We start from the raw sequence: 56761 nt of genomic DNA, 5'->3' as shown, positions 1-56761 counted from the left end.
GTGATGGTCACCGACTTCGGGCGGACGGCCGAGGGGCGGACGTTCCTCGTGATGGAGCGGCTCTACGGCCGGACGATGCGCGAGGAGCTCGCGGCGCGCGGCGCGCTGCCGCCGCTGGAGGCGCTCGACCTCGTGACGCAGACGCTGGCCGGCCTCGCCGCGGCGCACGGGGCGGGCATCGTCCACCGCGACGTGAAGCTCGAGAACCTGTTCGTGTGCGACGCGGACGGGCGGGGGCGTCGCGTGGTGAAGGTGCTGGATTTCGGCATCGCGAAGGTGGTCGCTCCGCGCGGCGACGGCCGCGCGCCGGCGCCGTCGCTCTACCAGACCGAGGAGGGGGTGCTCGTCGGCACGCCGCGCTATCTCTCGCCCGAGCAGGCGTGCGGGCTCGCCGTCGACGCCCGCACCGACGTGTATGCAGCCGGCGTGGTGCTCTACACGCTGCTCGCTGGCCGCGGCCCGTTCGAGCACGTGAAGCGCGTCCCCGATCTCGTGCGCGCCCACGCCAGCGAGGTGCCCGCGCCGCCGTCCTGCCACGCGCCGCGGCCGGTGCCGCCGGAGCTCGACCGCGCCGTCATGAGGGCGCTCGAGAAGCGCCCGGAGCTGCGCTTCCCGGATGCCGCGGCGTTCGCGGACGAGCTGTCGCGCATCGCCGCGGCGCTCTCGGGAGGGGCGGAGCCGGCGCCGGCCTTGCCGACGGGGGCGCGCTGGGAGAGCACGGCGCCGCTGACGGTGCCGCCGGTCCGCGCGCTGGTCGCACCGACGTTGAGCGCGACGGTGGAGGCGTTCGGCCTCACGGCGCCTGGCGTGGCGGAGCAGCCTGCCTCGGGACGTGCGCTGCCGCGCGCTCCGGAGGCGCGGAGGGGCGGGGCGAGGCGCGTGCGACGGCGCCCGGCGCGCGCGGAGTCCAGCGTGGCGGCGATGGTGATGCTGGTGGTGAGCGTTGTGCTGTTCGGCTTCGCCGTGGCGCTGCTGGTGAGCGTCGTGGGCTGACGGGCGGCCGCGACGCCGTTGCCGAGGTCGCGAGGAGCCTCACCGGGGGCGATGAAACCGGTACCATGCGGGGGTGGGATGGATGGGCAGCGCTGGCGCCGGCGGGAGGCTCAACCTGGGTGGGCCGGGGGCGGGTCAACCTGGGTGGGGCGCGGCGCAACCTGGGTGGGGGGCGCCGGCTCAACCTGGGTGGGGGCGCCGGCTCAACCTGGGTCGGGCGCCGCTCAACCTGGGTGGGGGCGCCGCCGGCTCAACCTGGGTCGGGCGCCGCTCAACCTGGGTGGGGCGCGGCATGCCAGGTGCAAGGTGGATGCAATAAATCGAGGCTGCGGCATCGCAACAGACACGACAGCGTAGCCATGGACGTCTCCCGCAAATTCCAGGAAGGCAGCAGAAGGATGGCCAGCGTCAACTTCGCGCTCGGTCGACCCGCAGGGCCGCGCCTCGCCCGAGGCCACGTTCCGGGGCATCGGTACGCGGCCATCGAGCGGCTCCGTCACGCCCGCGACGGCGAAGGCTTCCGATCCAGGTGCATCCCTGGACGCTGTCGTTGTATCGCTGCGGAGGGGTCGTGATGCTTGGGTGCGTGGTGGCGACGGCTGGGTGGGGTATCTTCGGGGCTATGCCGTGGCCCTGCCCCCGAGCGAGCTCCGAGGTGTCGCACGCCGACCAGCGCACGTTCGACGCTGGCCCGCGGCGCACCCGCGCTGGCCGGAGCGCTGCCGCGGCGCCCGCCGCACCGTCGGCAGAGCAGCGGCCGAGGCCGCTCGCCTCGGGAGCACGCCCATGACAACGCGGAGCCTTGGACCGGGTGCTCGATGCGCCGCTGCCCACGCGGGGCAGCAGCGCGCCTTTTGCACGTGGCGAGAGGGGCAGGCATGACCAACAGGAACCCGAACAAGAGCTCGCCAGGGCAGCCGGCAGGTCAAGGCGCCGCGGGCGACGCCGCGCCGCCGCAGCAGCAGCAGCGCGGGTACGAGGCGCCGAGCTTTGCACCGCAGGAGCACCCCTCGCAGGCGCAGCAGCGGGCGCTTTCCCAGGATCCGCGCCGCAGGCCCGACGAGGCCGCGCCCGCCGCCGCCGCGCCGCCCGTCGAGCGAATGGTGCAGTGGGGCGAGCCCAGGCCGCGGCGCCGTCAGGATCGCGAGGCGGGGCCCAGCGACAAGCAGGTGTACGTTCCCCCGGTCACCCTGCCCCCGAACCGGGAGCACCAGGCGATGGACCTGCAGAAGATCCAGGTCGCGCCGTCGCTGCTGAAGGGCGTTGACGAACGGAACCGCCCGACGATGCGCCGGATCCCCGTGCACGGCATGCCGGGCCCCCCGCAGGCGGTCCCCGAGGGACCAGGCAGCGCGCGCACCGGCGTGCGCACGGCCCGCGTGGGCGTGGGCAGCGGCGTCTGGCCCCCGCCCGAAGAGCCGACCCGCAAGCAGCGGCTCGCTCCGGCGCCCGCTCCCCAGCCCGCCGGCGCCGCGCCTCGAGCGGGCGTGCCACAGGCCGCCGCGCGCCCCGACGCCGCCGTGGCCGCCGCTGCCTCCGCGGCGGCGCTCGCGGCGCGCCGCCGCGCGGCCCCGCTGGGCCTGTTCGCGCTGCTCGTGTTTCTGGGCAGCGCGACCGCCGCGGGCTTCTGGGTGCTGTGGCGCGCCGCCAACCCCCCGGTCCCTCCAGACGCCCCGGTCGCCGACGACGGCCGCGCCCCGACCCCCGAGCCCGGCCCCGCGGTGCCCACGCCGAGCGCGACGCCCGAGCCCGCGCCGACGCCGCCTCCGGTGGCGACCGTTGAGCCGCCTCCCACGGCGGAGCCGGCCCCCGCCGCGTCGAACGCGCCGCCGACGTCGCCTGCCGCGGAGCCGAGCGCGGCGTCCGCCCCTTCCGGATCCACCCCTTCCGGAGCGGTGGCCGCCCGCCCGTCCTCGCCGCGCCCTGCGGCGCAGGCGAAGCGTCCGCCCAGACCTGCCGCGCCGGAAGATGTCTACGAATCGTCGTCCGTGAGCCCTCCGCTCCCCCCACCGCTGCCGTCCGTGCCCTCTGCGTTGCCCACGACGCCCCCGGGGACGACCGCGCCCCCGCGCCCCTTCCCCTGAGGCGTCGCCCCCTCCGGAGTGCAATCCCCCGGCAGTCACCATGCGAAAGCCATTCTTGAAATACGCGCCTCTGTTCCTCCTGTGTTCCATGGTCGTCCTGGCGCCGGGCGTCGCGACCGCGACCGGCAAAGCTCGGCTCACGCCCACCTCTCCGACCGACGCGCCGGCTGCCACATCGAGCGCGGGCGAGCGCGCCGCGCAGCTCTACCGCGAGGGGAACAGGTTCTACGACGAGGCGCGGTTCGTCGAGGCGGAGGCGCGCTATCAGGCGGCGTGGGACCTCCAGCAGAGCTTCGACGTCGCCGGCAATCTCGGGAACGTCGAGCTGGAGGTGAACCAGCCCCGCGAGGCGGCCGAGCACCTCCTGTACGCGCTCAACACGTTTCCCCTCGGCGAGAAGGAAGAGAAGAAGCGCTTCTTGGAGCAGCGGCTCGCCGAGGCCAAGGCGCACGTCGGCACGCTCCGCATCCGCGTGAACGTCGACGACGCCGAGGTGCTCATCGACGGCAAGCTCATCGGACACTCGCCCCTCGATGCCCAGGTGTTCGTCGATCCCGGCAAGCACACCATCGAGGCGCGCCGCTCCGGCGCCCGGACGTCGACGTCGCTGCTCGTGGCGAGGGGCTCGGACCAGAGCATCGCCTTGAGCCTCGACGCCGGCTCGAACCTCCCGCTGGTGGTCGCGGGCGGAGCGGTCGGGCTGCTCGGGGTCGCCTCGGGCGTGACCTTCGCGATCCTCTCCACCGCGAAGGGCAAGTCCGCCGCGGCGGAGCCGTCCCCGAGCCAGCGGCGCAGCGACCTGCGCGACACCCAGACCACGCTCGCCAACCTCTCCTTCTGGAGCTTCATCGGCGGCGGCGTCGTGCTCGCCGGGACCGCCGTGTACGCGATCAGCACGTCGAGCCGCACGCTGCCGGCCCCGCGGACCGGGCTCACCCGCATCCACGCCGTGCCCCTCGTCACCGCCGACGCGAAGGGCTTGCTGGTCGGCGCGAGCTTCTGACGGCGCGCACGCCGCGCCCGGGCTCACCGGGGTTGGAAGTAGCGCCCGACCTGCTCGCGGTACTCTTCCGGGACGTCGCTGCGCTCGACGCCGCCGATCTCCTGGGGACCCACGACGCCGAGCGCGCCCTCGCCTTGCACGTTGGCGGTGTCTCCGGCGCGCCCTGCGGTCCGGCCGATCACGATCCCCGGCATCGGCCTGCCCGGATTGGTCCGCGCGTCGGCGCGTGAGCGCAGCTCGCCCCCCGCGATCGCGCCGGTCTGCCCCTCGTGGCTGCCCGGCCCGCCTCCCTCCGAGCGACCTGGCTGCCCGGGCCCTCGCCCTCGCGTGCCTCCGCCGCCCGCCTGCGAGCCCTGGCCGCGCTCCTCGCCGCCCGGACCCGCGTTGCCCGATCCGCCGGCGATCGGCGCCGGGACCGGCGTCCCCCCGAGCTGCCCCTCCGCCTCGCCCGCCCCGCGCTGCGCGTCGTCGAGCGCGCGCTGGCGCTCCGACTCCTCGCTGCTCGGGCCTCCCTCCTGGGCCATCCGGCGCAGCTGCTCCTCGAGCTGCCGCTGGCCCTCGGGCGTCGCCAGCTGCCGCGCCATCTCGCGCAGCTGCTCCTCCGACGCGGCCTCCCCCGGCGCGCCCTCGGGCGACCGCGCCACCTGCCGCTTGAGGCGCTCGGCGAGCTGCCGACGCTCCTCCGGGCTCAGCTTCTCGAGCGCCTTTTCGAGGCTGTCGGCGAGCCGCCGCGCGTCCTTGCCGCTCCCGGTCCGACCGAGCTCGCCGAGCGCCTCGCGCCCCTCGTCGCCGAGCGCCTCGCCGAGCGCCTCGGCGAGCTCCCTCAGCTTGTCGGCCTCCTGGCCGCGCCGATCCAGGAGCTCGCGCTGCTCCTCGAGCGCCCTCGCCACGCCGGGGGCGCCGGCCCGCTTCGCGGCCTCGGCGGCCTCCTCGAGCGTCTTTCTCGCCCGCTCGCGATCGGTCTTCTCGACCCGGTTCGCGAGCCGCTCCATCTCCTCGTCGAACGCCACGAGATCGCGATCGCCGAGCGCCTTCGCCGCCCGCTTCAGCTGCGGATCCTCCCCGAGCTTGCCGAGCGCCGACTCCATCCCGTGGCGCTGCTCGCCCTCGCCGAGCGACAGCCGCTCGGCCGTGATCGCGTCGCGGAGCGCGCCGATGTCGGCCTGCGCTTCGCGGCGCTCGACGCCGCTCCTCAATTTTTCGCGGAGCCGCTTCGCGTCGTCCGCGAGCCGCTTCAATCGATCGCGCTGCGCGGCGTCCCGAGCGTCGACCTCCGAGAGCTGGATCACCCGCTCCAGCCCGGCGATCTCGGCCATGCGCACCTGCTCGGCCCCGGGCGGGGGCGCCGCGCTGGCGGGGGCAGGCGGCAACGGAGCCCAGCTGAGATAACCGATGGCCGCCGCCGCGAGGGGCGCTCCGGCGTGCCACGGGCGCCACAGCGGCGCGCGGGCCTCCTGGGCGGTCGCCCGATCGAGGGCCGCCGCGGCGTGCGCGAACACCACGTCGCGGGCCGCCGGCGCGCCGGCGCGGGGCGCGCCGTCGCCCGCGCGCTCGGCCGCCGCGAGCTCCACGGCCGTGGAGACCGACTCGGACGCGCCGAGCTTGCCGTCGAGGAACAGCGCGACGTCCGGATCCGACCACCGCCGCCGCCGCGCCACCGCCGCGCCGGCCGCCGCGCCGAGCAGGCCGCCGCCCGCCATCCAGGGGCGCAGCGCGCCGTGCCGCGCCTGCCAGGCGGCCGCCGCGCCCGCCGCGCCGAGCATCAGCCCCGCGGCGGCGCCGGTGAGGATCAGCTCCAGCGCGAGCCGCCGCCGGACGCGGCGAGACCAGCGAGCGAACGCGGCGCTGAACCGTCGTCGGGGGGACGCATCCTCCATGGTTCGATGTTTACCCGTGGGCAGACGCGCGGGCCAGCGCTGCCTCGGGCGCCCCGAACGCCTCGCCGCGGCGCGCTCTCCTCCGAGCGCGCCGCGGGCGCGCCCGCTCACGGGACGAAGCACCATTTCAAGTGAAATGACGCGCGCTCGAGGCGCGCCTGGATACCGTCCTGGTCACCGCCGAACAGGCGCAAATCGCACCCGGCGAAAGAGAACGCGCATTCGTGCGACCCCTGCTGTGACGTCCTGAGCGTGGCCGGACATGAGCCGTCGAAAAGCTCATCGTCGACATACATTCGCATGTTCACTACAGCGGCGTCGCCGCCCTGGCGCTCGCTGCCCAGCAGATGGAGATCGAGGTAGTAGAAGCCCCTCCTGCCCTTCGAGCGATCCGCCAGCTCCAGATTGGTCTCGCCATTGACGATGGAGCAGTCAACGTCCCAGCTGTCATCGAATCTGGGGACAGGCAGCTTGCCGTCATGGCCCGTGTCGAGCTCCAGCTCCTCCCCGTTCAGGTTCATGACCGCCTTGCCGTACGCTTCAGGAATTTCCGGGCTAGCAGAGCACCCGAACGGCGCGAGCGACAGCACGAGGCCTTGGGCGATGAGGGATCGGTGCATGGGAGCTCTCCAGCGGCACGGAGGGCGAGAGTATCGCACGAGATCGACAGCCATGGACGCGCGCCGTGTGGTCGATCCATGCGCCGTGGCGGATGTCAACCGGAAACGGAGGGCTCCACGAGACGACCTTGTTGGTCCTGATCCACGCTGCGCGATGCCCGGGGGCCCGACCCACGCTGTCCAAGGCTCGAGCCAGCGGGGCCGGCAGCGGCCGGCGAAGGAGCGCCATTGAGGTGTCTATCGCGCGCGATAAAGCGACGATAATACGTCAATCGTCTGCGCCTGCGCGCATGATTGCGCGCCTGGACCTCCGCTTCATTGCCGCGCCTCGGCCGGCCGGGCGTTCAGGTCTTCAGCACGACCTTCACGCAGCCGTCTTTCTTCCCATTGAAGAGATCGTACCCCCGCGCGGCCTCGGCGAGCGGGAGCCGGTGCGTGATGACGTCGTCCGCGCGCAGCTTGCCCTCCCTGATCCACCCGAGGAGCTTGTCCACGTGCTTGTGGACCGGGGCCTGGCCGAAGCGCACGGTCACCCCTTTGTCGAAGAGCTGCCCGAGCGGGAAGTTGTCGTACGGCATGCCATACACGCCGACCACGCTGACGACCCCGCCCCGTCGGACCGCGCTCACCGCCAGCTTGAAGGCGACGAACGAGCCGATCTGCCCGTGAACCATGCTGGAGATCTTCTCGAGCGGCGTCCGGTGCGCCTCCATGCCGACGGCGTCGATGCAGACGTCGGCGCCGCGGCCGCCGGTCGCCGCTCGGATGAACTCCAGCGCGACCCCCGACTCCACGTTGACGGTCTCGGCCGAGGCGATCTCGCGCGCCTTCTCCAGCCTGTACTCCTCCCGATCGACCCCGATCACGCGCGCTGCGCCGCGGAGCCAGGCGCACTTCATGGCCATGATGCCCACCGGCCCGCAGCCGATGACCGCCACCGTCTCGCCGCCCTGCATCCCGGCCCAGTCGACGGCGGTGTAGCCGGTCGGGAGGATGTCCGTCAACAACAAGACCTGCTCGTCCGTCAGGTCGTCATCGACCTTGCGCGGCCCCACGTCGGCGAACGGCACGCGGACCATCTCGGCCTGCCCGCCCGCATATCCGCCATACAGGTCGGTGTACCCGAAGAGCCCGCCCCCCTTCGAGCTGATGACGTTCCCCTCGGGCCCGTAATGTCCCGGGTTCGAGCGCTCGCAGTGCCCAGGCAGGTCCCTCTCGCAGAAGAAGCAGCTCCCGCAGGCGATGGCGAAGGGCACGAGCACGCGATCGCCCGGGCGGAGCCGCTTCACCTCGCTCCCCACCTCTTCGACGATCCCCATGAATTCGTGCCCGAGGACGAGCGGCTTCGCCTGCGGGATCAGCCCATTGTAGATATGCAGATCCGAGCCGCAGATCGCCGTGCTCGTCACCCGCACGATCGCGTCGGTCGTCCGCAGCAGGGCCGGCGCGTCGACGGTGTCCACGCTGACATGCTTTGGGCTGTGAAACACGAGCGCCTTCATTCGCCCTCCTCGCCTTCGTGCCGTGGGACCGGGGCGAAATGTCTGCAACCTGTATGCCCCTCTGCCGCGTCCGGCGACGAGAGCGCCGAGGGTGCGCCGGCAGCAGGGCGTCAAAGCGCACGGCCGGGACGAACGAGGGCCGGTTCACGGGCGGGCTCTGCGCTCGCTTGGCGCGGAGACCCCCGGAGACGGAGCGGGCGAGGCGCGCCGCCCCGCGGATCACGGCGGCGCGGGGTGGCAGGCGGGCGCGCTCAGGGGAACAGCGGCGTGCAGAGCGGATAGAAGGCTGAGAAGTCGGGCCGCTGCAGAAACACCGTCACGACCTCGTCGTAAGGGGTCGTCATGGACTTGCCCCCCTGGGTGGTCACCGTCGCCTCGCACCGCTCGTAGCCCTCGAGGGAGGCGTTCTTGCACACGCTGGCCTTCGGGGCCGTCAGGTCGCGGCACGGGCCCAGGAACTTGAGGCTGCAGTCGTCCTTCGACGCGCACGTTCGCTCAGGCGCGAAGTTGGTCTCGTTGCCGGCGCACGACAGCTGGAGCAACGCGCCGCCGCAGGCGTACATCCGCGAGCCGATGTCGCCGAGCTCGTCGCGCTTGCCGAGCGGCTGGAACACGTTGCCGAAGAAGGAGATCTCTTCCTGCTGATAGGCCTGCCGCTCCGCGCTGTCCGCGGTCAGCGCCGGGTGGCGGCCGCGCAGCGAGATCGCGACCTCGACGCCGTACCCGTTCACGTGCGCGAGCAGGCACGCCGTGACCCAGCGCTGCGCCTTCTCGGGGAGCGGGGAGCGCAGCCAGTCGGGCGCGAGGCCGATCCGCCCCTCGAACTTGTACGTCGTGCCGTCCGCCTCGCCCACGAGCGCCTTCCCCTCGGGGAGCGCGCAGGCGATGGTGTAGCGGAGGAGCTCACGGCCGTCCTCGTCGCGCAGCAAATCCGTGGTGGCCAGCGTGCGGCCGTCCGCCGTGAGGCGGTTCATCGAGAGGCTGTTCATCGAGAGGCGATTCATCGAGAGGCGATTCATCGACAGCCGGTTCGCCGATATCACCTCTTGTTCCGACGTGCCCACCGCCTCCTCGGAGCCCGGATCGGCGCTCGTGACACAGCCGAACAACGCAAGGCAGGGAATCGCAACAACCGTCCGTAGCGCGGTAAGCCTCATGGGGTGCCTCTCTTTTCGAGTGCGGTGGGGTTTGCTGAAATTGCTGCAATCGTCGGGCCATGCCTGACCGCTCCCGCCCGCGTCGCACCGACGGTGGAACACCGCACGGTCAGGCTCCGCATCGCACCCGGTCGACGTCCGCGGCAGCCCCTACATCGTCCTCATGCCCGGCGCTGAGGCGAAATGCATCAGCCCGACGGCCCGCCGCGCCCGCGCTCGTCACATTGCGCGCTTTCAGCCCGAATTCTCGCTCCCTGACGCGCGCTCGAAGCGCCGGCGCCGCGACACCCTCTCGCCACGCTGAGGCGATTTGCACCGGGGTTCAGCGCTCACCCGGGCGCAGCTTTGGTCACTCCCTGCGCGCCCGCGTGCGCGTCGCCCTCGGACGGCTCGGCAGGCGCCGGCAGCAGCGCCGCCACCGCCTCGAAGCGGGGCTGCCACATGCGGCAGCCGGCGAGGACGGGCCGCGCGCGCTCGAGCGCCGCCGACGCCTCGCGGTGACGCCCGGCGGAGGCGGCCACGCGCGCACGGAAATAGAGCACCTCGAGCAGCTCCTCCACCGGCAGGGTGCGCTCCGCGAACTCGGTGAGCGCCTCCCAGCCGTCCCCCTGCTCCTCCGCGCCCGCGGGGACCTCGAGCCCCTCGGCCGCGAGCACCAGCTTCAGCGTCCGGAACAGCGCGAACAGCGCCGGCGCCGAAGCGTCGGGGCTGCACCGCTCGGCGACCCACGCGACGAGGCGCGCCGCCTCCACGAAATCGCCGCGCGCCGCCTGGATGCGGGCGATGAGCAGGGCGTCGTCCGGGGCGTCGCGCTCGCCGAAGCGCTCGTCGAGCACGCGCGAGCGGCGCGCCAGCGCGAGCGCCTCGTCCTCGCGCCCGCACCAGTGCAAGAGCTCGGCGAGGTTGTGCGTCGCGACGTGCTCGGGCCCGGGGTTGCCGATCTCGCGCGCGAGCTCGACCGCGCGGCTCAGGTCCTTGAGCCCGCGCTCGGGCGCGCTCAGCGCGGCCCACAGGTAGGCGCGGTTGGCGTACGCCGAGCAGAGGTGCAGCCGATCCTTCCGCTCCTTGGAGAGCGCGATCACCTCGCAGAAGCGCGCCTCCGCGTCGGCGAGCCGGCCCGCGATCACGAGCGCCATCGACAGGAGCAGCAGCGAGATGACCCGCGTCTCCTGGTCGCCCTCGGCCGCGGCGCCGGCCGCCGCGCGGCCGAGGAGCTCGATCGCCTCCGCCACCCGCTGCTGCCGCCAGCACGAGCGGCCGAGCGCCATGAGCAGGCGGTTGTCGAGCCGGAGGTCCCCGAGGCGCTCGACGATCTCGCGCGCCTCGGACGCGCGCCGCGCCGACGCCGCGTAGTCGGTCGCGTGATCCAGCGCCGTCGCCTCCTCGAGCAGGAGCTCGGCGGTGAGCCGGTCGTCGCCGAGCCCCCGCGCGAGCTCGCGCGCGAGCTCGAGATCCGCGAGCGCCTCGGGGATCCGGTGCAGGCAGTACCGCGCCTTGCCGCGGCCGGCGAGCGCGCGCGCGCGCCCCCGCGCGTCGTCCTCGGGGAGGAGCGCGAGCGCGGCCGTGTAGCGCTGGTCGGCCTCGACGTTCCTGTGGCTCGCCGCCGCCCGGTCGCCGAGCGCGAGGTGGGCCGACGCCGCCGTCGCCCGCTCGCCGCACGCGGCCGCGTGCCGCGAGAGGTGCCCGAGCCCCCGCAGGTCCGGGGCGCCGGGGTCCACGCGCGCCCGCCAGAACGCGAACGCGTGCGCGTGGATCGCCTGGCGCTGGGCCGGCGCGAGCGCGTCGTAGACCGCGTCGCGGAACGTCGCGCTCTCGAACGCGTAGACCCCGCGCTCGCCGCGCGCGAGCAGGCCTAGCTGGGCGAGCGCGCCCAGGCCGACCCCGGCGTCCATCGGCGTGCTCGCCCCGCCCGCCTGCTCGATCTCGTCCTGGATCGCCTCGACCTCCTCCCGGGTGAAGTCGGGCCCGAGCGCGGAGCAGAGCCGCACGCACGCCGCGAGCTCGGGCGAGAGCGCGTCGAGCCGGCGCGCGGCCAGCCACTGCCACACGGGCAGCGGCGGGAGCTGATCGAGCGCGGCGGTCGCCACGTAGAAGGCCCCGGTCGGGCGCCGCTGGACCGCGCCGGTGCGCTTCAGCGCCCGGACGAGCTCGGTCAGGGTGGACGGGTTGTACCCGGACCAGCCCGCGAGCTGCCGGAGCGCGGCCTCGGGCGGGTACTCCGCGGGCAGGAGGAGCTCGGCCGCGAGCCGCATCGCGTCCTGCTCCGAGAGCCGCCCGAGCGCCGCCCGATCGTGCCGCTCGGCGCGCGCGCCCCAGCTCCGGCGCATGTCCTCGAACCTCGGGTGCGCCGCGACGAGCACCCAGAGCGGGCAGCCCGGCGCGTCGAGCGTCGCGAGCTCGAGCGCGTCGAGCGCCGCGTCGTCGGCCCAGTGCGCGTCGTCGAGGAGGACCGCGACCGGCGCCTCGCGCGCGCGGCGGCGGAGCCCCTCGGCGATCGCGCGCATCGTGCTCTGCCGCAGCGACAACGGCGACGCGTCCGCGGCGTCCGGCGGCGCCCACCCGAGCGCCGCGGCCACCGCCGTCCACGTCTCCTCGGCGAGCGCCTCGCCGAGCCGCTCCGCGCAGCGCGCCCGCGCCTCCTCGGGCCGAGCGGCGGCGTCCACGTCGAGCACGCGGGCGAGGAGCTGGCCGGACACGCGCTCGCCCGCGAGCGGCTGCGCCGCGCGCAGGGCGATGAGCTGCGCCCCCTCCTGCATGCGCCGGACGAGCGCGGCCGCCTCGTCGATCAGGCGCGACTTGCCGAGGCCCCCCTCGCCGATGAGGGTGAACAGGCCCGGGCTCCCGCCGGAGAGGCTCGCCTCCATGCTCACCGCGAGCGCGCCGACGATGTCGTCGCGGCCGACGAGCGGCGCGGCGCTCGCGGAGCCCGGCGGGCGGTCCGATCGCTCTGCGAGCCGGTAGAACGCGGCGAAGGGCGCGGGCGAGAGCGCGGCGTCGCGCGAGAGCCCGCGGAGCTCGCCCTCCGGCAGGGCGCGCACGAGGTCCGCGGTGAGCACGACGCCGCGCCAGTCGCCCCGCGGCATCCAGGCGTCGGGCTGCTCGACCGGCGCGCCGTAGACCGCGGGCGGCCCCTGCTCCTTGCGGCGCACGATCAGCCCGGCGATGTGCACGGCCGCGCGCCCGGCGCGCCGCTCCTCGACCTCGCGGGCGACCGCGATCGCGGCGCTCACCGGATCGTCGGCGTCGAGGCCCGAGAACACGCACACGAGCCGGCCCCCGCGCTGCCTCGCCACGAACCCCTTGCGCGCCGCGACGGCGCTCATCACGAAGGCGGCGGCGCCCCTGGCCTCGACCACGAGCACGACCGCGGGCTGGCGGCCCTCGGTGAGCAGCGCGCCGCGCGCGGGCTGCGCGTTCGGCGCGGGCTGCGCGCCGCCCGGGCGCGCCTGTTCGAGCGCGCGTCGCAGCGCGGCGACGTCGGGCGGACGGCGCTCGGGCTCCTTCGCGAGGCAGGCGAGGACGAGCCGCTCCAGCGCGTCAGGCACGGCGGCGAACTCGTGGGGGCGGTGCGGGCGGAGCGCGAGGTGGCCGTGCTCGATCTCGCCCCGATCGCCGGTGAACGGCGTCCGCAGCGTCAGGAGCTCGTAGAGGATCACGCCGAACGCGTAGATGTCCGTGCGCTCGTCCTGGATCGGGTCGCCGCGGATCTGCTCCGGGGCCATGTACTCCGGGGTGCCGATGACCGTGCCGCGGGGCGTGAGGCCCTCGTCCTCCGGCGCGCGCGCGTGCTTCGTCAGGCCGAAATCGAGGAGCGCGAGGCGCTGCCCCCCCTCGGCCAGGAGCAGGTTCTCCGGCTTCAGATCGCGGTGGATCACGCCCTTTTCGTGCGCCGCCGCGAGCGACTCGAGGATGGCCGTGCCGAGCGTCACGACGTCCTCGGCGGCCGGCGGGGCCTCGAGCTCGGCGAGCACGTCGGCGAGCGTCCTGCCGCGGATGAGCTCCATCGCGATGTACGGCCGCCCGTCGCGCAGCGCGCCGTGCGCGACCACCCGGGGCACGTGCGGCGGGCCCACCTGCGCGAGCGCCTCCGCGTCGCGGCGGAATCGCTCCACCATCGGCGGGCTCGCCCACCGCCCGACCTTGAGGGCGACGGGCTCGCCGCCCTCGGTCGGCGCCGCCTCCCATACCGTGGCGAAGCCGCCCGCGCCGATTCGCCCGAGCGGCGTCATGCCGGGCAGCGACGGGGCGGGCTCCTGCGCCGCGTCGAGGGGGTCGCTCGGCGGCGGGAGCCAGGCGTCGCGCGGGCAGGGCTTCGTGCCGGAAATGCGGCGATGGCAGACCTGACAGCGCGGCAAGCTGCCTCCTTGGACGAGAGCTTAGCCCGTTCGACGGCCCGGACGAAGGCTTCCTCCTCCCAGGCCACGCCGATGGAACGGGGTGTGCTTCTTCCGCGAGCGTGTGGCAAGAGACCGTTCGCTCGGTGGCCCCGACCCAGGACGATGTGGCGCAAAGGGCCGTGTCGGATCGGCGGGACGCGCTCGACACGGCGTGCGGCGGCGGCGCAGGTGAGGCGGTTATGTGCATGGACACTTGCGCAGCGCCCGCGTCGTCGGGCCGCCCGCAGACGCTCCCCGCGGGCAGCCGGGTGGGCGACTACGTGGTCGAGCAGAGCATCGCTCACGGCAGCTTCGGCGTCGTCTACCGCGCCGTGCACGCGGAGAGCGGCGAGCGCGCGGCGGTCAAGGTGCTCCACCCGGAGCTCGTGTTCACCCGCGACGCAGTCGTGCGGTTCGAGCGCGAGATCCAGGCGATCCGGCGGATCGACCATCCCAACGTGATCCGCATCCTCGATTGCGGCGAGATCCCCGGGGGCCGGCCGTTCTTCGCGATGGAGCTCCTCCGCGGGGTCGATCTCCAGTCGTACATCACCTCGCGCGGCAGGCTCTCGCCGGAGGAGGCGCTCGAGATCCTGGAGCCGGTCTGCGAGGCGCTGTCGGCGGTCCACAGGAGCGCGATCGTGCACCGGGATCTCAAGGCCTCGAACGTGTTCATCGCCGACGAGGGCGGCCCTGCGCGCGTGATCCTCCTCGACTTCGGCGTCGCCAAGGTCCTCGACGACGCGGGGCCGGGCATCACGGCGCCGACGCACCTGCTCGGCACGCCGGCGTGCATGGCGCCCGAGCAGATCCGGGGGCAGGCGGCGGACCCGAGGACGGACGTCTACGCCCTCGGCGCGCTCGCCTATTACATGCTGACAGGCAAGCTCCCGTTCCTCGACTCGATGCTCGCGACGCTCCTGCACATGCACCTCTGGGTGCTCCCGCCGAGCCCGAGCCGCGAGGCGCCCGTGAGCCCCGAGCTCGACGGCGTGGTGCTCCGCGCGATGGCCAAGGACCCGGCCGCGCGGCACCAGACGGCGGCGGAGTTCATCGAGGAGCTCCGCGCCGCCGTGGCCGCGGCGCGCAAGAGCGTCGCGCCGCGGCCGGGGAGCCCGGAGGAGCGCCGGGTGGGCGCGATCCACGTCGAGGTGCGCGCGGCGTGCGGCGCCGCGGACGAGCCCGACGACGCGCTGCTCGCCGACATGGATGCGGTGCTGCCGCGCGCGTCGCGCTTCCTCGCGGCGCGGGGCTTCGGCGCGGCGATGGAGACGGGCAATACACTGCTGTTCTTCAGGGAGCTCGCCGCCCCGGCGCCGTCGGACCGGGCGTCGCGGCGGGAGATCGTGGAGGCCGCGCTGCTGCTCGAGCGCGAGCTCTCCGAGCGCGGGGGGCGCGACGCGCGGGTGCACGTGAACCTCTGCCTGCACGCGGGTCGGGCGCTGATGCGCGCTTCGGAGGTCGTCGGCGGAGAGGTCATGGATGTCGAGGCGTGGGCGCCGGAGGTCGAGCTGCCCGGCGTGCTCGCGACGGCGGCGATGCTCGACGGCCTCGACGTCGACGCGGAGCCGCTGGAGCGCGCGCCGGAGCTCCTGCGGGTGGCGCGCCTCTCGGCGGCGCCGCGCTCGCGCTAGCTCCGTGCACCGGAGATCCTGGCGAGGCGCAGGGTCGACCGGCGCGGCGGCGGCGCGGGAGGCGCGGGAGGTGCGGGAGGCGAGAGCGCGCCGCTATTGCGGCACGGGGAGCGCGGCATCCGAGTCCGTGAGCCTCCCGATCGCGATATCGCGCATCTGCTTCGAGTAGTACGTCGAGCCCGCTTGTGGGCTCCAGGTGTATCCCACGATCGCGCCGGTGCTGTTGCTCGCATAGAGGCGCATGTCGCCCCGCCCGACGCCCGGGTGCCAGGAGCCGTCCCACTGGCGCCGGGTGTCCGTCATCCCGTGGCCCGTGGTGCTCGCGTCGAGGACGGCGAGCGTGTACTGGGTCGTGCCCGCGATGAGCGGATAGGTGCCCGAGCGGGGCACCGCGGCGCTCGCCGCGATGGCGACGTGCCCGGAGGCCGTGGTCCCCGACGGATACTCGATGGCGATGATGTCGCCCGCCTGGATCTGGTCCACCGTCAGGATCTCGTCGAAGCCGTCCTCCGCGACGATCCTGTCGTGGTAGAGGACGGCGTTGGGGCTCGTGCTGCCGAACCACGCGGAGATGTCGTAGGTCGACAGGCCATAGGCCCGCTTGATGACGTGGGTGACGAACGAGGCGCACAGGCTGCGGCTCCGGTACTCGGTCGCCCCTTCGACGCCGGCCCAAGAAACATAGGTCGTGCCGCTGCCGTATTCGTTGTTCTCCGGGGCGATGTGCGCGACGAGGGTGTCGGCCCAGTAGAAATGGCTGGGCGCCTCGATCGACTGGCCCGCTGCCGGGAGCGGCGCGAGCAGGCTCAATCCCGCCAGGGCAAAGGCTGGAAGCGCGCGAACGACGGATCGTGAGCTCATGCACTTCATTGCACTCATGGTTTCCTCCCGTGTGGAATCGATGGTTCCGCGTGGGGTGATCTCACCCGATGCCGGCGGCTCGGCGAGCGTCGCGGCGGAGCTCCGGCAAAGCGAAGTGGGGCACGAAGCTACCCAACATACGCCGGTCGCTCGGCCGCTACAATCGCCGTCGCAGCCGTCGCCGCGGCGCTCGGCTCCGCGCGATTCGACGCTTCGCTCGCCCACGCGCCACAGTTGGCTTCATTCGAACAGCGTTCCCTCCATCTCCACAGCGCGCCTTCTCCGGACGACATCCGTGCACGTCTTCAGAGGGACGCGCGGCGGCGCCCACCGCGGGCGCGCGGAGCGGCGGTGATGCGGTGATCGCGGCCGGCCGCCCTCGTCGAACCCCGCTATCCGGAGGGCAGGGGTGACGGCCCCCGCGCGCCAGGGCGCGCTCCCCCGGCGCCGGCCGGCCCGCCGGCGGGGCCGCCGGCGCCTATTTCCGCCGTTTTGTTGACAGATCCGCGCAGTTCGATTGGATGGCCACGTGCCCCCCGTGAAGCGCGCATCGACCGACCTCCACCCCGTCCTGACGCTCGGCGACTCGTTGGATCACTATGCCTCGTGGCCGAGGCCCACGGTGATCGTCTCCGACGGCGCGTATGGCGTCTCCGGCTTTCCCGGCGACCCCCCGACGCACGAGGGGCTCGCCGCCTGGTACGCGCCCCACGTCGCCGTCTGGTCGGAGCGCGCCTTGCCGTCGGCCACCCTGTGGTTCTGGGGGACCGAGGTCGGCTGGGCGACCGTGCACCCGCTGCTCGCTCAACACGGCTGGGAGTACCGGAGCTGCCATGTGTGGGACAAGGGGATCGCCCACATCGCCGGCAACGCGAACACCCGGACGCTGCGCAAGTTCCCGGTCGTGAGCGAGGTGTGCGTGCAGTACGTGCGCAAGGTCCTGCTGGAGAGCGGCGGCGTGCGGCTGCCCCTCAAGGCCTGGCTGCGGCACGAATGGGAGCGCTCGGGCCTCCCGCTGCGCCAGACGAACGAGGCGTGCGGCGTGAAGAACGCCGCCACGAGGAAGTATTTCACGCGCTGCCATCTCTGGTATTACCCCCCCGCCTCGGCGTTCGAGCGGATCGTCGCGTTCGCGAACGCGCACGGCCGCCCCGAGGGGCGGCCCTACTTCTCGGTCGACGGCAAGCGGCCGCTGACGGGCCATGAATGGGCGAGCCTGCGCGCGAAGTTCCATTGCGAGGTCGGGGTGACCAACGTCTGGCACGAGCCCGCGGTCCGCGGCGCCGAGCGCTTCAAGGAGGAGACTCGCTCCGTCCACGGCAACCAGAAGCCCCTCAAGCTGCTCGATCGCATCATCCGGGCGTCGTCCGATCCGGGCGATGTCGTCTGGGAGCCGTTCGGCGGGCTCTGCTCGGTCGCGGTGGCGGCGTTCGCGGCGGGGAGGCGCTGCTACAGCGCCGAGATCGCGCCCACGTACCACGCCGTCGCCTCGAGCCGCCTCGCGAAGTGCATGCCGCAGCCGCGCGCCGCGATCTCGGCGGCGTGACGGCCGGTGTCGGCCCCGCTCGCCCGCGTGGTACCCTGCTCCGCCATGGCGACGCCGAAGATCGTGACGGTGGGAGGAGGAACGGGCCATTACACGCTCCTCACGGGCCTGCGCGACCTGAGCGCCCGGATCACCGCGATCGTGACCATGATGGACTCGGGCGGGAGCTCCGGCAGGCTCCGGGACGAGTACGGCCTCCTGCCCCCGGGCGACTTCACGCGTTGCCTCGTCGCCCTATCCGAGCACCCGGACGCGCTGAAGGAGCTGCTCAGCCACCGCTTCCGCTCGGGGAGCCTCGGCGGCCACACCCTGCGCAACCTGATATTCACCGCGGTGCAGGAGATCACCGGCTCGCTCCCCCTCACGGTCGAGCGCCTGCACGAGATCTTCTCCGTCAAGAACCGCGTCCTCCCCGTCACGATGGACCATGTCGATCTCGTGATGTGCCTCGAGAACGACCGGACCATCCGCGGGGAAGCGTCGATTGACAACCTCTCTGACATGCTCGATGCGCCGGTGCTCTCGGTCTATCTCGACCCGGAGGCCGTGGCCTATCCAGCCGCGCTCGAGGCGATCGCGGACGCGGATCTCATCATCCTCGGTCCGGGCGATCTCTACACGAGCCTCGTGCCGAACCTCCTCGTCAAGGGGGTGCGCGAGGCGATCGCGGCGAGCCGCGCGCGCGCGCTGTTCGTGTGCAATCTCATGACGAAGCCCAACGAGACACCCGGCTACACGGTCGAGGACTTCGTGGGGACCATCGCGATGTACCTCGGCGAGGCCCGGCTCGACGCGGTGCTGTTCAACGACGTGTGGCCCTCGGCCAGCCTGCCGGAGTACGCCTCCGCCGGCTCCGAGCCGGTCGTGACCTCGCCGGACCGGCGGCTCGCCTCCGACCTCCTCGTCCCCGCCGATCTGCTGTTCGGCGGCAAGCTGATCCGCCACGACCCGCACAAGCTCTCGGCCGCGATCGTGTCGCTCGCCAAAGAGCGCGCGTGGTGGTGAGCTCCGCGGGCGCTCGGCCCGTCACGCCGCCTTCGGCGCGTCGTACAGGTAGAAGGGCGTGTTGACGATCACGATGCCCTTCCCGCCGCGGAAGAGCAGGAGCCATTTGAGGATCGAGGCGGTGTGGTTGTGGAGCAGGTAATGGTACCAGTGTGACTCGACCACCTCGGGCACGACGACCGCCACCTGCCGATCCGGGTGGGCGCGGGCGACGGTGGTGACGAAGCGGAGCAGCGGCCTGAAGAGCCGCCGGTAGCGGGACCGGACCACCACGAGCCGCGGCGCCGCGATCCCCTTCGACCTCGCGGGCTCCTCCACGAGCTCGCGCCACTCGCCGCTGAGGTCCTCGACGCGCGGGTCGTCGAGGAGCACCTGGAGCGCGTAGACCTCGGGCGAGAGCTGGAGCGCGAAGCGGAGCCCGTTCTGCGCCACGAGGTCCCAGCGCCGGATCGGCACCACCACGATCGGCGGGGGCGGCGGGGTGAGGTCGAGCGGCTGGTGGCCGCGGACCGCCTCGTCGAGCTGCTCGTAATGCCCCCGCACGCTGCGGAAGATGAGATAGGCCGCGATCACGAGCAGGGTCGAGATCCACGCCCCCTCGGCGAACTTCGAGGCGATGATGACGACGAGCGTCGCGGCCGTGGCCGTGGCGCCGATCGCGTTGATGGCGAGGTGGAGCCGGAAGCGCTTGCCGCGGACCCTGTACCAGTGCGCGACCATCCCCGCCTGCGACATCGTGAAGGCGAGGAAGGCGCCCACCGCGAAGAGCGGGATGAGGGCGTCGGTGATCCCGTGGAAGGCGACGAGCAGGATCGCCGAGAGCCCGGCGAGGACGCCGATGCCGTAGGAGAAGGCGAGGCGCCTGCCGCGGTGGATGAACGGCTCTGGCAGGAAGCGATCGATCGCGAGCAGCTGGCAGAGGCGCGGGAAGTCGGCGAAGCTCGTGTTCGCGGAGAGCAGGAGCACCGCCACGACCGCGGTCAGGGTCGCGTAGTAGAACGGGCCGCGCCCGACGACGGCGGCCACGACCTGCGAGAGGATGCTCTGATACCCGCTCTTGCCGGGCTCGGTCGCGGTGATGCCGTAGGCCTGCGTGAGGATCGCGATCCCGGCGAGCAGGATGCCGAGCGAGGCCACGATGTACGAGAGCGTCCTGCGCGCCTGAAGGCTGCTCGGCTTGCGGAAGGCGGGGACGCCGTTGCTCACCGCCTCCACGCCGGTCATCGCGGTGCACCCGCTGGCAAACGCGTGGCAGAGCAGCGCGAGGCTCGCGGTGCCGAGCGTGGCCGGGTGCGAGGGCGGGGCGACCACGGGCGCCGGGTGCCCTCCCTGGAGGAGCGTCTTGCCGACGCCGATCGCGATCACCGCGAAGAGGCAGCCGAGGAACGCGTACGTCGGCGCCATGAACACGAGCCCCGCGGTGCGGAGCCCGCGCAGGTTGGCCGCGGTGAGCACGATGAGGACGCAGAGGCACAGGGCCAGCGTGTGGGGCAGCAGCGAGGGCACCACGGAGACGAGCGCGCCGACGCCCGCGGAGACGGCGACCGCGACGTTGAGCACGTAGTCGAGGAGCAGCGCCGCCGCCGCGACGAGGCCTGCAGACGTGCCGAGGTTCTCCTTCGCGACGATGTACGAGCCGCCGCCGTTCGGGTAGGCGACGATCGTCTGGCGGTACGAGAAGTAGACGATCGCGAGCAGCGTGATGATCAGGGCGCTGAGCGGCACGATGTAGCGGAGGCCGAGCGTGCCGAGGGGGAGCAGCACGGTGAGCGCCGCCTCGGGCCCGTACGAAGCCGACGCGAGGGCGTCGAGCCCGAGGACCGGGATCCCGGAGAACGGGCCTATCTGTTCCTTCTCCTCCTCATCCGAAGCCAGCCGCCGGCCGAACAGGAGCGTCGTGAGGGACATGCGCGTGACGGCTGAGCAAACGATGTGCCTCGGAGAGCTCCTTCGCGCGCGCGCCATCGGGCGCGGCGTGCACACGCGGATCGCCGCGCGCGCCGCGGTATTTTCAGCGATGTCAGCGCAATGCTGGCCGAGCACGCGCGCTGCTTCGTGCGAGCGGCCGGCAGCGACCGAATGCGATGCCGGACCGACCGCTCCTCGTGGCGCCCAGGCGCCTCGCTCGGGCCCGATCGAGCACAGGCGCTCGCCTTCGAATCGTCGACGACGCGCGCGGCCACGCGGTCGGCGTCCGCGGAACGCTCCACGCGCGCGAGGAGAAGACCCCGTCGTGCCGCGCCGCGGACGACCTCCGTGCTCTCCTCGTCACCTGGTCGCCTGGCCCCGGCCGACCGCCAACGTCCTCGACCGCCGCAACCTCGTTGAGAGCGTGAAAAGTAATATAAGCTACGCGTTGCGAGGTGTGTTCCCTGGATCGCCGGACGCTCGCCTGGCCCCGCCCACATCGCCCTCGCGGACGGAGCCGCGCCGGGCTCCGTGCGCGTCCCGGTGTCCTCGTCGGAGCGCCGACGGCGCGTGCGCCCTTGGGGCGAGATCATTTGCCACGCCCGGCCAAGTTGCCCCATCGCCGGCGAGCGCCCGCGCACGCGCTCGCCCTTGCTGCTGGCGCAGGCGGCTCGAAGCGCCGTCGCTGCGCCGCCCGTTGCGCGATTCTCCAGACTGGTATGTGCTTCGCATAGAGCCGGGAGCTATCGCCATCTCAGAGGCTTGATCATTCAGGACGAGGTAGAGCGCTATGAGCACCATCGGTAACGACCAGTACACTTCGACCGGGTACAAGAACGGGATCTACGAGGGCGGCTCGCAGGAGGCCGGCTCGCAGGAGTCGAGCTCGCAGCAGGCGCAGGGCGGCGACGGCGGGATGAGCCTCGACATGCTGCTCAAGTTCGCCAAGGACGTGCAGAGCAAGGTCAAGGACGTCCCCTACATCGTTCCCATCGCGATCGGCGGAGCGGCGTTCGCGATCGGCGTGCTCGCGAGCTCGAAGATCCTGCGCCAGCTCACCCTCCTCGCCGGCGGCTACGTGGTCAAGTACGCGATCCAGAACGCCCCGAAGGATCAGATCGTCGACTTCGCGAAGAAGGTCGTGTCCGACTCGTTCCGGGCCTCGTCGAGGGCCTGATCCAGCGACCCACGGCGGTATGTGCAGGGTCGCTCGCCGGAGCGCGCAGCGCTTGGCGATGGCAGCCGGAACCGGCCCTGACCCAGCCTCCGCCGCGCCGACGGCGCACGCGCTCCCGTCTCCTCGCACGAAGCGATGGGGGCGCGCGCGCCGCCCGCGCACGGGTCAGGAGGACGCCATGCATCTCCACGAGAGCTTCGAGGTCCGCTGGTTTTTGCCCGTCGACGACGCCCGGGTGCAGCGGCTCACGTCGTGGTTTTCGGGCGCGCCGTCGTCCGGGCCGCCGCGGACCGACCGCTACCTCCGCGTCCAGCGCGCCGATCTCGGGATCAAGATGCGCGGCGGGGCGGCGAGCCTGGAGACGAAGTTCCGGCGCTGCGCCTTCGGCCCGATCCACTTCTCGCCCACGATCCTGGGCGAGCTGGAGCGGTGGACCAAGCTGTCTCACCGGTCGACGGACGCCGATGACGGGGGGCGCGGGTGGACGACGCTCAGGAAGGAGCGCCGGGTGCGGGTGTTCGGGCTGGCGAGCGGCCGCGTCGCCGAGGCGACGGGCGAGAGGATCCCCGGCGCCGGGTGCGCGGTGGAGCTGACCCGCGTCGACCTCGTGGACGGCAAGGGCACCGCCGCGCCGGCGGCGTGGACGCTCGGGCTCGAGGCGTTCGGCCCGGAGGAGAGCCTGCTCGAGGCGCTCTACGGCGTGGGCCGGGCGGTGTTCGCGGAGCAGCCCGACCTCAGGCTGGAGGCCGCGGACTCGAAGGGATATCCGGCGTGGCTCGCCGAGAGGTCGGCGGAGCGGTGAGGCGGTGCGCGGCCGACGCGGCGCTCGCGTCGAGCCGCCGGGCCGCCGCGCACGCGAGCGATGAGGCCGCGCCGCAGGCGGCCATGACGGCCGCCATCGGCCGCATGGTGCCGTCGTTCAGGAGACCGACCAGCGACGAGGCGCAGGCCGCGATCGCGAAATGAACCGAGCCGAGCGCCGCGGAGGCGAGCCCCGCGCGCGCGGCTTGCCCGTCCATCGCCAGCGCCGTCGCGTTGGCGTTGATGAAGCCGAGGCTCGCCACGAACGCGAAGATCGAGCCGACCACGGCGGTGAGCCCGCCCCAGCGGCTGACCGCGACCGCGAGGAGGACCACGCCGAACGCCGTGGTCGCGGCCGTCGCCCGCGCGAGCAGCCAGGCGGGCGATCTCCGCGTGAGCAGCCGGTGGTTCAGCTGGGAGGCGGCGATGAGGCCGAACGCGTTCGCGCCGAAGATCCAGCCGTAGTGCTGGGGCGAGACGTGAAACAGCTCGATGAGCACGAACGGCGAGCCCGAGATGTACGCGAACATGCCGGCCTGGCCGAAGGCGCCCGTCAGCGTGTACGCGACGAAGGCGCGATCTCGCCCGAGGGCGCCGAGGTGCGCGCCGATCGCGCGGAGGTCGAGCCGCTCGACCCGAGAGGCCGCCGTCTCGGGCAGCGCGGCGGCCATGAGCGCGAGGCAGCCGAGGCCGAGCGCGGCGAGCAGCGCGAAGATCACGCGCCAGCCGGCGACGAGGAGCATCCAGCCGCCGAGGGTCGGCGCGAGGATGGGCGCGGCCCCCATGACGAGCATGAGCAGCGAGAGCAGCCGCGCGGCGGCGGCCCCGCCATAGAGATCGCGGACCACGGCCCGCGTCACGACCTGCCCCGCGGCGCCGCCGACGGCCTGGAGGAAGCGGAGCGCGATGAGCGACTGCACGTTCGGCGCGAGCGCGCACCCGAGCGACGCGAGCACGTAGAGCGCGAGGCCGACGTACAGGGGGCGCTTGCGGCCGAACCGATCGGTCAGCGGCCCGTAGGCGAGCTGCCCCAGGCCGAGCCCCGCGAAGTAGGCGGCGAGCGTGAGCTGCACCGCGGAGGCGGTGGTGCCGAGCTCGCGCTGCAGCGTCGGCAGGCTCGGCAGGTACATGTCGATGGAGAGCGGGCCCAGCGCCATGAGCGCGCCGAGGACGAGGGCGAGGAAACCGGGGCTCCTTCGCGGGATGAGCGAGCTCGGCATCGTTGGCGGACGAGCTATGTAGGGCACACGCCGTCCCTCGGCCAGGGACGCTCGGCGGCCGCGGCGGACGAGGGCGCCGCCACGTGCGCCGGCGGCGCGGCGTCGCTCCGTCGAGCGCGCCGTGGCGCACGTCCGTCGCGCCGCGACCGGCCCTCTACCTGCGCAGCACGCGCCCCTGCCGCGTCTTGCTCGTCAGCGCGCCGTCCTGCGCCACCGCCTCGCCGGCGATCAGGACGGCTCGGATCCCCGACGGCGGCGCGTCCGCTCGCCGCGGCGTCGTGTTGTCCGCCACCGCGGCCGGATCGAAGACGACGAGATCCGCCCAGTGCCCGGGCGCGATGCGCCCCACGCCGCGGAGCCCGATCCGCTCGGCGGGCAGCGAGGTCATCCGGCGCACGGCCTCCTCGAGCCGGAACATGCCGAGGTCGCGGCTGTAGTGGCCGAGCACGCGCGGGAACGTGCCGAACGACGCCGGGTTGTGCCGGCCGCGCCGGGTGAGGATGGCGTCGGTCTCGAACGCGCAGAGCGGGTGCGAGAGCACGGTCCGGAGCGGCTCGTCCCGCGCACCCACGCCGGAGTACGTGTCCAGGAGGACGCGCGCCCGGCCGTCGCTCACGCGGGCGACGTGCACGTAGGCGTCGAACGCGCTCTTGCCGAGGCGCCCCGCGATCTCCTCGAAGTCGAGCCCCTCGAGCTCGGCGAGCTCGGGCGCCGCGCCCCAGAGCAGCCGGATGTCGGCGTACTCCAGCCCGAGGAGCAGCCGGAACATCGCGAACTCCCGCCGGAGTCTCCGGAGGACCGCCGGGTCGTTGATGCGGGCGCGAAAGCCGTCGAGCACCCACGCGGGGAAGAGGGCGTTCACCGTGGTGTTGCCGACCGTGTAGGGGAACGCGTCGAACGCGGCGTCGACCCCTCGGTCCACGGCCCGCTCGATCGCGCGGAGCACCCACGGCACCGTGGGCCACGTCCGACGGCCGATGAAGATCTGGTGCGAGAGCTGGATCTTCGCGCGGCCCTCCTCGGCCAGGCCGAGCAGCTCGCGGACGGAGCGGAGGTTGTGCGGCGGGCCGAGGAGCAGCGGCCTGTAGAACGGCGAGACCCACGTGTAGGCCCGGCCGTGGACCGTGAACACGCCGCCCTCGTCGGCCACGGTCCGGAGCAGGCCGAGGAGCTCGTCCCTGCGCGCGAAGACCCCCGGCGTGTAGGCCAGCCCGGCCGAGAGCCCGAACGCGCCCTCGCGGAGCGACGCGCGCGTGAGCGCGCAGAGCGCCGCCATCTGCTCCGCGCTCGGGCGAGCGGCGCTGTTGCCCATGACCGCCTGACGGAGCGTGCCGTGGCCGACGAGGAGCGCCGCATTGACGAGCAGCCCGCCGCCCTCGAGGGCGCTCAGGAGCTCGCCCATCGATCGCCACGGATAGGCGAGCGCTCCGTCCTTCAGGATCTCCGCGGAGCGCTCCACCAGCGGGATCGACGCGTCGGTGACCGGGGCAGGGGAGTGCCCGCAATTGCCCGCCACCACGGTCGTGATGCCCTGGGCGACCATCGGCGCGAGGACGCGCTCGTGGTCCGGCAGCGGGAGGAGCCAGTCGACGTGCGAGTGGACGTCGATGAAGCCGGGGGCGACGGCGAGCCCGCCGGCGTCGAGCGTGCGCCCTCCGCGGAGCGCGCCTGGCCCGGCGATCGCCGCCACCTTGCCGTTCTGGATCCCCAGGTCCGCCAGGTAGCGAGGCTGGCCGCTGCCGTCGAGGATCGTCCCCCGCGAAACGACGAGATCGAACTCCATCGGAAACCCCCTGTCGGTGAAGCGTCGCTCCGCCCGAACGAGCGCGCGTGCCCGGCGAGCGCCACGAGGCGCCCCATCGGCGCTGCCTGGCGCGCGCGCGGCGAGCGCGCTAGTCGGTCCTCGTGCGCACGCGGATCGAGCACCTCGTCGAGGGCGGCTGGTTCGCCCTCCTCGATCCGTGGCTCCCGCGCGCCGAGGCGGACGCGCTCTTCGAGGCGCTGCGGGCCGGCGTCGCGTGGCGGCAGGACAAGATCAAGCTCTTCGGCAGCGAGTTCCTCCAGCCGCGGCTGTCGGCGTGGTACGGCGACCCCGGCGCGATCTACACCTACTCGGGGCTGACGCTTTCGCCCGACCCGTGGTCGCCGCCGCTCGCCGAGCTCAAGGCGCGCGTGGAGTCGGCGTGCGCCGAGCTCCCCGTGGCCGAGCCGCCGCGCGCGTCGCGCGCGCCACGCCCAGCATTCAACAGCGTGCTCTTGAACTACTACCGCGGCGGCGACGACTCCATGGGCTTCCACGCCGACGCGGAGAAGGAGCTCGGGCAAAATCCGCTGATCGCCTCCGTGTCGCTCGGCGCGCCGCGCCGCTTCGTCATCAAGCCCGCCCGGAAATGGAAGGACGCTCCCGCGGTCGAGCTGGAGCTCGGCGGGGGGAGCCTCCTCGTGATGGGCGGGACCACCCAGCACCACCACCGCCACGGCGTGCCCAAGCAGCGCGGCGCGGGGCCGCGCATCAACCTGACCTTCCGGCGCATCCTCGGGCAGGGCCCGCGCGCCGGGGCGGGGGCGTAGCGCGGCAGCGCGCCGCCCTGGCGACGGCGCGCCGGGAGGCCGGGCGAGCCCCTCCCGCCGCGCGGTCAGGCGAGCTCGCCGCCGCCGAGGAGCAGCGCGGCGAGCTCCCCGGCCCGCTCCGGCGTCGCCGCGTCCTGGGCAGCGACCGTAATGGCGCGGATCTCCTCGGTTTTCCATCCGCCGTGGCCGCGCTCGCGCCCCGGGCTGGACGCGGGGATCCGGACGCGCAGGAGCTCGCCGGACGCCACGACGGCGAGCTCCACGCCCTCGCCGCCCGGCCCGCCGTCGTCGCGGGAGACGGGCACCACGACGGCGCCGCGCGCCTCGAGCGCCCGCGCGAGCCGGGCGCTCGGCGCTTCGGCCGGGCCGAGCGGTGTCGACCCGCCGAGCGGGGCGAGCGCCGTGGCGAGCTCGACGGACGCGACCGCCTCGGCCGCGCGCGTGCCGGCGCTGCGCACGGCGCGCTGCAGCCGCTCCGCGCGCTCGCCGTCGCGGTCGAGCGCGGCGCGGTCCGCCGGGTCGAGCCGCACCACGCAGCGGACCAGCGCGACCCCGCCGCTGCTCGGGACCTGCGCCGCCTCGAGCCGCGCGCGGCGGAGCATCGCCGCGCCGCGCGCGTCGCCCGAGGCCTCGAGCAGCGCCGCCGCCCCGCCGAGGACCGCGTCGGGGGGCGGCCGCTCCGTCGCGGCCGGGAGCGCGGCCTCCCGGTAGACGTGGTTCCAGCCGCGCCCGACGCCGGGCAGGCGCAGGAGCGGCGTCAGATCGGCGAGCTCCGTCTCCGGGGTGCGCACCGCGCTCGCGAACGCGTCCTTCGCCGCCGCGAGGCGGGCCGCGTCCGCCGTGAGCGCCGCGAACGCGGGCGCGTCGACGGCGAGCGAGAGGCGCAGCGCGCTCACCTCGCGCGAGCCGATCGTCCACCGCTGGGGCGGCCCGGCGAGCGCGAGCTCGGCGCCGGCGACGAGGGCCGACAGGCCGCGCTCGCCGCGCGCCTCGAGCAGCGCCACGGCCGCGGCCTTGAGCGCGGTCAGCGCCGGGATCACGCCCCGCCCATGCGCCCGCGCCGCGCCGTGCGCTGCTCCTCGAGCGCGGCGTCCGCCTCGATGGCGGCCTCGGCCTCGCGCTGCGCCTCGGCGTCGACCGGGTGGTGCCCCTCGCGGACGCGCACCGGCTGCACCTCGGTCGCGGCCGCCTCCGCCATGGCCGCCGCGGCGTGCCGCACGTCGTCGTAGGGCTTCGCGAGGTCGAAGATCACCTTGGTGTTGCCCTGGCTCAGGTTCGCCAGCGCCTCGAAGCGCCGGAGCTCCATCGCCCCGGGGGAGCGCGCGAGGATGCTCGCCGCCTCGGCGAAGTTCTTCGCGCTCTCCACGTCGGCCTCGCTCTTGATGATCACGTAGCGCCGATCGCGCTCGGCGATGGCCCCCTTCGCGAGCACCTCCTGCATCTGCGGCGGCAGCGCGATGTCCTGGAGGCCGATCATCTCCACGTGCAGCCCCCACGCCTCCGCGACCGCCTCGACCTGCGCGCGCACCTTGGCGGCGACCTCCTCGCGGTGGGCGAGCAGCTCGTCGAGCCGCGTCTCGCCCACCACGTCGCGCAGCACGACCTTGGCGCGGTCCTTCATCGCCGTCTCGTAGTTCTCGACGGCCAGCGTGGCCTTCTCCGGATCGACGACGCGGTAGTAGACGACCGCGTCGACCATCGTGGTCACGTTGTCGCGGGTGATCACCATCTGCCGGAGGAGATCGCGGTTCTTCATCCGCATGTCGATGCGCCGGAGCTCCTGGAGCCCCGGCAGGTACATCGTGACGCCCGGGGACACGCGGCCCGTCAGCTTGCCGAGCGTGAAGCGCAGCGCCGCCTCCCACTGGTTGATCTGCCGCAGCCCCGAGGCGAGGTAGGCGACCGTGAACGTCGCGAGCAGGGTGAGGATCAGGGTCATGGCCCGTCGACTCTAGCAGAGCGCTCCACGGTGGCGGCGCGCGCCGGGCGCGGACGTCCGCGGTCGCGCCGGCACGGCTTCGCCCTGGTGCCGGTGCGCGGGCGGTGTACCCTCGCTCCCGCGATGAGCACCGAGCCGAGCCAGGCGTTGCGCGACGGGCGCTACGTGGTCACGCGCGCCCTGGGCGAAGGGGCTCAGGGGCACACGCTCGAGGCGGTCGACAAGCGGCTCGGCAAGCTCGTCGCGATCAAGCGGTTCCAGATCCGCGGCGCCTCGAGCTGGAAGGGCGTGGAGCTCGCCGAGCGCGAGGCGCGCGTGCTCGCCTCGCTCTCGCACCCGAGCCTGCCCGCCTACCTCGATCATTTCGAGGAGGACGGAGCGCTCTTCCTCGTGATGGAGAAGATCGACGGCGAGAGCCTCGGCGCGATGCGCCGCCGCCGCGCGGTGCTCGGGCGGGACGAGATCGTCCGGTTCCTGCGCGACGCCTCGGGCATGCTCGACTACCTGCACGGCCGCGCGCCGCCGGTCATCCACCGCGACATCAAGCCCAACAACGTGATCCGCAGGCCTGACGGCTCCTTCGCGATCGTCGATTTCGGCGCGGTCCGCGATCGCCTGCGCCCCGAGGGCGGGAGCACCGTGGTCGGCACCTTCGGGTACATGGCGCCGGAGCAGTTCCAGGGCCGCGCGCTGCCCGCGTCGGACGTCTACGCGGTCGGCGCGACCGCGCTCTGCCTGCTCACCGGCGAGGAGCCGGAGAACCTGCCGCACCGGGGGCTCGCGATCGACGTGGCCGCGGCGCTCGGCGGCCGCGCGGATCCGGGCCTCGTGCGGGCCCTCTCCGCGATGCTGGAGCCCGATCCGGAGCGCCGCGCCGCGCGCATCGCGCCTCTGCTCGCGGCGCTCGACGCGGGCGGCGGCGCCTCGGAGCGGCCGCGCGCCGGGCGCCCCTCGGAGCGCGACGCGCGCACGGCGTACCGCGACGCGCGCAAGGCGGAGCGCGAGGCGCGGAAGGCCTACCGCGACGCGCGCAAGGCGGAGCGGCGCGCCCGCAAGGAGGACCGGCGCGCGCGCGAGCACGACGAGGCAGCGGCGCCGTGGCGCGGCCTCGACGGCCTGCCGCTCGCGGGCGCGCTGTTCGGCCTCACGGTCGCGCGCATCGCGGTCGGCCTCGCGCTCGGGGTGGTCGTGCCGACGGTGCTGACGCTGCTGTCGCTGGTGTTCGGCCGGGTGCTGCGCGAGCAGGCGGCGCCGAGCGTGCGCCGGGCCGGCCGCGTCGCCGAGCTCGCGCTGCGCCGCGCCACCCGCGCCGTCCGCGGGCGCCCCGCGCCGGACGGCGCCGCCCAGCGCGATCAGGGCGCGGCGGCGCGCGTGCGCGTCGAGGACCAGGAGGCCCCCGGGCGCTCGCGCATCCATGACGCCGACGCCGACGAGGCGCTGGACGAGGAGCTCGACGCGCCGGAGGCCGACGGGCGGACCCGGTCGGCCGCCGCGTCGAGGCCGTCGAGGACGGGCGGCGGTTGACGGCGGGTCGAGCGCGCTCCTGCGGGCGCGGGGGTCAGATGCGCCCGCGCGCGGCGTCGAGCTTCAGGCGGAAGACCTCGACGATCGCCTCGGCGAAGATCCGCCGGCTCATCTTCGAGTGGCCGGCGCGGCGGTCGACGAACACGATCGGCACCTCGACGACGCGGAGCCCTTTGCGGAGCGCCCGGTAGGTCGTCTCGATCTGGAAGGCGTAGCCGTTCGAGCGCACGCCGCCGAGATCGAGCGCGAGGAGCGCGCGCCGCGTGAACGCCTTGTAGCCGGTCGTCATGTCGCGGACGCCGACGCCCAGGATGGTGCGCGCGTAGAGCGAGCCGCCCTTCGAGAGCGCGTGCCGCCCGAGGCCCCAGCCCTCGACGCCGCCCCCCGGCATGTTGCGCGAGCCGAGGACCACGTCCGCGCCCCCGGCGATCGCGTCGAGGAAGGCGGGCAGGTGTCCCGGGTCGTGCGAGAGGTCCGCGTCCATCTCGAACGCGACGTCGTAGCCGCCGTCGAGCGCGCGCTGGAACCCCTCCAGGTAGGCCGTGCCGAGCCCGAGCTTGGCCGGTCGGTGGAGCACGCGGACGCGCCCGTCGCGCGCGGCGAGCGCATCGCCGAGGGCGCCCGTCCCGTCGGGCGACGCGTCGTCGACGACGAGCACGTGCGCGTCCGGGACCGTCGCGAGGACGGAGCTCACGAACTCGGCGAGGTTGTCTCGCTCGTTGTACGTCGGCGTGATGACGAGGATTCGGGGGGCCATCCTGGCTCGGCGCTGCGCGAGCGGGCGCTCGTGCGGCGAATCGTGCGGCGAATCGTGCGCGTCGTGCTGCGCGGGCGTCCGCCAGCGCTCAGGCCTCCGGTTCGTCGGCCGGCACCGGCACCGGCGCGATCGAGAGCACCGCCGGCGCGTAGACCGCGACCGCGATCGCCTCGTCGGGCGCGCGCGCCTGGCCGTCCGCGAGGCGGTGGAGGATGTACGGCCGCGTCAGCTGCTGATGCTTCGCGGGGAAACGCGTACCGAGCAGGTAGCCGTAGAGGCGCTTCAGATCGTCGAGGCCGCGCGGCGTCGTCGCGGCGAGGTGCATGCCGCCGTCGATGCGCATGACCGTCACGTCGCCCTCCCGCCTGGCCGCGCCTCGGATCGGGAGCACGGCCTCGTAGCCCCACCGCGCCGGCGGATCGTTCTCGGGATCGCCTCTCAGGCCGAACAGCGGGTCCTCGGCGATCGTGAGCTTCTGCCGCGCGGCCACCGCGGTCAGCCGCGCGAAGGCGGCGCGGAGCGCGGGGAGCGTGAGGGCGCGCTCGAGCGGCACGACGAGCGCCCGGGCCGTCTGTCGCCACGTCTCCTCGACGTCGTAGCCGCCCGTCGTCGCCGCGGCCGCCGCGGGAGCGCCGCGGCCTCGCGGGCGGCCGAGGTGCTTCGGGGGAGGTTCGTCCGACGCCATCCGGGTCGGTCGATCTACCAAACCGGCGGCGCGAGCGGAAGGTTTCGCCGGGCGCGCGCCCGGCGCCGTGCCGGTTGGCGGTTGCCGGAGACGTGCGCGCCAGTTACTTTCCTTGCCCGACAGGGCGTCCGCTCTGCATCGGGCCGACCGGCTGGAGCAGCCTCGGTCAACTCGTGGGGTCGCACCCTCCGCACAGGGGTGCGGCCCGGAACCTGAACAGCGCGGCACCGACGGAGACAAACATGGCGAGCCAGAACGTCCACACCCTCACCGACCAGAATTTCGAGGCCGAAGTCCTGAAATCCCCCGTCCCCGTTCTCGTGGATTTCACGGCCACCTGGTGCGGGCCCTGCAAGGCGCTCGCCCCGATCGTCGACAAGATCGCGGACGAGTTCCAGGGCAAGGTGAAGGTCGCCAAGCTCGACATCGACGGCGCTCCGGAGACCACCCGCAAGTACGGGGTGCGGAGCGTTCCGACGGTGATGGTGTTCCAGGGCGGCGAGAAGACGGGGCAGCAGGTCGGCCTCACGACCCGCGAGAAGCTCATCCAGCTCCTCGGCGTCTGAGCCGAGCGCTCCCCGCCTGGAGGCCTGCGCGACGAAGCCTCGCCAGCGCGCCGACCGAAGCGCCGACCGAAACACCCGCCCGCCCGAACGCCCGACCGAACGCCCGCCCGACCGAACGCCCGCCCGCACCTCCGACCGAACGCCTCGCCCGACCAGCCGGCCCCGGCGCGCACCTGCCGCTGCGCCGCGGCGAGAGGCCGCTTCATCGCCTGCGTCGCGCGCGCTGAGGCTTTGCTTGACCGTCGCGCGCGAGGTGACTACGTATCGCGCCGGCCACTTTCCCAGGAGTTCGTGATGGCGACGAAGATCGCAATTAACGGTTTTGGACGCATCGGACGCTGCATTGTCCGCGCGCTCTACGAGCGCGGCGTGAAGGATATCGAGCTGGTCGCCATCAACGACCTGACGGATCCGAAGACCCTCGCCCACCTCTTCCAGTACGACTCGATCCACCGCGAGTTCAAGGCGGCGAAGGTCGGCGCCGGCGACAAGTACATCAGCATCGGCGACCAGAAGATCGAGGTCCTCGCGCTGAAGGACCCGGCCGAGCTGCCGTGGAAGAGCCTCGGCGTGGACATCGTGCTCGAGTGCACGGGCCTCTTCACGGACAAGGCGAAGGCCGCCGGCCACATCAACGCGGGCGCCAAGCGCGTGATCATCAGCGCGCCGGCCAAGGGCCACGACCTCACGGTCGTCATGGGCGTGAACGACGAGCTCTACGACGCGCAGAAGCACACGGTCATCTCGTGCGGCTCCTGCACGACGAACTGCCTCGCCCCCATCGCCAAGGTGATGCTCGACAACTTCGGCATCGTCCGCGGCCTGATGACGACGGTGCACTCGTACACGAACGACCAGCACCTGCTCGACATCCCGCACCGGAAGGGCGACCTGCGCCGCGCGCGCGCCGCCGCGGTCAACATGATCCCCTCGAGCACCGGCGCCGCGAAGGCGCTCTCCGAGGTCATCCCGGCGCTCAAGGGCAAGTTCGACGGGCTCGCGATCCGCGTCCCCACGGTCGACGTCTCGCTCGTGGACCTCACCCTCGAGACCGAGAAGCCGATCACGAAGGACAGCATCCACGCCGCGATGAAGCAGGCCGCGGAGCAGGGTCCGATGAAGGACGTCCTCAACTACACCGACCGGGAGCTCGTCTCGGGCGACTTCATCGGCTCGCCGGCGTCCAGCACGTTCGACGCCACCATGACGTCGGTCCTCGGCGACCGGTTCGCGAAGATCTTCTCGTGGTACGACAACGAGTGGGGCTTCTCGAACCGCATGATCGACCTCGCGCAGCTCGTGGCGAAGAAGGGCGTGTAGCGCCGTGAAGCTCACCGGAATCCGCTCTGTCGAGGACCTCGCCGCGGCCGGCGACGCCGGCGGCCTCAGCGGCAAGCGCGTCTTCATCCGCGTCGACTTCAACGTCCCGCTCGACAAGAAGACGGGCAAGATCACGGACGACTCGCGCATCCGCGAGGCGATCCCGACGATCAAGCTCGTCATGGAGGCGGGCGCGAAGGTGATCCTCGCGTCGCACCTCGGCCGCCCGAAGCCGGGCAAGACCGAGGGGCTCTCCCTGGAGCCGTGCGGTGGGCGGCTCAGTGAGCTCACCGGCTACGAGGTCCATCTGCCCGACGACTGCGTCGGCGACTCGCCCAAGAAGGTCATCTACGACCTGCGCGCGGGCCAGATCTGTCTCCTGGAGAACCTCCGCTTCCACGAGGAGGAGGAGAAGGACGACGACGGCTTCGCGCGCCAGCTCGCCGAGCTCTGTGACGTCTACGTCGACGACGCCTTCGGCGCCGTGCACCGCGCCCACGCGTCGGTGCACGCGCTGCCGCGCCTCGTGCGCGAGCGCGCCGCCGGCCTGCTCCTCCTGAAGGAGCTCAAGGCGCTCACCCGGCTCACCGATCGCCCGGAGAAGCCGTACGTCGCCGTCCTCGGCGGCGCCAAGGTCTCTGACAAGATCGACGTCGTCGAGGCGCTCCTCAACGTGGTCGACACCCTGTGCATCGGCGGCGCGATGGCGAACACCTTCCTCGCCGCGCAGGGCAAGAACGTGCAGAAGAGCCGGATCGAGGAGGACAAGCTCCCGCTCGCGCGCACGATCATGAGCAAGGCGCGCGATCGGGGCATCCAGCTCCTGCTCCCCGTCGACGCCGTGGTCGCCTCGGGCATCGACGCGACGCAGGGCGAGGCCGCGTCGGTCGACGCGATCCCCGAGGGCACGATGGCGCTCGACATCGGCCCGCGCTCTGTCGATCTGTTCGGCAAGGCGATCGAGAAGGCGAAGACGGTGTTCTGGAACGGCCCGATGGGCCTCTTCGAGACGCCCGCCTTCTCCAGGGGCACGTTCGACGTCGCGCGCATCATGAGCGGCGCGTCCGGCTTCACGGTGGTCGGCGGCGGCGACAGCGCGGCGGCGGTCAAGCAGGCCGGCGAGCAGATCGCCAAGGGCTTCGATCACATCTCGACCGGCGGCGGCGCTTCGCTCGAGCTCATCGAGGGCAAGCGGCTGCCGGGCGTCGAGGCGCTCCGGTCGGTCGAGGTGAGCGAGTGAAGCCCGTGAACGACGGGGGCGCGCCCGAAGCCACGGGCGCCGCCCCGCGGGCGGGCTCGCGTCGTCCGCTCATCGCCGGCAACTGGAAGATGAACGCCGGTGGGCAGGACGCCTGCCCGCTGGCGGCGGCCGTCGCCAAGGCGACCCGCGAGCTCACCCGGGCCGAGGTGGTGGTCGCGCCGCCGTTCACCGCGATCGCCGCCGTGGCGCACGAGCTCGCGGAGGCGAAGAGCGAGGTCGGCATCGCCGCGCAGAACATGAGCGCCGAGGTCTCCGGGGCGTTCACCGGCGAGATCTCCTCGGGCATGCTCAAGGACGCGGGCGCGACCTGGGTCATCCTCGGCCACAGCGAGCGGCGGCAGCTGTTCGCGGAGACCGACGAGGCGGTGGCCCGGAAGGTCGCCTCGGCGATCGCGGCCGAGCTGCGCCCCATCGTCTGCGTCGGCGAGACGCTCGAGCAGCGCGAGGCGGGCGACACGCTCGCCGTGGTCGAGCGCCAGGTCCGCGCCTTCCTCGACGAGCTCGCCAAGCAGCCCGGCTTCGGCGTCATCGCCTACGAGCCGGTCTGGGCGATCGGGACGGGCAAGGTCGCGCGCGCCGAGGACGCCCAGGAGGTGCACGCGTTCATCCGCGGCCTGCTCGCGAAGGCCTCGGAGGACCTCGCCGGCGTCACGCGCATCCTCTACGGCGGCAGCGTGAAGGCCGACAACGCCGAGGGGCTGCTCGCCCAGGACGACATCGACGGCGCCCTGGTCGGCGGGGCCTCGCTCGACGCCGCCGGCTTCGCCAAGATCGTCGACGCCGCGCACCGACTGGCGGAGCGCGCCGAACAGGGGTAGATCGGCGGGCCGCCCCCGCCTCGCGGCGGGGGCGCCGGGCCTGCCCTCTCGGCTACCTCGCACCCCTCTCGCACCCCTCTCGCACGTTTGCCCCTGGGCCCGTCGCGCAGGCCAGAACGACCCAGCAGAAAGACGCCGATGCTTCACACGTTCCTCAACATCGTGCACGTGTTCGTCTGTCTGTTCCTGATCCTCGTCGTGCTCCTCCAGCAGGGCCGCGGGGGCGGGATGGGCTCGGCCATGGGCGGCGCGACGGCCCAGGTGTTCGGCGGCCGCGGCGCGGGCAACTTCATGACCCGCCTCACGGCCATCTGCGCCGCCGTCTTCATGACGACGAGCGTGGCGCTCGCCTACCTCTCGTCGGCGGGCGACCGCGAGCTGCGCGAGTTCGAGCGATCCCAGGAGAAGTAGGCTCGCGTGCTGCGGCCCGCTCCCGCGCCGGGGAGGGAGGCGGGCAGCGCGCTCGACGCGGGGTCGTTCGCGGCTGGGGCCGTGACCTCCGCCGTCCCTCTCGCGCGCGACCTTGCCCTCGTCGCCCTCGCCAAGGCTGCTGTCTCCGCGCTGGTCCTCGCGCTCGGCTTCCGCGCGGTCAGCGACGACGACTTCGCGCGCGTGGTCCTCGCGCAGGCGTGGGCCCACGCGCCCCGGCTCGACCCGACCGGGACCAGCTGGCTCCCCGTCCCCTTCTGGCTCAACGGCGCGCTCTTCCGCGTCTTCGCGCCGACCCTCGAGGTCGCCCGCGCCATCGCCTTCGCGCTCGGCGTCGCGTCGTCCGCGCTCATCTACATCTCCGCCCGCTGGATCACGGGCGACCGCCGCGCCGCGCTCGCCGGCACGCTGGTCGCCGGCGCCTTTCCGTGGAGCGCCTGCCTCGGCGTGGCGACGGTCCCCGAGCTGCCGACCGCGGCGCTCACGCTGTTCGCGGTGGCGTCGCTCGTCACGCCGCCGGCCGGGCCTGCGCCCCCGGCCGGCCGCGCCCTCCTCGGCGCGCTCGCGCTCGCGCTGGCGACGCTCTCCCGGTACGAACCCTGGCCCGTCGCCGCCGTCTTCGCGGCGATGGCGCTGCTCTCGGCCGCCCGCCTCGGCCAGGGCCGCGCCGCGCAGGCGACGCTCGCGCTCGCGGCGCTCGCGGCGCTCGCCGGGCCCGCCGCGTGGATCGCCTGGAACCGCGTCGCCCACGGGGAGGCGCTGCACTTCCTCGCCCGCGTCGCCTCGTACCGCAGCGCGCTCGGCCCGGGCAGCGACGGCTCCCTGCTGCGGCTCTTCGCGTATCCCGCCGCGATGGTCCGCGAGGAGCCCGAGCTCTTCCTGAGCCCCATCGCCCTCGCCCTCGTCGCCTGGCGCGCCCGCCGCGGCGCCGCGCCGGGGGCGGCCCGCCCGTTCCCGCCGCTCCTCCGCGCCGCCCGGCCGTACGCGCTCCCCGGCGCGGTCGCCGCCCTCCAGATCGCCGCGCTCTCGCTCGCGCTCGTGCGCGACGGCGCGCCCACGCATCACCCCGAGCGCGCCACCCTCCTCGCCTTGCTCCTGCTCGCGCTCGCCGTCGGCGATCTCCTGGCGCGCGCCTTCCGCGGCGCCTCGTCCGGGGCGCGGCGGGCGCTCGGCGGCGCGCTCCTCGCCGTGCTCTGCGTCGGCCTCTTCTTCCGCCCGCACCTCCGCCGCGAGCACTTCAACCCGCGGACCGACGAGGTCGCCATCGGCCGCGCCGCCGCGGAGCTCACGCCTCCCTCGGCGCCCCTCCTGATCGAGGTCGTCGACTATGGCCACCTCGCGACGCTCGCCGCCCTGGGCCGTCCCTGGGGCGCGCACCCGGATCGCTCGATCGACCCGCGCGATCCTCCGGTCCGCTCGAGCTTCGACGACCCCGCGTCGCTCGCGCGCCGCGCCGCCGGGCTGGGCGCCGACTACCTCATCGGGCGCGTCCGCCCGCCGGTGCTCGACCTCGCCGGCCCGCCGCTCGCGACGCGCGGCGCCTTCGGGCTCTGGGCCGCGCCCTCGGCGGCCGGCGCGCCGGAGAACCGCGCCGCGCCGGAGGACCGCGCCCGGCGCCCCGCGCCTCCCGCCGACCCGGCGCCGGAGGCCGCGCCGTGAGCCAGCCCGCGAGGCCGTTCTTCGCGCACGCGTCGGCGTGCATCGACCAGCCGTGCGACATCGGCGAGGGCACGAGGATATGGCACTTCTGCCACGTCTCCGCGGGCGCGCGCATCGGTCGCGACTGCGTCCTCGGGCAGAACGTCTTCGTCGCGGGCACCGCCGTCATCGGCGATGGCGTTCGGATCCAGAACAACGTGTCTGTCTATGACGGCGCCCTGGTCGAAGACGACGTGTTCCTCGGCCCCTCCGCCGTCCTCACCAACGTCGTCAACCCGCGCGCGCAGATCGACCGCCGCGCCTTCCTCGACAGGACGCGCCTTCGCCGCGGCGCCACCGTGGGCGCCAACGCCACCATCGTCTGCGGCGTCACGATCGGGCGCCACTCGTTCATCGGCGCCGGCGCCGTGGTCACCCGCGACGTCCCCGACTACGCGCTCGTCACCGGCGTGCCGGCCCGGCGCACCGGCTGGATGAGCCGCCACGGTCACAAGCTCGTCGCCTCGGGCGACGGCCTGATGCGCTGCCCCGAGAGCGGCTATCGTTACGAGCGCCGCGGCGAGCTCGTCCGTTGCCTCGACCTCGACGAGGACGCGCCGCTGCCGGCGCCCCGCGCCGCGGCCGCGCGCCATTACCGCGATCTCCCCCCGGCGGAGGGCGACGAGGGATGACGCCGCCCGTCCCCTTCTTCGATCGCGCCCGCGGCGATCTCGCCATGCAGGACGAGCTCACCGCCGTGTTCCAGTCGGTGGTCCAGAGCGGCCGCTACATCCTCGGTCCGGAGGTCGAGGCCTTCGAGTCGGAGTGCGCCGCGTACCTCGGCGTCCGGCACGCGATCGGCGTCTCGTCCGGCACCGACGCGCTGCTCGCCGCGCTGATGGCGCTCGGCGTCGGCGCGGGCGACGAGGTGGTGTGCCCCGCGTACACCTTCTTCGCGACCGCGGGGGCCGTCCATCGCACCGGCGCGCGGCCGGTCTTCGCGGACGTGCTCCCCGGCTCCTTCAACCTGGATCCCGCCTCCCTGGCGCGCGCGCTGACCGCGCGCACCCGGGCGGTCGTCGCCGTCCACCTCTTCGGCGCCTGCGCGCCCATGGACGAGCTCCTCGCCGTCGCGCGGGGCGTGCCGGTCCTCGAGGACGCGGCCCAGGCGTTCGGCGCCGAGCACGCGGGCCGCCGCGCGGGCGCGCTCGGGCTCCTCGGGTGCTTCTCGTTCTTCCCGACCAAGAACCTCGGCGGCTTCGGCGATGGCGGGCTCGTGACCACGGACGACGGCGACCTCGCCGATCGCGTCCGCGCGCTGCGGGCGCAGGGCGCTCGCGAGAAGCATCGCCACACGCTGGTCGGCGGCAACTTCCGGCTCGACGCGCTCCAGGCGGCGCTCCTCCGGCGCAAGCTGCCGCGGCTCGGCGCGCTCCTCGAGCGGCGGCGCGATCACGCCGCGCAGTACGCGTCGCTCCTCGGCGGCGCGGGCCTGCCGATCTCGCTGCCGGACGCCCGCGACGCCGGGCACACGTTCAACCAGTACGTGATTCGCCTGCACGACGCGTCGCTGCGCGACCGCTTGCGGAGCTTCCTCGCCGCGCGGGGCGTCGGCACCGAGATCTACTATCCGGCGCCGCTCCACCTTCAGCCCTGCTTCGCGCCGCTCGGCCCGCCCGCCGGCGCCCTCCCGGTCGCCGAGTCCGCCGCGCGCGAGACGCTCGCGCTCCCCATCTTTCCGGAGCTCACCGGGGACGAGGTCGCCCGCGTGGCGGCCGCGATCCGCGCGTTCTTCGGCTGACGGTCGGCCCTCCCGCGCGCGGGCAGGAGGAGCGCGCGAGGCACCTCGAGCGAGCGCCGGGCGGCGGCCTTCGGCGGATGCGGCGTACAATCGGCGCGTGGAGGCCAAGATTCGTGAGCTCGGTTCATCGATCGACCCGAGCGAGGCCGCGCACGCGCTGAGGCTCCTGGTCGCGATCGCGGATCTGCGCTCGTTCTCCGCGGCGGCGGAGCGGCTGGGGCTCACCCCGTCGGCCGTGAGCAAGGCCGTCTCCCGCGCCGAGGCGCGGCTCGGCGTGCGGCTCGTGCAGCGCACGACGCGCCGGGTCTCGCTCACCGATCTCGGCGAGGCGTACGTCGCGCGTGGCCGGCAGCTCCTCGCGGACGTCGAGTCGCTCGAGCGCGACATCGCCGCGCGCGACCAGGCGGTGCGCGGTCCGCTGCGCGTCGCGGCGCCGGCGGTCTACGGCGCGTGCCGCGTCGCCCCGATCTGCGCGCGCTTCCAGGCCGAGCACCCGGGCGTGACCGTGGATCTCCGCTGCGGCGACCGGCTCGCCGACCTTGTCGAGGAGCGGATCGACGTCGCGGTCCGCATGGTCACCGCCCCGCCCGCCGAGCTCGTCGCGCGCCCGCTCGAGGACGACCGGCGCGGCCTCTACGCGAGCCCGGGCTACCTCCGCCGGCGCCGCGCCCCGCGCGACGCGGCCGAGCTCGGCGCGCACGCCGGGCTCCGCTATGGACCGGGCGGCGCGTCGCACGTCGTCTTTCGCCTCGTCGAGCCCGGCGGCGCCGAGGCGCCGGTGCGGGTGCCCGCGGTCTTCTCGAGCGACAGCGTCCTCGCGGTGCTCGAGGCCACGCGCGCCGGCCTGGGCCTGGCCGAGCTCCCCGCGTACCTCGTCGCGGACGACGTCGCCGCCGGCCGCCTGCGCGAGGTGCTCGCCGGGTGGCTGCCGGTGCGCCGCCGGGTCGTCGCGGTGTACCTCCCGTCGCGGTTTCTGCCCGCGCGGGTGCGCGCGTTCGTCGACCACCTCGCCGGCGCCCTACGCGCGCCGGCTCGCGCGCGGCGCTGACGGACGACCGCGAAACAATCTCGGGTCCGGAAGCCCCTTAGGGCGGATCTGCCGCGGCGCCGGGCCGCGCGACCCTCCCTGTGCTAGACGTGCGCGCCATGAGCGTCGAGGTCGGCATCGTCGGACTGCCCAACGTGGGCAAGAGCACCCTGTTCAACGCCCTGACGGCCGCGAAGGCCGAGGCGCAGAACTACCCGTTCTGCACGATCGAGCCCAACGTCGGCGCCGTCCCTGTCCCTGACGATCGGCTCGCGACGCTCGCGAAGTACATCAAGACCGAGAAGATCGTCCCCGCCATGGTGCGGGTGGTCGACATCGCCGGGCTCGTGCGCGGCGCGAGCACGGGCGAGGGGCTCGGGAACAAATTCCTGAGCCATATCCGAGAGGTAGACGCGATCCTCCACGTCGTCCGCTGCTTCACGGTCGCCGACGTCGTGCACGTCGACGGCGGCGTCGATCCGCTCCGCGACATCGACACGATCGAGACGGAGCTCATGCTGGCCGACCTCGGCTCGCTCGAGGGGATGCTGGAGCGCACGAAGAAGCAGGCGAAGGGCGACAAGGAGCTCTTGCCGAAGATCGCCCTCATGGAGCGGTGTCTCGAGGCGCTCCAGGCGGGCAAGCCGGTCCGCGGGCTCTCCTTCGACGACGAGCAGCGGAAGGTCGTGAAGACGTTCGGGCTGATCACCGCGAAGAAGGTCCTTTACGTGGCGAACGTCGACGAGTCCGACGTCTCCGGCACGGGCCCGCTCGCGGCGAAGGTGCGCGAGCGCGCCGCCTCCGAGGGCAGCGGCGTCGTGCCGGTGTGCAGCAAGCTCGAGGCCGAGCTGAACGAGCTCGCGCCCGAGGAGCGCGCGGAGATGCTCGAGAGCCTGGGCATGAAGGAGCCGGCGCTCGCGACGCTCGCGCGCGAGGCCTACCGGCTCCTCGGCCTCCAGAGCTACTACACGGCCGGTCCCAAGGAGATCCGCGCCTGGACGATCCCGGTCGGGTGCACGGCGCCGCAGGCCGCGGGGGTCATCCACAGCGATTTCGAGAAGGGCTTCATCCGGGCGGAGGTCTACAGCGTGGACGACCTCGTCGAGCACCGGACCGAGGCCGCCATCCGCAGCGCCGGCAAGCTGCGTGTGGAGGGCAAGACGTACGTCTTCCAGGACGGCGACGTCACGCACTTCCTCTTCAACGTCTGATCTCTCCGTTCCTCGAGCGCGCCCGCTCGCCGCGGGTCCTCTCGAGCGCGCGCGCAGCGCCCCTGCGCTGCGCACGCTCCTGCTGGGCGCGTGCCCCTGCTTCGCGGGCGGCGCGGCATCGCCGTTGCTCCTCGGCCGTGTGCGCAGGCGCGGTGTACCGGCCGCGACCGCCGGCGTTCCGGCCGGCCTTGCGCCTCGTGAACGGAGGCGGCGGTGCCCAGGGCGAGCGGCGGCGCGTTGTGTGTGCTGGTTCTCCTCATCTGGCCGGCGGGCGCCGCGGCGGCCTGCGTCGCTGCCGCGACCGACGTCCCCCCCGAGGAGGCGGCCGCTCCGGACCCGGGCGGCGACGCGTCGCCGGCGCCTCCTCCGCCCGCGCCGTGCGCGCTGCCGCACGGGTTCCTCGCGGGCGAGCCGCCCCGCTTCCCCGCGACGCCCGCGCCGGCCCTCGGCCACAGGCCCGCGGCGGCTCCCGGCGACGACGCCTTCGGGCGCTTCGTGCGGTCCACCGTCGCGTTCTGCGGTCCCGACGACCGGCCCTACTTCCTTCGCTACCGCTTCTACCTCACCGGCCCGTTCGCGGGCCGCTGGCGGCGCCCGCCTCTCGCCCAGCCGCTCTGACCCGACCGCGCCGCGCTGCCCCCCCCGGCGGCAGGCGCCCTCGCCGCGCGTCGCCTCCACGGCGGCGCCGCGTCGTCCGGTTTTTTGACCCCCCAGATCCGCTCGGCTACCTCCGTCGCCTTCACGGGACGAAAGGACGATCATTTGGGCGCACTCAAAGGATCCATCTCATTCTCGAAGTTCTATGTCCGCGGCGACCTCCCCGAGGGGTTCCGCGACAAGTTCGTCGAGCGAATCCGGCTCCGCGCGTTCCGGCCGCTGACGGTCGACGAGGACGCGGAGCAGCGCGCCGGGTGGTGCTCCATCGAGAACCCGCTCGATTGCGAGCTCGATCACGGCAAGATCTTCTTCAACTCGTACCTCAACCTCGGCCTCAGGACCGATCGCTGGCAGGTGCCCGCGGCGCTCTTCAAGGCGCATTTCGCCGAGGCGGAGCGGGAGCACCTCGCCAAGCGCGGCCGCGAGAAGCTCGGGCGGCGCGAGAAGGAGGAGCTCCGCGCGGTCGTGTCGAGGAAGCTCCGCGCGCAGCTCATGCCGGTGATGAAGGTCGTCGACCTCTCCTGGAACCTGGAGGCCGGCGTCGTGCGGTTCTGGAACCAGTCGCCGCGCGCGCACGAGGGGCTCGCGGAGCTCTTCGAGGACACCTTCGAGCTCGATCTCGTGCCCGAGAGCCCCTACACGGCCGCCCGCGAGCTCGGCCTGACGAGCGAGCAGCTGGCCGCGTTCGAGGTGCTCAAGCCCACCGTCTTCCACGCCGAATCGACCCTTGGAGGTGCCCTGTGAGCCTCGCCGAGCTGATCGAGCAGCGCCGGTTCGTCGGCCGAGAATTCCTTGTCTGGCTCTGGTTCGAGAGCGAGCTCTTCGAGGGCCGCTTCTCCCTCGACGCCCTCGGCGTCTGCGAGCTCTGGCTCGAGGGGCAGATCACGCTGGTCCAGGAGAAGGAGCAGAGCCGGCTCAAGGGCGCGGCGCCGAGCAGCGCCCCCGAGGCCCACGAGGCGCTGCGCCAGGGCAAGCTCCCGTCGCAGGCGCGCGTCCGCGTCACCCGCGGAGAGCTCGAGTACGCGTTCCTCTTCAACGCCGACGCGTTCGCGCTCGCGGGCGTCAAGATCCCGAGCGTCGTCAAGGACGCCGTGGACGAGCAGTTCTACGAGCGCATGTACCTCATCGAGGAGCTCGAGACGCTCTTCACGGCGCTCTACGGCGAGTTCCTCGCGCTGCGCCTCAGCGCCGCGTGGGACACGGGCGTCTTGCCGTTCCTCCGCGCCTGGGTGCGGGGCGAGCCGATCGACGCGGCCGCGTACCAGAAGCTCCGGGGCAAGCTCGCGCCGGTCCGCGGCGCGGCGAGGTCGAGGACGACCCCGCCGCCCGCGGCGGCGCCCGAGCGCGCGGCGCGCGTCGTCGCCTGAGCCGGCCCTCGGCCGAGCATTGTCCGCGCCGCGCCGCACCGCGCGCGGCCGGCGCGCCCGCGCCGCTACTTCCCCTTCACCTTGCCGTGGATCTGCTTCGCCATCGCGAGGTGCTCGCGGAGCTGCGGGAGCGTCGCCGTGGCGAAGCCCTTCACATCGGCGTCCTTCGCCTCCTTCGAGGCCTTCTCGAACTTCGCGACGTCGTGCTCGTGGTCGTCGACCATCTCGCTCATGTAGGCCTGGTCGAACTCGGTCCCTGTCTTCTGCGACAGCTTGTCGACCTTCTCGCGGTGATCCTTGTCGAGCTCCTGCGGCACGAGCATGCCCTTCTGCTGCGCGACCTGGGCGAGCCGCTTGTTCGCCGCGGAGTGGTCGTCGATCATCCGCTGCGCGAAGCGCTTCACCTCCGGGCTCGCGGCGCGCTGCTGCGCGACCTGCCCGAGCCGCACCTCGAGGAGCCCTCCCTGGCCAGCCTTCTCGACGAACTCCCGGTCAGCCTTGCTGAGCTTGACCTCGCCAGCCTGGCCTTGATGCCCTGGCGAGCCCTGCCCCTGCGCAGCCACCGAGGCCGGCAGGCTCGCTGTCCCGATCAAGATGGTGAATAAAACAGGCCTGAGCATTTTCGTCCCCTCCTTGTTCCGGCTCTCGCCGGGGGGACGCGCCGAGCGCTGCATGGAACCGGCGCGGCCGGACTCCACGGCTCGGTCCCCCGGTCGAGCCACCCGTGATCTGTCGTGAGACCCCGGCGCTCTGGCAAGGGGCAGCGGCCACGGGGCGGCCCGCCGCGGCCGTGCAACGGCCCGCGCGCTCGGCGTCGGCGCGCGGCCCTCGGCGCCTCATCGAAGGGCAAACGACCCCCAAGAACTGGGCCCAGGCTGCTCGCTCATCTACCCTCGGCGCCTGTGGTCGGCGATTTCTTCAAGCGCCTCACGAACGGCATCGTCTTCCTGCTCGCCGCCCTGACCTTCTTCCTCGTCCCCATCGGCAGGAAGACGGCCGCGCAGCACCTCGTCGCCATCGTCTCGACGCCGCCCGCCAGGGAGGCCGCCTCGGCCTTCGCCCACATCGCTCGCCGCATCACCGCGGAGGCGCGCACCGAGCTGGACAAGCTCCGCAACCCGCCGCCCGCGCCGCGCGAGCCGAAGCCGCCGGCGAAGGCGAGACCGCCGTCGTGACCCCGGCCCCGGCCGGCCCGCGCTCGGCGGGCGCGCGGAGGGCTCAGCCCTTGCGCGGATCCTTCACGTTCGGGTGCTCGTTGTAGAAGGCGTCGAGGCTCTCCCGGGAGATCTCCGCCTCGATCTCGCCGTCCCTCAGGATCTTCGCCTGACAGCCGAGGCGGCTGCTCGACCGCACGTCGAACGCCTTGTCGAGGATGTCCTCCTCGTCCTCCTCGGCCTCGCTGAGGAGCTCGCGCCCCTTCGTGACGTACACGTGGCAGGTGGAGCACGCGCAGACGCCGCCGCACGCGTCACCCTCGGGGGCGCCGACGGACTTCGATGCCTGGAGGACGGTCGACCCCACCGGGACCTCGACCTCCCACGCGCGACCGTGCGCCAGAAAGCGGACCTTGGCCATCAGCTCCTCCTCGCTTCGACGGCGGCCTGCGCCGCGCTGGCGCCGCCCGCCTCGGCCGCCGCGCGGCCCGCCTCGTCCCCGCGGTGCTCGGCCAGGTGCGCGTCCACGCCCTTCGCCGCGGCGACGTTCGCCTCGACGTCCTCGACCTGCTTGCCCGCGATCGCCTTGGCCACGGCGCGGTCCATCCGCCGCCCCGCCCACGCGCGCGTCGCGTCGTCGAGCGCGTCGGTGCGCGCCTGGATCAGCCCCGGCTTGTCGCCGCGGATCGCCGCGTCGAGGGCGCTCAGCGCCGCCTCGATCGCCTCGCGCTCGCCTGGCCCGAGCAGGTCGGCGTCCGCGGAGAGCGCCTTGCGCGTCGCCATCGCCACGCGCTCGCCCTCGACCCGCGCCTCGACGAGCCGCCGCTTGAGCAGGTCCTCCTCGCCGTGGTCGAGCGCCGCGAGGAGCATGTTCTCCACCTCCTCGTCGGTCAGCCCATAGCTCGGCTTCACCTCGACCTTCTGCTCGACCCCGGTCGTCAGCTCGCGCGCGGTCACGCCGAGCAGACCGTCGGCGTCCACGCGGAACGTCACCTCGAGCCGCGCCATGCCCGCGGGCATCGGCGGGATCCCCTTCAGCACGAAGCGCGCGAGCGACCGGCAGTCGGCGGCGAGCTCCCGCTCGCCCTGAACGATGTGCAGGTCGAACCCGGTCTGGTTGTCCGCGTAGGTCGTGAAGACCTGCCGCGCCCCGGCCGGGATCGTCGTGTTCCTCGGCAGGATCTTCTCGGCGACGCCGCCCATCGTCTCGATGCCGAGCGACAGCGGCAGCACGTCGAGCAGGAGCACCTCGTCCGCGCGCTCCATCGAGCCGGCCAGGATGTCGGCCTGGATCGCCGCGCCGAGCGCGACGACCTCCTCCGGATCGATGTCCTTGAGCGGCTCCTTGCCGAAGAGCTTCGCCACGTAGTCGCGCACGTACGGCACGCGCGTCGCGCCGCCCACGAGGATCACGCCGTCGACGTCCGAGGCCTGGACGCCCGCGTCGCGGAGCGCGCGGCGGCAGGCCGCGCCCGTGCGCTCCACGATCGGCGCGATGAGCGCGTTCAGCTCGTCGCGGGTCACGGTCACGACCTTCGACGCCGGCTGGCCGGCGCCCGCCTGCACGGGCAGCTCGACCTCGACCCGCTCCGCGTCGGTGAGCGCGTGCTTGATGCTGCGGGCGGTGTCGAGCGCGAGCCGCACCACCTCGGGCGTGCGCCGCGCCGCGCCCATCTCCTGGAGCAGCCGCTCGGCGAGCGCCCGGTCCATGTCGTCGCCGCCGAGCGCGCTGTCGCCGCCGGTCGACTTCACCTGGAAGACCCCGTCGTCGAGCAGCAGGACGGTGACGTCGAACGTCCCGCCGCCGAGGTCGTAGACGGCGAACAGGCCGTTTTGCTGCTTGTCGAGCCCGTACGCGAGCGCCGCGGCCGTCGGCTCGTTGAGCAGGCGCAGCACCTCCAGCCCGGCCAGCCGGCCGGCGTCCTTGGTCGCCTGCCGCTGGGCGTCGTCGAAGTAGGCCGGCACCGTGATCACCGCGCCGCCCACGGACCGCAGCTCGCGCTCGGCCGAGGTGCGGAGCTCCCTCAGGATCTCCGCCGACACCTCGACGGGCGTCACGACCTGGTCGCGCACCTTGAAGCGCACGCTCTTCGCGTCGTCGGGGCCCTTCGGCTCCACGAACTCGTACGGCCCGAGCCGCCGCGTCTCCGGGTCGTTCGCGCCGCGGCCCATGAAGCGCTTCACGCTGACGATCGTCTCGCGCGGGTGGCTCTGCGCCATCCGCCGCGCGCTGTCGCCCACGATCGCGTGGCCGCGCTCGTCGTAGTGCACCACCGACGGCACGAGCCGCTCGCCGTTGCAGTCGTCGATGACCACGGGCCGGCCGTCGCGCACGCGGGCGACGAGCGAGTTCGTCGTCCCGAGATCGATGCCGATCGGGCTGGGCCTTGCCTTGGGGTCGAAAATTTCGAGGAGGGTCATGTCTGATCCGCGAGTTCTTCTTCGATTGCGCTCACTTCGTCGAGGAAGCGCCGGATGTAGCGGAGCTCGCTCAGCATGGCGAGCACGCCCTTCATCCGTTCCGGGTCGCCCCCCGCGGCGGCGAAGGCCGCCTGGATGGCGGCGAGGGTCGCCTGCTCGCGCGCCCGCATCCCGTCGCCGAGGCGCGCGATCCGCGCGCGATCGCGCCGCTTCGACGCCTCGGAGAGCTCCTCGCGCGACTCCATCATCTCCATCAGCAGGGCGGGGGAGGCCTTCTGCTCGCCCTCCTCGCCCCGCGCGATCCCGGCGCGCTGGAGCAGCGCCTCGGCCCGGCGGATCGGATCCCTGAGGACGCGCAGGGCGTCGTTCGCCTCGATCGCGCGCCCCAGCGCGAGCCTCCGCTCGGCCGCGGGGGCGCCCGCGTAGCGATCGGGGTGGAGCGCGCGCGAGAGATCGCGGTGGCGCTGCTCGAGCGCGCGCAGGTCGAGGTCGAACCGAGGCTCGACGCCCAGGATATCGAAGGGATCGGTCATCACGTGCTCTGGGGAGGAGCGCCTCGGCGGCGAGGGCGGGCGCTCCCTGCGGCGGCTCAGGCCACCGTGAACGAGTGCCCGCAGCCGCAGCGCGTCGCCTCGTGCGGGTTCTTGAACTTGAAGCCCTGGTACATGAGCGTCTTCTCCCAGTCGAGCACCGAGCCGCCCAGGTAGAGGATGCTCTTCTTGTCGCAGAAGACGCGCACCGTGGCCTTGCCCGGCTCCGCGAACTCCAGGACGAAATCGCCGGATCGGGGCGGTCTGTCCTCGAACTCGATGACGTAGGAGAACCCGGAGCAGCCGCCGCCGCGGATCCCGACCCGGATGGCGCCCTCGGGCGTGCCGCGCTTGGCGAGCTGGGCGCGGATGGCCTGGACCGCCGCGTCGCTCACCGAGATCGTCCGCTTCGACTTGGCCTCCGCCTCTCCCGCGGCCCCGCTGCTCTGCGCGGGCGCGGCGTCCGCCGCGGCGGGCGCGGGCTGGGCCCCGCCGTCCGCGGCTCTGGTCGTGGTCGTCTCCTCGCTGCTCTGCATGGCGCTGCTCCCTCTCCGGTGCTCCGGGCCGCCCCGGAAGCCGGTGTGTTACTCCGCGCTCGCCGTCGCGGTGCCCTCGGCGGCGCCCGCGGGCGCGGCGCCGCCGAGCTCCTTCTTCGCCTGCTGCTTGGCCCGGAAGTCGGCGATCGCGCTCTTGATCGCGTCCTCGGCGAGGACCGAGCAGTGGATCTTCACCGGCGGCAGGTGGAGCTCCTCGGCGATCATGCTGTTCTTGATCGTCTCCGCCTCGTCGATCGTCTTGCCCTTCAGCCACTCGGTGGCGAGCGACGACGACGCGATGGCCGACCCGCAGCCGAACGTCTTGAACTTCGCGTCCTCGATGACGCCGCCCTCGCCGACCTTGATCTGCAAGCGCATGACGTCGCCGCAGGCCGGAGCGCCGACGAGCCCGGTGCCGACGCGCTCGTCATTCTTGTCGAGCGTGCCGACGTTCTGGGGGTTCTCGTAGTGCTCGATGACCTTATTGCTGTATGCCATGGCTCTCTCCTCGACCGTTTCCTTTCCTCTCGAAACCTTGCTCTGACGGGCCTGCGCGGCCCCTCAGTGGGCCGCCCACTGCACGGTGTTGAGGTCGATCCCCTCTTTGTGCATCTCGTAGAGCGGCGACATGTCGCGCAGCTTGTTCACCTTGCGGATCACGAGGTCGGCGACGTGATCGACCTCTTCCTCGGTGGTGAAGCGCCCGAGCCCGAAGCGGATGGACGAGTGGGCCAGGTCGTCGCCGATGCCCATGGCGTGCAGGACGTAGGAGGGCTCGAGGCTGGCGCTCGTGCACGCCGAGCCGCTGGAGACGGCCACGTCCTTGATCGCCATCATCATGGCCTCGCCCTCGACGAAGCTGAACGACACGTTGAGGTTGCCCGGCAGGCGCCGGTCGGGCGAGCCGTTCAGCTGGATGGCGTCGAGCTCCTTCCAGAGCCGGGTCCTGAGCCGCTCGCGCAGCGACAGGATGCGCGCCGACTCCGCCTCGCCCTCCTCCAGGAGGATCTCGGCGGCCTTGGCGAACCCGACGATGCCGGGCACGTTGAGCGTGCCGGACCGCATGCCGAACTCGTGGCCGCCGCCGTCCATCTGCGCGGTGATGCGGACGCGCGGCTTCGACCTGCGCACGTAGAGGCAGCCGATGCCCTTCGGCCCGTAGATCTTGTGGGCCGTCACCGACGCGAGGTCGACCCCCATCTGCTCGACGTTGAAGGGGATTTTCCCGACGCCCTGCACCGCGTCGCTGTGGAAGAGGATGCCCTTCGCTTTCGTGATCTTGCCGATCTCGGCGATGGGCTGGACCGTGCCGACCTCGTTGTTGGCGAGCATGATCGAGACGAGGATCGTCTTGTCGGTGATCGCCTTGGCGACGTCGTCCGGGTCGACCATCCCGTACTTGTCGACCTTGAGGTAGGTGACCTCGTAGCCCTGCTTCTCGAGCCGCTTGCAGGTGTCGAGCACGGCCTTGTGCTCGATGACGCTCGTGATGATGTGGTTGCCCTTGTCCTTGTAGAACTCGGCGACCCCCTTGATGGCGATGTTGTCGCTCTCGGTCGCGCCGGAGGTGAAGATGATCTCCTTCGGGTTCGACGCGCCGACGAACTTGGCGAGCGTCTCGCGAGCGTGGCTGACGGCCTCCTCGGCGGTCCAGCCGAAGACGTGGCTCCGGCTCGCGGCGTTGCCGAACTTGCTGTTGAAGTACGGCAGCATGGCGTCGAGGACACGCGGATCGACCGGGGTCGTCGCGTGGTAGTCCATGTAGATCGGAAGTTGGATGGCCATGATGTTCTCGCTCAGCGGTGATTCGAGCCCTGGCGGCACTGCCCATTGCCGCCGCGGATCCCGGCGACGAGCTCGGGCTCAGCCTTGCTCTTGTCGTGAAGATTACAGTTCGTGCAGGCGGCGACGAGCTCTGCCGGGTCGCACGTCTCGCAGGTGTCGAGGTAGGCGAGGCTCGCGACGAGCTCGTGTTCGAGGTTCTCGAGGTGCGCGATCTGCTCCCGCACCTCTTCGAGCTTCTGCTGGTAGACGTCCCGGATGCGCGACATGGCGCCGGGGGCCGACGAGGACGACTCCCAGGTCGAGACGATCTGCTGGATCTGGCTCAGCGACAGGCCGAGGTCGTGGAGCTTGCCGATCCACCGGACCCGGGTGAGGGCCGCGTGGTCGTAGAGCCGGTAGCGCCCCTTGGAGCGGGCGTGCGGTCTGAGCAGCCCGACCTCCTCGTAGTGGTGGATGGCCCGCACCGTCTTCCCGGTCGCCTTGGCGATGTCGCCCACCTGCAGGAGGCGCTCGTCTTCCTCGACCTCAGCGCAGCCCCCCGCCCGTGTCCCGTCCGTTCTGGACAGGAGGGACCCGTCAATGCTGTGCTCGTGCGCGACAGGGAGGTGGTGCCGGGTCGTCATGGGTGCGTCAGGTTGAAACCCTGACCCTTACGTATGCGTGAGGGTTGCGGACCTTCTAGGGCGCTGGACGGAGGCTGTCAACCGGCTTGTACTGGTACCGGCAGGGAGCGGCGCCCAGGCCGCCGGCCCGGCGGTCCCAGGTTGCGCTGGCGTCCCAGGTTGAGGCCGCCGCGCCTCCGGCCTCCCAGGTTGAGGCCGCCGCGGCTCCCAGGTTGAGGCCGCCGCCGGCGTCCCAGGTTGAGGCCGCCCCTCCGGCCTCCCAGGTTGAGGCCGCCGCTCCGCCCTCCCAGGTTGAGGTCGCCGCCGGCGTCCCAGGTTGAGGCCGCCGCCGGCGTCCCAGGTTGAGGCCGCCGCCGTTGCAGCCGGAGCCACGATGTCACGCTCTGACAGGCTCTCCGCAACCGAAGAGACACCCCTGGAGGGTACATTCCTGGGGTGAGGCGAGGACGCCTATGCCGGGTCAGGTCGGCTGAGCTCGGCAATACCATCCTCGGAGCCAACGTCACCGTGAATGGAGCGCCTCGAGCACGGACGTCGCGGGCAGCGCGTTGCGGATCATCGCACCTGGACGAACGGTGAGGTGCATTGTGCTCGCCGCACAGACCGTCGGAATCGAGCGATCAGCAAGTTTGACTTGCGTCGTGGCTGCCGACGATCCGCGCGACAACAAGGGAATCGACGGACACTGACACCGCATTTTTCCGATCATCAACCGCCGCAAAACGCCTCAAACATAGATATTTACAGTGTAAGTGTAAAGTGTGTGATCTCTCACCATGACGGAAGGTTGGCTTACTAGGGCTTTTTCTTACCTGACGCGCACACTTGTGTCCGTAACCTGCCCCCCGGGTTGTCTCGGGCGCATTGTTGAGGTAGTAGGGGCACATCGACCAAGGCTTTTCTGGCGTTTTATATGACGAGCTATGAATATCGCGCTCCGCGCTGCACCAAAAGGGGGGGGGACTCCCAAAGGGAAGGAGAGCGATGGTAAGTACGCTCACTGCGGTTATCCTTGCGCTGGTGCTCTCCTGGGCGGCGACGCCGCTCGCGCGGAGGGTGGCGTTCGCTGTGGGTGCGGTCGATGAGCCGACCGCGCGCCGCGTGCACACCCGGCGCATCCCGCGCCTTGGCGGGCTCGCCATCGTCGCAGGCTTTTTGCTGCCGCTCTTCATCCTCGTTGCGCTGCAAACCGACATCGCGCTTCAGTGGTTCTCGCAGCGCTCGCTCGTCGTGGGCCTGCTGGCGGGCGGGCTGACGATCGCGGCGGCAGGCGCCTGGGACGACTCCAAGGGGATGCGCGCGCGGCACAAGCTGCTCGCCCAGATCCTCGCCGCGTCGATCGCGTGGATCTGCGGGCTCCGCCTCGAGTGTGTGACGCTGCCGTACTTCGGCCACGTCTCCTTCTGGCCGTTGTCCTTTCTCGTGACGATCCCCTGGTTCGTCGCGATCATCAATGCGGTCAACTTGATCGACGGGCTCGACGGCCTCGCCGCGGGCGTGGGCTTCTTCGCGTGCGTCGCCAACTTCATCACCGCATACCTGGGCGGCTACCCGGGCAACCTGGTGATTTGCCTGCTGGCGGCGACGCTGGCGGGCGCGATCGTCGGATTCCTGTTCCACAACTTCCACCCCGCGACGATCTTCATGGGCGACACCGGGAGCATGTTCCTCGGGTTCATGCTCGCGGCGATCCCACTCTTCGGCGTGGGCACGGCCAAGGGTGGAACCGCGCTCGCGGTCCTCGTGCCGCTGCTCGCGCTGGGCCTGCCGATCTTCGACATGATCTCGGCGATGGTGCGGCGCTTCATCGCCCGCAGGCCGATCTTCTCGGCAGACCGGTCGCACATCCACCACAAGCTCCTCGATAAAGGCCACTCGCACCGCGGCGCGGTGCTGATCCTCTACGGGCTGAGCCTGCTCTTCACCGTGATGGCGCTCGTGGCGTACGTCGGCCGCTCGCACGAGATCGGCTTCGCGCTGGTGGCCTGCAGCGCGGTGCTCTTCATCGTGGTGCGCGCGGCGGGCTCGTTCGCGCTCTTCGGGGCCCGCCCCGCCGCCTCCAAGCGCTCGCGGGAGGCGGTCGTCGAGGCGCTGCGCCGCGCCGTGCCGCGGGCGCTGCTCGAGATCGAGACCGCGAGCGGGCCCGAGCGGCTGCGCGTGGTGCTCGAGCGCTTCGCGGCCGAGGCGCGGCTCCTGGCCATGGAGGTGAGCTCCAAGGGCGCGAACGGCAGCGCGCGCGTGAAGCCCTGGACCTGGACGCGGGACATCGCGACGCCGCTGCAGCTGCGCGAGGCGGTGGCCGCGGTGTTCACCTTCGACCTCGGGGGCGAGACCGTCGAGCTGCGGTTCCGCTGGGACAGCGAGGAGAGCGCGGTCAACCCGCAGGCGGACATGTTGCTGCAGCTCGTGGCCGACTCGGCGGAGCGGCTGCTGCTGCGCCGGCCGTCCTCGCGCACGCTGGAGCCGCTCGCCCAGGGGCGCCTGTCGGTGGTCTGAGCCGCCTCGTCCAGCGGCCTTCGGCCTCCACCGCTGGGCCCGCAGGACAATCCACGAGACACCGTAGAGCGCGCTCATCACGTCGTCGCTTCGAACGCTACGACGAACGCGCTTTATCACCGGTTCTCGAATCCCACGCAGTCCTGGAAGGTTGAATCAGGTCAGGGGTCGCGGCCGAGGAACGCTCCCCAGGGGCGTCGATGGCCCGGCCCACGCTCGAGCGGGGCGCGTCACCACCGGACGCGAAACCCGCCGCGAAAGCCGCCCCGGACCTGGAAGCTGCCCGCGAAGACCACCGCCGCCTGCGGCTGCCGGAAGCGGGGGAACCACACGCCCGAGCTCCGGTCCAGCGTGAGCGCCCGGCCCTCGATCGCGATCGATCCGGTCCGCAACGCGGCCTCGTCGAGCCTGAGCCGCGAGCACGCGCTCGTCCGGCCGCCGATGATCTCGTCGCGGATGGCGAGCTCCCGCTCGGAGAGCTCGAGCGCCCGCCGGTGCACGGGGGCTCCAGGGAGGAACCGGTATCCGTCGTGCTCAGCCTCCACGGCGACATGCGCGCGGGCCTGCTCGATCCGGCGCACCTCGGCGCGGGCACGGCGGCCGACGCGGAAAGCGCTCCACACCTCGCTCGAGTCGGCGCCGCCGAGCTCGATGGTGTTGTGCGCGCGCGTGGCCCGGGTCTCCTCCCGATCGCGATCCGCCTTGTAGCTGGAGACGCCGTAATCGACGACGGCGCGCTCGCCCCCGATCCACAGCTCGAACGTGAGCGCGTCGGCGTGCACGTGCCCCGGCTGGTAAGACGCCCCGTCCGCCCCGGCGTCGAACGCGAGCCAGGCCCCAGCGCCGGAGCGCAGGATCACCCAGCCGGTCGACGCGAGGCGGTGGAGCGACGGCGCGCCGTCCGGCGCTGCGCCGGGCGATCGGGCCGGATCGAAGAGGCCGAGCTCCTCGCCGAGGCCGAGGACGACATCGAGCTCGGGCGCGGCGTCGAGCGCGGCGTCGTTGAACAGAGGATAGGTGCCGTCCGGAGCGCGGACCGCCGCGGCCCACGAGAGCGCCCTCTCGGCCGTCGTCCGCCAGAGCTCGGGCACCTCGCGCCCGGACGCTTGCGCGAGCTCGATCGCCTCGAGCAACGCGGCCGTCAGCGCGAGGTGGTACGAGGCGGAGAGCTCGAAATGCCCCCCGTCCTCCAGGAACTGCTCCGGCAGCTGCCAGGCGAGGAGCGCCGAGCCGAGCTTCCACCACGCCTCGGCCTCGAGCCCTTCGGTCACCGCGCCGCCGCACACGAGCCCGATGGCGTTCTCCACCAGATGATTGCCGAGCAGGTGCAGCTCGAGGCCGAGCGCGATGGCCCGACAAGCGCGCCCGAGCTCGGCCGAGAGCCCAGGACGCCCGAGGCGCGCGGCGACCGCGAGCCGGCGCGCGCGCACCGAGGCGGGGAACGGGTGCGACGCGATGGGGTCGTCCCACGCGCTCGGGGCCTCGAGCGTCGGATCGGCCCCGAGCTCGTAGCCATAGGCGCGCTCGTACGCATGCAGCAGCGATCCCTCGGGGATCGCGGCCAGGCGCGCGCCGCCGCGCGCTCGTTCGGCGTCGGCGAAGGCCGCGAAGCGCGCGCGCGGCGGGGCGAAGCCGGGGCGGACGCGCGGAGGTCGCGCCGACGTGGGGACCTTGCCGAGCGCGCGCCGACCGAGCGCGAGCGGGCGGGCGAGCACTTGAATCGGATGGAGCTGCGCCACGGTACGGGCGATGCGCGGGAGGTTCATGCCCTGCTCCTCCCCTGTTCTCCTCGAGAGCCCGAGCGAAGGAGCACGCGCTCCAGCACCTCGATGTAGTCGCGCGCGAGCGCGTCGCGATCGAACGAACGCATGACGTAGGATCGCCCCGCTTCCCCCATGCGGCGCCGCCTGTCGGCGTCGGACGCGAGCTCGACGATGGCCCGGGTCATGGCCGGCACGTCCTCGGGCGGAGCAAAGATGCCGGCGCGCGCCTCCTCGACGATCTGCCGTGCCTCGCCGTCGACCGAGATCACGACCGGGCGCGCCATGGCGAGGATCTCGAAGATCTTCGAGGGGATCACGGTCTCGAACAGCTCGGTCTTGCGCAGGGGAACGAGGCAGATGTCGGCGGTGGCGTACACCTCGGCGATCGCGTCGCGCGGGAGCGCGCCGAGGAACGTCACGTTGGTGAGCCCGAGCTCACGCGCGCGCGCCTCCAGGCTCGCCCGCTCCGCCCCCTCTCCGACGAAGAGGAAGCGGATGTCGTCGCGCGCGAGCAGGCCTTGGGCCACGTCGAGCACCGCGGAGAGGCCGTGCGCCATCCCGTGCGTGCCGACGTACGCCACCACGAGGCGGTCCCCGAGGTCGAGCTTCGCCCGGAGCGGCGTGTCGCGCGGCGACGGCGTGAAGCGGCCGAGATCGACGCCGTTGCGGATGACGTCGATCTTGTCGGCGGGCACGCCCCGGGCGACGAGGCGCTCGCGGAAGCTCTGCGTGACGACGACGATCTCGTCGGCCACCCGGTAGAGCTGCTCCTCGACGACCGTGAGCCCACGCACGACCGGATGCCCCGCCGGGAGCGCGCCCACGGCCACGATGGACTCGGGCCAGAGGTCGCGCACCTCGAAGACGAACGGCAGCCGGCGGGGCGCGGCGAGCCCGTAGCCGGCGACGGCCGTCAAGAAGTGGGGGCTCGTCGCGATGAGCACGTCGCTCGGAGGCAACGCGAGCTGCGCGAGCGTCAGCGCGGAGGCGGCGAACGACCCGTACGCCAGCGAGCGCCGCACCGTGCCCCGGTTGGGGGCGGCGTAGATCCACGTGCGGAGGACCCGCACTCCATGGAAGTCCTCCTCGATGCGGACCCGACCTCGGTACTCGGGCGGGACGACCCCGGTCGGGTGGTTCGGCAGACCTGTGAGGACGGTGACCTCGTGTCCGGCGCGACGCCAGGCTCGGGCGAGCTCCGAGACGCGCGCCGCGGGGGCGCCCGGCTCGGGCGGGAAGTAAGGGGAGACGTAAAGGATGCGCATGATCTGCGTGGCGCTTCAGGCCAGATCCTCGTTGGGGGTTGGTTCGGCCGTTCTCCTGGCGGAGCTCGCGCCCGCGGCCGCTGCAGCCTCGGACCGAGGCGAAGCAGGCCGCCGGCACCCGGACGGCGACGCGGGGGCCCTACTGGCCCGACGATGACGGCTGGCCGAGGCGTCTGTGGCGCAGGGGCCGCTCATATCCATGGCGCACTTTACCCATGGCAGCGAGCTTACGCCGCACGAGGTTGACGAACGAGGCCGTCAAGATCGCCACGAGGACCGCGAACCCCAGCGTGAACGAGATTTTGAGGAGGGCGGTGAGCTCGCCCCGGAACTGGTTGTACGAGAAGGAGGCGAGGCACGCGCCGGTCGCACGGCCGAGGAGCGACGTGTCGCGCGCGGCCGCCAGGACGAGCGGCAGCATGAAGAAGAGGGCGCACATCGCCGAGATCTGGATGAAGGTACCGACGAGGCCGAGGTTCAGGTACCCCTCCGCGGCGGCGCTCAGCGCCAGGCCGCCGCCACGCCGCGCGAGGTCGGGATCCTTCCACAGGACATAGCGCTGCGACAGGGCGAGCGGCCGGTCGGGCCAGACCGGGCTGGGAACGAGGATGAGGACGGCGTTGACCCAGCTCTCGCCCGGGTATTCCACGAGGGGAGGCTTCTCGTTCACGATGCTGACGAGGTTCTCATAGATGCGCTGGAGCTCGCCGATCTCCATCACGTTCTCGGTCTGCTCGATGCGCGCGGCCGCCGACTCGAGCTGCGCGTCGAGCCCGCTGCCCTGCTTGAAGCGGAACCCGTCGATGGCGATGCCGTAGAAGACGGCGCACACCACGCCCAGCGCCAGCCACAG

At 73.0% G+C, this 56761-nt stretch carries 49 protein-coding genes (2 of these 49 only partly in view); 25 read left to right on the top strand and 24 right to left on the bottom strand.

The annotated features are described in order from the left end of the window. The 3 genes from WMF33_RS41335 to WMF33_RS41325 all read left to right on the top strand — a co-directional run. Window positions 1-993 carry the 3' portion of a serine/threonine-protein kinase gene (locus WMF33_RS41335; RefSeq protein ID WP_437333750.1) on the top strand. Its footprint begins 258 nt before the window's first position, so only the last 993 of its 1251 coding nucleotides appear in the window; the start codon falls outside the window, past its left edge; it ends in the stop codon at window positions 991-993. Between the two features lie 878 nt (window positions 994-1871). Further along, window positions 1872-3077 (top strand): hypothetical protein, encoded by a 1206-nt coding sequence (locus WMF33_RS41330; protein ID WP_437333749.1) that lies wholly within the window; start codon window positions 1872-1874, stop codon window positions 3075-3077. Between the two features lie 40 nt (window positions 3078-3117). Next, window positions 3118-4080: a hypothetical protein gene (locus WMF33_RS41325; protein WP_437333748.1), complete on the top strand. Its 963-nt coding sequence runs from the start codon at window positions 3118-3120 to the stop codon at window positions 4078-4080. 23 nt (window positions 4081-4103) lie between these two features. Here the strand turns inward: WMF33_RS41325 and WMF33_RS41320 are convergent, their stop codons facing one another. From WMF33_RS41320 to WMF33_RS41300, 5 genes are all read right to left on the bottom strand, one after another. Then, a complete protein-coding gene (locus WMF33_RS41320) occupies window positions 4104-5957 on the bottom strand; it encodes a hypothetical protein (RefSeq protein WP_437333747.1) in 1854 nt (617 codons plus the stop codon). Between the two features lie 107 nt (window positions 5958-6064). After that, window positions 6065-6577: a hypothetical protein gene (locus WMF33_RS41315; protein ID WP_437333746.1), complete on the bottom strand. Its 513-nt coding sequence runs from the start codon at window positions 6575-6577 to the stop codon at window positions 6065-6067. A 344-nt stretch (window positions 6578-6921) separates the two neighbouring features. After that, window positions 6922-8079 carry an alcohol dehydrogenase catalytic domain-containing protein gene (locus WMF33_RS41310; protein ID WP_437333745.1) on the bottom strand — a complete coding sequence of 386 codons (1158 nt, stop codon included), beginning with the start codon at window positions 8077-8079 and terminating at the stop codon, window positions 6922-6924. 251 nt (window positions 8080-8330) lie between these two features. Further along, window positions 8331-9083 carry a hypothetical protein gene (locus WMF33_RS41305; protein WP_437333744.1) on the bottom strand — a complete coding sequence of 251 codons (753 nt, stop codon included), beginning with the start codon at window positions 9081-9083 and terminating at the stop codon, window positions 8331-8333. Window positions 9084-9565: 482 nt separating this feature from the next. Then, on the bottom strand, window positions 9566-13591 hold the full coding sequence (locus WMF33_RS41300) for a protein kinase domain-containing protein (RefSeq protein ID WP_437333743.1): 4026 nt from the start codon (window positions 13589-13591) through the stop codon (window positions 9566-9568). 227 nt (window positions 13592-13818) lie between these two features. Here WMF33_RS41300 and WMF33_RS41295 point away from each other — a divergent pair, with 227 nt between their 5' ends. Next, window positions 13819-15246 carry a serine/threonine-protein kinase gene (locus tag WMF33_RS41295; RefSeq protein WP_437333742.1) on the top strand — a complete coding sequence of 476 codons (1428 nt, stop codon included), beginning with the start codon at window positions 13819-13821 and terminating at the stop codon, window positions 15244-15246. Between the two features lie 93 nt (window positions 15247-15339). Here WMF33_RS41295 and WMF33_RS41290 read toward each other — a convergent pair whose 3' ends face one another. Continuing rightward, a complete protein-coding gene (locus WMF33_RS41290; protein ID WP_437333741.1) occupies window positions 15340-16107 on the bottom strand; it encodes a hypothetical protein in 768 nt (255 codons plus the stop codon). Window positions 16108-16894: 787 nt separating this feature from the next. Here WMF33_RS41290 and WMF33_RS41285 point away from each other — a divergent pair. Continuing rightward, window positions 16895-17653 (top strand): DNA methyltransferase, encoded by a 759-nt coding sequence (locus WMF33_RS41285; RefSeq protein ID WP_437339566.1) that lies wholly within the window; start codon window positions 16895-16897, stop codon window positions 17651-17653. Window positions 17654-17698: 45 nt separating this feature from the next. Beyond that, window positions 17699-18658, top strand: a complete 960-nt coding sequence (locus WMF33_RS41280; RefSeq protein WP_437333740.1) for a gluconeogenesis factor YvcK family protein — start codon at window positions 17699-17701, stop codon at window positions 18656-18658. Between the two features lie 21 nt (window positions 18659-18679). Here WMF33_RS41280 and WMF33_RS41275 read toward each other — a convergent pair whose 3' ends face one another. After that, entirely contained in the window at window positions 18680-20566 is a 1887-nt protein-coding gene (locus tag WMF33_RS41275) for an APC family permease (protein ID WP_437333739.1), read from the bottom strand. Window positions 20567-21356: 790 nt separating this feature from the next. On the opposite strand from WMF33_RS41275, the gene WMF33_RS41270 reads away from it, so the two are divergent. Continuing rightward, on the top strand, window positions 21357-21743 hold the full coding sequence (locus tag WMF33_RS41270; RefSeq protein WP_061624036.1) for a hypothetical protein: 387 nt from the start codon (window positions 21357-21359) through the stop codon (window positions 21741-21743). A gap of 178 nt (window positions 21744-21921) precedes the next feature. Continuing rightward, window positions 21922-22545, top strand: coding sequence for a hypothetical protein (locus WMF33_RS41265; RefSeq protein ID WP_437333738.1), 624 nt, complete (start codon window positions 21922-21924; stop codon window positions 22543-22545). Here the strand turns inward: WMF33_RS41265 and WMF33_RS41260 are convergent. Continuing rightward, the gene (locus tag WMF33_RS41260) at window positions 22478-23764 is read right to left on the bottom strand and encodes a multidrug effflux MFS transporter (RefSeq protein WP_437333737.1); all 1287 of its coding nucleotides are present in this window, start codon (window positions 23762-23764) and stop codon (window positions 22478-22480) included. The two genes, WMF33_RS41265 and WMF33_RS41260, sit on opposite strands and share 68 nt — an antisense overlap. A 154-nt stretch (window positions 23765-23918) precedes the next feature. Next, window positions 23919-25547, bottom strand: a complete 1629-nt coding sequence (locus WMF33_RS41255; protein WP_437333736.1) for an N-acyl-D-amino-acid deacylase family protein — start codon at window positions 25545-25547, stop codon at window positions 23919-23921. A gap of 122 nt (window positions 25548-25669) precedes the next feature. On the opposite strand from WMF33_RS41255, the gene WMF33_RS41250 reads away from it, so the two are divergent. Beyond that, window positions 25670-26335 (top strand): alpha-ketoglutarate-dependent dioxygenase AlkB family protein, encoded by a 666-nt coding sequence (locus tag WMF33_RS41250; protein ID WP_437333735.1) that lies wholly within the window; start codon window positions 25670-25672, stop codon window positions 26333-26335. Between the two features lie 65 nt (window positions 26336-26400). On the opposite strand, the gene WMF33_RS41245 is transcribed toward WMF33_RS41250, so the two are convergent. Together WMF33_RS41245 and WMF33_RS41240 are read right to left on the bottom strand one after the other, a co-directional pair. Then, window positions 26401-27375: a hypothetical protein gene (locus WMF33_RS41245; RefSeq protein WP_437333734.1), complete on the bottom strand. Its 975-nt coding sequence runs from the start codon at window positions 27373-27375 to the stop codon at window positions 26401-26403. Then, window positions 27372-28274 carry an SPFH domain-containing protein gene (locus WMF33_RS41240; protein WP_437333733.1) on the bottom strand — a complete coding sequence of 301 codons (903 nt, stop codon included), beginning with the start codon at window positions 28272-28274 and terminating at the stop codon, window positions 27372-27374. The genes WMF33_RS41245 and WMF33_RS41240 overlap by 4 nt, the downstream gene beginning before the upstream one ends. A gap of 123 nt (window positions 28275-28397) precedes the next feature. Here WMF33_RS41240 and WMF33_RS41235 point away from each other — a divergent pair, with 123 nt between their 5' ends. Next, window positions 28398-29798 carry a serine/threonine protein kinase gene (locus WMF33_RS41235; protein ID WP_437333732.1) on the top strand — a complete coding sequence of 467 codons (1401 nt, stop codon included), beginning with the start codon at window positions 28398-28400 and terminating at the stop codon, window positions 29796-29798. 34 nt (window positions 29799-29832) lie between these two features. On the opposite strand, the gene WMF33_RS41230 is transcribed toward WMF33_RS41235, so the two are convergent. Both WMF33_RS41230 and WMF33_RS41225 read right to left on the bottom strand, forming a co-directional pair. After that, a complete protein-coding gene (locus WMF33_RS41230) occupies window positions 29833-30555 on the bottom strand; it encodes a polyprenol monophosphomannose synthase (RefSeq protein ID WP_437333731.1) in 723 nt (240 codons plus the stop codon). A gap of 88 nt (window positions 30556-30643) precedes the next feature. Then, complete coding sequence (locus WMF33_RS41225) at window positions 30644-31240, bottom strand: GyrI-like domain-containing protein (protein WP_437333730.1); 597 nt, start codon at window positions 31238-31240, stop codon at window positions 30644-30646. Between the two features lie 242 nt (window positions 31241-31482). Here WMF33_RS41225 and trxA point away from each other — a divergent pair, with 242 nt between their 5' ends. From trxA to WMF33_RS41160, 13 genes are all read left to right on the top strand, one after another. Beyond that, a complete protein-coding gene (trxA, locus tag WMF33_RS41220; RefSeq protein ID WP_061622051.1) occupies window positions 31483-31806 on the top strand; it encodes a thioredoxin in 324 nt (107 codons plus the stop codon). Window positions 31807-32100: 294 nt separating this feature from the next. Next, window positions 32101-33126: a type I glyceraldehyde-3-phosphate dehydrogenase gene (gene gap, locus WMF33_RS41215; protein ID WP_437333729.1), complete on the top strand. Its 1026-nt coding sequence runs from the start codon at window positions 32101-32103 to the stop codon at window positions 33124-33126. A gap of 4 nt (window positions 33127-33130) precedes the next feature. Further along, window positions 33131-34366, top strand: coding sequence for a phosphoglycerate kinase (locus WMF33_RS41210; RefSeq protein ID WP_437333728.1), 1236 nt, complete (start codon window positions 33131-33133; stop codon window positions 34364-34366). Then, window positions 34363-35205, top strand: a complete 843-nt coding sequence (gene tpiA, locus WMF33_RS41205) for a triose-phosphate isomerase (protein WP_437333727.1) — start codon at window positions 34363-34365, stop codon at window positions 35203-35205. The genes WMF33_RS41210 and tpiA overlap by 4 nt, the downstream gene beginning before the upstream one ends. A gap of 138 nt (window positions 35206-35343) precedes the next feature. Next, a complete protein-coding gene (gene secG, locus WMF33_RS41200) occupies window positions 35344-35616 on the top strand; it encodes a preprotein translocase subunit SecG (protein ID WP_044986773.1) in 273 nt (90 codons plus the stop codon). 6 nt (window positions 35617-35622) lie between these two features. Continuing rightward, a complete protein-coding gene (locus WMF33_RS41195) occupies window positions 35623-37293 on the top strand; it encodes a hypothetical protein (protein ID WP_437333726.1) in 1671 nt (556 codons plus the stop codon). Then, window positions 37290-37964: an acyltransferase gene (locus WMF33_RS41190; RefSeq protein ID WP_437333725.1), complete on the top strand. Its 675-nt coding sequence runs from the start codon at window positions 37290-37292 to the stop codon at window positions 37962-37964. The genes WMF33_RS41195 and WMF33_RS41190 overlap by 4 nt, the downstream gene beginning before the upstream one ends. Beyond that, window positions 37961-39073 carry a DegT/DnrJ/EryC1/StrS family aminotransferase gene (locus tag WMF33_RS41185; protein WP_437333724.1) on the top strand — a complete coding sequence of 371 codons (1113 nt, stop codon included), beginning with the start codon at window positions 37961-37963 and terminating at the stop codon, window positions 39071-39073. The genes WMF33_RS41190 and WMF33_RS41185 overlap by 4 nt, the downstream gene beginning before the upstream one ends. A gap of 97 nt (window positions 39074-39170) precedes the next feature. Next, window positions 39171-40121, top strand: coding sequence for a LysR family transcriptional regulator (locus tag WMF33_RS41180; protein ID WP_437333723.1), 951 nt, complete (start codon window positions 39171-39173; stop codon window positions 40119-40121). Between the two features lie 98 nt (window positions 40122-40219). After that, window positions 40220-41311 (top strand): redox-regulated ATPase YchF, encoded by a 1092-nt coding sequence (ychF, locus tag WMF33_RS41175; RefSeq protein ID WP_437333722.1) that lies wholly within the window; start codon window positions 40220-40222, stop codon window positions 41309-41311. A 243-nt stretch (window positions 41312-41554) separates the two neighbouring features. Next, the gene (locus WMF33_RS41170) at window positions 41555-41929 is read left to right on the top strand and encodes a hypothetical protein (protein ID WP_437333721.1); all 375 of its coding nucleotides are present in this window, start codon (window positions 41555-41557) and stop codon (window positions 41927-41929) included. Window positions 41930-42073: 144 nt separating this feature from the next. Next, window positions 42074-42712, top strand: a complete 639-nt coding sequence (locus WMF33_RS41165; RefSeq protein WP_437333720.1) for a hypothetical protein — start codon at window positions 42074-42076, stop codon at window positions 42710-42712. Further along, window positions 42709-43335: a hypothetical protein gene (locus WMF33_RS41160; protein ID WP_437333719.1), complete on the top strand. Its 627-nt coding sequence runs from the start codon at window positions 42709-42711 to the stop codon at window positions 43333-43335. The genes WMF33_RS41165 and WMF33_RS41160 overlap by 4 nt, the downstream gene beginning before the upstream one ends. Before the next feature lie 65 nt (window positions 43336-43400). Here the strand turns inward: WMF33_RS41160 and WMF33_RS41155 are convergent, their stop codons facing one another. Next, window positions 43401-43955, bottom strand: coding sequence for a DUF4142 domain-containing protein (locus WMF33_RS41155; protein WP_437333718.1), 555 nt, complete (start codon window positions 43953-43955; stop codon window positions 43401-43403). A 282-nt stretch (window positions 43956-44237) separates the two neighbouring features. Between WMF33_RS41155 and WMF33_RS41150 the strand changes: the two genes are divergently transcribed. Further along, complete coding sequence (locus WMF33_RS41150) at window positions 44238-44510, top strand: hypothetical protein (RefSeq protein WP_437333717.1); 273 nt, start codon at window positions 44238-44240, stop codon at window positions 44508-44510. 43 nt (window positions 44511-44553) lie between these two features. Here WMF33_RS41150 and WMF33_RS41145 read toward each other — a convergent pair whose 3' ends face one another. The 7 genes from WMF33_RS41145 to WMF33_RS41115 form a co-directional block, all read right to left on the bottom strand. Beyond that, entirely contained in the window at window positions 44554-44910 is a 357-nt protein-coding gene (locus WMF33_RS41145; protein ID WP_437315423.1) for a 2Fe-2S iron-sulfur cluster-binding protein, read from the bottom strand. Then, window positions 44910-46910 (bottom strand): Fe-S protein assembly chaperone HscA, encoded by a 2001-nt coding sequence (hscA, locus tag WMF33_RS41140; RefSeq protein ID WP_437333716.1) that lies wholly within the window; start codon window positions 46908-46910, stop codon window positions 44910-44912. Before hscA ends, WMF33_RS41145 begins: the two co-directional genes overlap by 1 nt. Next, window positions 46907-47443 carry a Fe-S protein assembly co-chaperone HscB gene (hscB, locus tag WMF33_RS41135; RefSeq protein WP_061623028.1) on the bottom strand — a complete coding sequence of 179 codons (537 nt, stop codon included), beginning with the start codon at window positions 47441-47443 and terminating at the stop codon, window positions 46907-46909. The genes hscA and hscB overlap by 4 nt, the downstream gene beginning before the upstream one ends. A 56-nt stretch (window positions 47444-47499) precedes the next feature. Continuing rightward, window positions 47500-47976 carry a HesB/IscA family protein gene (locus WMF33_RS41130; protein ID WP_437333715.1) on the bottom strand — a complete coding sequence of 159 codons (477 nt, stop codon included), beginning with the start codon at window positions 47974-47976 and terminating at the stop codon, window positions 47500-47502. 48 nt (window positions 47977-48024) lie between these two features. After that, the gene (gene iscU / locus WMF33_RS41125) at window positions 48025-48474 is read right to left on the bottom strand and encodes a Fe-S cluster assembly scaffold IscU (protein ID WP_061623030.1); all 450 of its coding nucleotides are present in this window, start codon (window positions 48472-48474) and stop codon (window positions 48025-48027) included. 63 nt (window positions 48475-48537) lie between these two features. Beyond that, complete coding sequence (locus tag WMF33_RS41120) at window positions 48538-49755, bottom strand: IscS subfamily cysteine desulfurase (protein ID WP_437339565.1); 1218 nt, start codon at window positions 49753-49755, stop codon at window positions 48538-48540. A gap of 17 nt (window positions 49756-49772) precedes the next feature. After that, window positions 49773-50384, bottom strand: a complete 612-nt coding sequence (locus tag WMF33_RS41115) for a MerR family transcriptional regulator (protein ID WP_437333714.1) — start codon at window positions 50382-50384, stop codon at window positions 49773-49775. A gap of 1020 nt (window positions 50385-51404) precedes the next feature. On the opposite strand from WMF33_RS41115, the gene WMF33_RS41110 reads away from it, so the two are divergent. Then, the gene (locus WMF33_RS41110; RefSeq protein WP_437333713.1) at window positions 51405-52880 is read left to right on the top strand and encodes a glycosyltransferase family 4 protein; all 1476 of its coding nucleotides are present in this window, start codon (window positions 51405-51407) and stop codon (window positions 52878-52880) included. A gap of 230 nt (window positions 52881-53110) precedes the next feature. On the opposite strand, the gene WMF33_RS41105 is transcribed toward WMF33_RS41110, so the two are convergent. From WMF33_RS41105 to WMF33_RS41095, 3 genes are all read right to left on the bottom strand, one after another. Continuing rightward, the gene (locus tag WMF33_RS41105) at window positions 53111-54646 is read right to left on the bottom strand and encodes a heparinase II/III domain-containing protein (protein ID WP_437333712.1); all 1536 of its coding nucleotides are present in this window, start codon (window positions 54644-54646) and stop codon (window positions 53111-53113) included. Beyond that, a complete protein-coding gene (locus WMF33_RS41100; protein WP_437333711.1) occupies window positions 54643-55908 on the bottom strand; it encodes a glycosyltransferase family 4 protein in 1266 nt (421 codons plus the stop codon). Before WMF33_RS41100 ends, WMF33_RS41105 begins: the two co-directional genes overlap by 4 nt. Before the next feature lie 139 nt (window positions 55909-56047). Next, window positions 56048-56761 carry the 3' end of a hypothetical protein gene (locus tag WMF33_RS41095; protein ID WP_437333710.1) on the bottom strand. It continues 852 nt past the right edge of the window, so 714 of the gene's 1566 nt are visible here — the last part of the coding sequence; its start codon lies off the right edge, out of view — the gene reads right to left on this strand; its stop codon occupies window positions 56048-56050.

It is taken from the genome of Sorangium sp. So ce394, assembly GCF_051474665.1.
Classification (GTDB): domain Bacteria; phylum Myxococcota_A; class Polyangia; order Polyangiales; family Polyangiaceae; genus Sorangium; species Sorangium cellulosum_D.
The sequence above is the reverse complement of the archived record's forward strand: the minus strand, read 5'-3'. Positions and strand labels throughout refer to the sequence as shown.

Bases quoted from the DNA above. Each gene is read 5' to 3' on its own strand.
- WMF33_RS41315 (WP_437333746.1), bottom strand. From the start codon at position 6,577: ATGCACCGATCCCTCATCGCCCAAGGCCTCGTGCTGTCGCTCGCGCCG.
- WMF33_RS41310 (WP_437333745.1), bottom strand. From the start codon at position 8,079: ATGAAGGCGCTCGTGTTTCACAGCCCAAAGCATGTCAGCGTGGACACC.
- WMF33_RS41320 (WP_437333747.1), bottom strand. From the start codon at position 5,957: ATGGAGGATGCGTCCCCCCGACGACGGTTCAGCGCCGCGTTCGCTCGC.
- WMF33_RS41230 (WP_437333731.1), bottom strand. From the start codon at position 30,555: ATGGCCCCCCGAATCCTCGTCATCACGCCGACGTACAACGAGCGAGAC.
- WMF33_RS41115 (WP_437333714.1), bottom strand. From the start codon at position 50,384: ATGACGACCCGGCACCACCTCCCTGTCGCGCACGAGCACAGCATTGAC.
- WMF33_RS41105 (WP_437333712.1), bottom strand. From the start codon at position 54,646: ATGAACCTCCCGCGCATCGCCCGTACCGTGGCGCAGCTCCATCCGATT.
- WMF33_RS41235 (WP_437333732.1), top strand. From the start codon at position 28,398: ATGAGCACCGAGCCGAGCCAGGCGTTGCGCGACGGGCGCTACGTGGTC.
- WMF33_RS41280 (WP_437333740.1), top strand. From the start codon at position 17,699: ATGGCGACGCCGAAGATCGTGACGGTGGGAGGAGGAACGGGCCATTAC.
- hscB (WP_061623028.1), bottom strand. From the start codon at position 47,443: ATGACCGATCCCTTCGATATCCTGGGCGTCGAGCCTCGGTTCGACCTC.
- WMF33_RS41240 (WP_437333733.1), bottom strand. From the start codon at position 28,274: ATGACCCTGATCCTCACCCTGCTCGCGACGTTCACGGTCGCCTACCTC.
- trxA (WP_061622051.1), top strand. From the start codon at position 31,483: ATGGCGAGCCAGAACGTCCACACCCTCACCGACCAGAATTTCGAGGCC.
- WMF33_RS41225 (WP_437333730.1), bottom strand. From the start codon at position 31,240: ATGGCGTCGGACGAACCTCCCCCGAAGCACCTCGGCCGCCCGCGAGGC.
- WMF33_RS41295 (WP_437333742.1), top strand. From the start codon at position 13,819: ATGGACACTTGCGCAGCGCCCGCGTCGTCGGGCCGCCCGCAGACGCTC.
- hscA (WP_437333716.1), bottom strand. From the start codon at position 46,910: ATGACCCTCCTCGAAATTTTCGACCCCAAGGCAAGGCCCAGCCCGATC.
- WMF33_RS41330 (WP_437333749.1), top strand. From the start codon at position 1,872: ATGACCAACAGGAACCCGAACAAGAGCTCGCCAGGGCAGCCGGCAGGT.
- WMF33_RS41290 (WP_437333741.1), bottom strand. From the start codon at position 16,107: ATGAGCTCACGATCCGTCGTTCGCGCGCTTCCAGCCTTTGCCCTGGCG.
- WMF33_RS41255 (WP_437333736.1), bottom strand. From the start codon at position 25,547: ATGGAGTTCGATCTCGTCGTTTCGCGGGGGACGATCCTCGACGGCAGC.
- WMF33_RS41185 (WP_437333724.1), top strand. From the start codon at position 37,961: ATGACGCCGCCCGTCCCCTTCTTCGATCGCGCCCGCGGCGATCTCGCC.
- ychF (WP_437333722.1), top strand. From the start codon at position 40,220: ATGAGCGTCGAGGTCGGCATCGTCGGACTGCCCAACGTGGGCAAGAGC.
- WMF33_RS41265 (WP_437333738.1), top strand. From the start codon at position 21,922: ATGCATCTCCACGAGAGCTTCGAGGTCCGCTGGTTTTTGCCCGTCGAC.
- iscU (WP_061623030.1), bottom strand. From the start codon at position 48,474: ATGGCATACAGCAATAAGGTCATCGAGCACTACGAGAACCCCCAGAAC.
- WMF33_RS41305 (WP_437333744.1), bottom strand. From the start codon at position 9,083: ATGAATCGCCTCTCGATGAACAGCCTCTCGATGAACCGCCTCACGGCG.
- WMF33_RS41130 (WP_437333715.1), bottom strand. From the start codon at position 47,976: ATGCAGAGCAGCGAGGAGACGACCACGACCAGAGCCGCGGACGGCGGG.
- WMF33_RS41100 (WP_437333711.1), bottom strand. From the start codon at position 55,908: ATGCGCATCCTTTACGTCTCCCCTTACTTCCCGCCCGAGCCGGGCGCC.
- WMF33_RS41145 (WP_437315423.1), bottom strand. From the start codon at position 44,910: ATGGCCAAGGTCCGCTTTCTGGCGCACGGTCGCGCGTGGGAGGTCGAG.
- WMF33_RS41155 (WP_437333718.1), bottom strand. From the start codon at position 43,955: ATGCTCAGGCCTGTTTTATTCACCATCTTGATCGGGACAGCGAGCCTG.
- WMF33_RS41325 (WP_437333748.1), top strand. From the start codon at position 3,118: ATGCGAAAGCCATTCTTGAAATACGCGCCTCTGTTCCTCCTGTGTTCC.
- WMF33_RS41270 (WP_061624036.1), top strand. From the start codon at position 21,357: ATGAGCACCATCGGTAACGACCAGTACACTTCGACCGGGTACAAGAAC.
- gap (WP_437333729.1), top strand. From the start codon at position 32,101: ATGGCGACGAAGATCGCAATTAACGGTTTTGGACGCATCGGACGCTGC.
- WMF33_RS41260 (WP_437333737.1), bottom strand. From the start codon at position 23,764: ATGCCGAGCTCGCTCATCCCGCGAAGGAGCCCCGGTTTCCTCGCCCTC.
- secG (WP_044986773.1), top strand. From the start codon at position 35,344: ATGCTTCACACGTTCCTCAACATCGTGCACGTGTTCGTCTGTCTGTTC.
- WMF33_RS41275 (WP_437333739.1), bottom strand. From the start codon at position 20,566: ATGTCCCTCACGACGCTCCTGTTCGGCCGGCGGCTGGCTTCGGATGAG.